Source organism: Nostoc sp. UIC 10630 (assembly GCF_010747425.1).
Classification (GTDB): domain Bacteria; phylum Cyanobacteriota; class Cyanobacteriia; order Cyanobacteriales; family Nostocaceae; genus Nostoc.
The window spans coordinates 1-43,811 of sequence record NZ_JAAGOG010000049.1 but is presented as its reverse complement, the minus strand read 5'-3'; the positions used below and the strand labels follow the sequence as shown (position 1 = coordinate 43,811).

Below are 43,811 nucleotides of genomic sequence, written 5' to 3'. Positions count from 1 at the left end.
AATAATCTCAGTTTTTTCAATAAAATGCTATAGCATTTAAGACAGTTAAGAAGATAATAAGGTGGACAGTTAAGACAGTTAAGACAGTTAAGACAGTTAAGAAGATAATAAGGTGGACAGTTAAGACAGTTGAGCAAATATTTAACTAACCTTCATATAGGAAATTGACTGCTTTATATTAACTTCTTAAGATAGGAATCCTATTTGATTTTTGAAAGAAATCACGAGAAAATACGGTTAAGTGTACAAGTGTAAGAGTAGACAATGATAACTCAGCATCTACAAACTTCATCGCCTCTATTCGCCTTGGGATAACCTGTTCCATGCCGCAGCATCTGAGCATTAATAGGGAAAGGCAAACCAGCTAATTCACCAGCCGGCTCAACAATCCCCCATTCACGCACAAATAATTGGTAACTTTTTAACAGTACTGTCTGTTTGCCACAATATGAATATCGACCGATTGCAGTCACTTAAGCAAAAACTGACGAATGACGCAGACTTGTCCGATATCTGGCTATTTTATATGGATCATTTTGCAGATTGGCCGGAATTTACTGACCTGGGTGAGCCTGCCCATAATAAATATCTAGATGCTGTCCTCCAAAAAACTTGTCAGCAGATGTTTAGCAGGGCAATAAATATTAGTGACTTTTTGCTGATCTACATAGCTCCATATCATTTATTTCATGGAGCTTTCCTTTCTTGATGGACGTATTGGGGGTGTGATTTATTTCGAGGATATCAAAATTGGGTTACTTGCAGTGTCGGCAGATTATCCCCCTACCGATGCGGTTAAGTATTCACGTTTTACTGAGATGATTCAACTGTCGGCTCCTAATGGCAACGATGTCTACGACTGGCTACGCCTACGCAATTGAGATTCACTCTTTAATGTATAGTCAAGGGAATCCCGTTATCTTTGGGTTTTAAATTGAGAATAAACGGAACAGCTTTCAATACCCAATCGGACACGGGTGTATAATTAGCAGCTTCTTCTCCAAAGCTAATAGAAAGCATATCTGTATGAATAATACCTGGATTGAGGGGTATAGCAGCCATACCAGTTGGCAATTCTTGTGCCAAAGAACGAGTTAATCCTTCGATTGCCCACTTGGAAGCACAGTATGGTGCAACTTGGGCTGAAGTCGAACGTCCCCAGCCGGAACTAAAGTTAACAATAATACCCCGTTTCTTTTTCACCATTGCTGGTACGAAATGGCGAATTATATTCGCTACTCCTTTGATATTGATATCTATTAGATCAGAAAATTCTTCAGATGGTATTTCCCACAAAGGTGCTGGATAATTAGTAATTGCCGCATTATTAATTAATATATCTGGCGGTTCATATTTTTGAAGTACGTCTAGTGCCCATTTTTTTACAAGCTGTTCATTTGCTACATCTACAGAAGTAAAATCATTGGGCGCACTAAAATTCTGGCGTATTTTATCAATAGCATCTGATGAACGGGCGCAACCAATAACAGTATGCCCTTGTTGAATAAAACCCTCGGTCATCGCATAACCTAGACCTTTACTTATGCCTGTAATTAAGATGAGCTTACTCATATTTTTCTGCTATTCCTGTTCTGAATCAATAATTCGTGGAAAAATAACCACTACCTCTTGCTGTAATAATGAATTCTGGGTTGTTGGGGTCTGATTCTACCTTTGTCCGCAATCGTGAGATATGCACATCTACCACACGGGTATCTGTATTCATCTCTGGTACAAAACCCCACAATTGCTGTAATATTTCTAACCGCGAATAAATCTTTCCCGGCTGTAACTACGTTGTAGCCAATCATTTCTAACCGCGTCTGTAAAATTCGGCGGATGCTGGCTTCGTCATCTACTACTAAGATTGTGCCTTTATCACCTGATAAGTTTCTCAACGCTGTTCCTCCACAGCAAGAACTCTCAACCATCTATTATCTGCTTATTAGGAGTCGAAACCGCAAAACAGTATTGACACGGAATCTCTTGACATTCCCGAAACATTTACCCAATTGGAAGATCCTTTTGTCCAAGAATGGAAGAAGTTAAGCTATTGCCGTCCCTGCCACACTAGCAGAGATTTTTGAATTAACCTTAGCGTAGCCACTGATACCACCTGCTGCAACTGCAATATCTAAATCGTATAAATTATACAGATCCTGATAAAACATTCAAAAGTGGTAGATGAAATTGAACTTATTTACCTAGCAAGATACAAGAAGTATTCGATGTTTTATGTTCTAGTGAAAAACAAGGGAACTAATAAGGGATTTTGCGGAGGTCGAGGAAGCAAATCTAAAAGCGGCTTTAGCAAAGGTTCAAACTGAGGAGGAAGTTCAGGTAGGATAGCCTCACTTTTTTTGCGATGGCGTAACCGCCTACTGGAAGCGATCGCCACATACTTAGTTGCAATAGTTGCAGATTACTTTAAGTGAGATTAACCTGAAGGCTCGAAACTAAGCCAATCACAATTACAACAGGAGAACATCGTGCAAATCCAAATCCATACCGGCCATAACATCGAAGGTCACGAAGCACTAGCAACTTAGGTTAATGGTGTAGTGGAAGAGAGCCTGAGCCGATTCAGCGATCGCATCACTCACGTTGATGTTCACCTGAGCGATTTACAAACTCAATTAGGTAAAGGCAGCACTTACCTTAAGACCGTGGCTTGACAAGGGAGATTTAAGAGTATGACCGAATCAGTATAGCCACAGTGATTCATTCTTGAACCGATTTTCCATCGAAAAATTCGATGATTTGATCCGTCCTTTCACTGTTCCATCCATTTAAAAGAACTGAACCTCAAATACCCAACAGTCAGCGAAGAAAAGTATCAAAAGCTTATGCAAGCAAAGGCAATATTTGAAAGCAATCAATAAAGCTAGAAATCAGAGTTATCAAAAAAACAGGAAATAGATAATATGACATCTATTCAAGGAAACACAAAAATTTCCCAGGTCGAAACCCTTGCCAAATTATACCTGGAAGGCGACCCTGCCGAAATTTCTGATGCAACACTCGCAGAACTGTGTGATTGGCTCTGGGGTGAGTTTCAGAGTACCCCGCTCAATCTAGAATTCTCATGGTACGAGCGCTATAACAATGCCGCAGAGATGTTTACTGACATCAAGCAAAGTCATCTCTGGGTATCTCCCGATAATTACGACACAACGATGGGACTTAACCCCATCTATAACTTTATTTTCCAGGGAATGCACGACAATGACCACTACCTCACTCAGAGCGATTTCAGCCTAAAAGGAGAAATCGCCACCTACAATGCCACCGCCAAACGTGCGCCCAGCCTGGACATTCAAAAGATTATCTATTCTGAAAGTGTGCTGAGACCGGCTGCCTATATTTTCTTAGGTCATGCGCCGATCGCCAAAATTGTCTTTCCATAATTCAATACAGACACTCAATCTATAAGTGTCTTTGTCGCTCAAATTAATCTCTCTGCAACAAAGGAAACATCCCATGACTACAAGCATACTCTCATTGAAGATAACCAAAATTCGTTGGGCGGACATCATTGAGTATCCCCAGCATGGAGCTAAAAGTAAGGTTCTGCTAGAAGATGGAAACTGCCGCTATACGCTGATGTCTCTGGCGGCAGAATCGACCATTGCAGAACATACCAATCCTCGCAATGCGACTGTGAATGTGATTGAAGGACAAGGCGTGCTGACGCTGGAAGATCAAGAGATTGTTCTAGAATCTGGAGTCTTTGCTTTTATACCCGCCAACGCACGCCACGCGCTTAAAGCAGCAACTAACCTCGCCTTTTTATTGACGCTTTCTGAACAGGTTGCCAACTCCAAACATTGACCTAGACGCATTCACTCTAGCTCATGCAGGATATCGCTTCAAAAAACTAAGACACTAAACATCATGATTCGACTGCTCGTTAATTTTTTGGAAGCCTGGTTGAATACTTTTTATCAGGGTCGCGATCGCGTCTTTGCACGATTTTTTGTACTGGAAACCGTTGCCCGTGTACCCTATTTTGCTTTCACCTCCGTTTTACACCTCTATGAAACGATGGGCTGGTGGTGCAAATCTGACTGGCTAAAAGTGCATTTTGCAGAGTTCTGGAATGAACTGCACCATCTGCTGATTGCCGAATCCCTCGCTGGTACGATCGCTGGTACAATCGCTACCTTGCCCGGATAAGCACAAAAAGCTCTATCCCCTACAAGCACATCATTAGGTTTTAGAAAACTAGTCACGCTTGGATGTCCTCGACCCCTTACGGTGGGACAAAAAGGGCTAGGATGCGAAACAGTATAACTGAACAAAATTCGCGGTCTGCTAACCCTGTTCTGTCACTTTGGGAGAAGCCAATGCCTGAAAGCCTTTGAGAGCTTTATTTTTCAGCTTTTGGCTATAAATTTTAGTTTCTGTTAGAAAAGAAAAGCTCAAAACTTTATCAAATCAAAGTTTCAGAGTTTCGCTCCGATTATTGTTTTCCGAAAGTGACAGAACAGGGTTAACACAACAATTTTGTAATTTTTAAAAAGTGGTAATGCTTTTTTAAAGACTGCGTGTTGTCAACCCAGTACGACAAATAATTTGTTATTCTACACCTTCCTTAATTATCTTTTAGTAGAGAAACTACTAAAGTAAAAACATAATCTGAAAGTTCTATTTTTTGATTACTCTTGGGATAAGGTTCAGCCTTAATAAACTCTATTAAATAATTATCAATTTTTTTGATAGCTAAATCCCTCCGGCTTGCATTGTAAATCAAATTTGATTTTCCCAAATCTTCCTTATCTACTAAAACTTTAACAATAATTTGTATTTGTCCTGCCCAGAAACAATTTAGATCGGAAGGACATCTTGAATCTTCTGTTACGTCTAGTAAAGTTAGTTCAAACTTTCCAGAGTTTATACTAGCAATTTCACTAATTTTCAATTGAAACTGCTCTCCAAAATCAGCACTAACCATGTTATGTCGTGTTTCATTATAAAATGTATGAATTAAAAAAAGATTTGTATTTAATTTTTCTGGTACATATACTACTAAGGCATGATTATTAGCCAAAATCACACTAATAAAGAAAATAAAAATCAAACTCAAGACAATCAAAATTTTTGATTTGAATTTTGTCGATTTAAAGGTCATTTTTTACAATTGAAGGTAAGCTAAATTTTTCCAGAAAATCTCAAGACTCTGAACTCCATCAATCGCGGAACTCCAAAGTGTTGCGTCACAAACAAATATGTTAGCCGCACGGGATGCACTTGGTGAAATCTAAGAACATTTTGTAATTGCATAAAGTCGAGGTTTATTGAGTAGGGGCAGGAAATGCTCCTTTACCCCTACGCTTTATCTATAAGCCTGTGGGCAGACTAGTATCCTCAACAATTCCATTGAGCGAAGCCCCAAAACAATCAGCATTAGCCCCCATGCCAAACTTAGCGAAAACTGTCCAAACAGCTTTTCTTACCTTAGCGTGTTCGTCACTCGTTAAGCGTCCCTTCGTAAGCAAGTCATTAAGTGCGCTGAGTATTGCGTCACGTTCATCTAGGAAACTGGGATTAGAGGGAGACAGTTTTAAGGCATCAACGACCATTTGCCAGCCAATCTGATGACCGCGTTCTTGCGAGCCTAATGCATGCCCAATCTGGCGATTCATCTCCATTAATGTGGCGCACCAAATCTCACCGATATTATGTTCTTCGTTGTAGATCCCTGTCCCAAGTTTGCCAAAGCGATCGGGAAAGTTGCTATTGTAGGGAAAGTGACGGATACCTCTTGGATTATCAGTCACCCAATCGCCTATGACAACTTTCTCAACTGGCTTACCGAAATTTTGAATCGTCAGAGCAAAATAGTCACCCCAGCCTTCACCCATTCCCCGACTTTGAGGCTGTTGGAGTCCCCGTGGACTATTCATTCGACCACCGACTAAACGGTTAGTCACGCCATGAGCAAATTCATGGAAGACTACATCTGCATCAAAAGCAGTATGCCGACCAGGAGGATCTACCAACCCCATGTTCATAATGGCTTTTCGCCCATCTGCCAGGGTTAACATATTCGCTGTTCCTCTAACGGTACCAAGAAAAGCGCGAGCATCCACCGGATCGCCAGCAGTTCCTTCCCCTGTAAAATTTATCTTTTGAAAGTTACCGACTGCTTCATTGAAGCCCAACAGGTAGAAGAAATCGTGCATATAGTTGCAGAAGTAGAAGATGTTTAATATCTTCTGTTCATGTCCATCAGGGTCGTTAGGATTGAACACGACATTACCATTTTGCTCCTGCCCCTGAAGTTTCTGAATTTCACGTTCTTGCCGTCCTGGAAATATTTCCTCCCAAAGAGCCGCGATAGTATTATTGCCAACGGACTGGTTGTTAGTACACCAATCACCAGGGAATTGAGGAGGCAGAGGTTGGGGGACTGGAACAGGATACTCATTCAAGTCTCTGGGAAAACGAATCATTCTTCGTGGGGTAGTCCTGGGATTTTCTGTATAAACATTGCCCTCCACAACCGTTCTCATTAAGCTTTGACAGTAAAGAATGTCTGGGTTAGATTGATCGGCTGAGATAATAACTTCGTATTGATCTTGATAATCTGGCAGAGTAATCTGCACGTACCATCCGAGACGTGTCTCAGGATTTTGATAAAAAAGAACCAGATGAGCGGAAATCAAGTCAGCAAAAGGCCCTTTATCCAAGACTGTCGGTTGACTCGGCATGGGAAAAGTAACTAGCACTCGCGGGTTGTAATCGGACAAGTCCACGCTGATAGGGGTTATTGACTGTCCCCAACCGTCTGTTATTTCCTCAGTTTCATTGGGGTTAGCGATATACCCAGCAGCAGCTGTTACGGCTTGGGTAACATCAATTTGCGGCGCAATATTAATCCCGGTTGGGAGATTAACGTTATTTCCGACGACTTCATTAATCTTCTGGTTAGAAGAAAAGCGAACAGTACGAACCATCTGAAAGACAGGAATACCGCGATAGGTTTGTTGTAAGTGAACCGCGCGACTATCAGCACTAGTTGTTTCAATGGTCGGGTCAGGGACGAATTCTACTGGTTCGCTGGGAGCAAATCCGAAAGCAGCACTAGTCTGGCTGACAAAGTTTAACGCTCGATCAATCAGCGATCCATCTGTGCTTGGGGCATTGTTTGAAACGAGAGTGTTGGGCGTACCTGTGAGTGAATTCAAATAAGCGACACTAACAGTATGGTCTCCAGGCAATTGATTAGAGACAGATGACGCAAATTCGCTGAGTTCATCAATACGCGTTTGAGTCGCACGATTTGTGCTGAAATTACGACGGTCAATAGAATGTACCATTGTGCATACCTAACCTTTTTGTAATGAGAAAGCAGAAGTTAAAGAACAAGGGAAAAACTAGTAGTTCGCCAAGTGAACTTGGCGGGGTAAAGGGAAAGGGGGGCCCCCACGAAGTGGGGATAAGGGGCAGGGGTAAAGGTTTTAAATCCCTTACCCTTTCCCCTTTCCCCAGACCTCACAAGCGCATTTTTGGGTTGGCAGACTACTAGGTTTTAATAACCTTTTATGGGCTGAACCCAAATTAAGCATTTGCTGTCACCCATGCAGCAGCGCCAACTACGCGGGCAATATCAGCCGCATAGTCAAAATCCACAAACTTATCTCCCTTTCGGTGGTAGTTGATGTTGGGTTCAGCTTCGGGTGATGTGGGATCGGGACCTACGAAAAAGTCCTCAGATGTAACGCAAGCTGCGTAGCCCCGTTGGTGGAAACTTGCATGATCGCTTCTACCCTCGGCAGGGTCGGGTTGGGTATAGATTTGAGGATGTTCTAGTGTGGGAGACAGAACAGAAACTAGCCGTTCAAGACGTTGGGCGAGAACGAGCGATCGCTTCTGCACGTCGGCACATTTAGCATAACCAGCGTGAACTTCAAAGGAACGAGGAGCTTCGATGTTGTAACCAATCATGTCCATCTGGTACACGCCAACAATGGGAGCAGCGATCGCCGCTTGCGTTCTGGCGTAAGCTTGGCTACCAACTAAGCCATGCTCCTCGGCATTAAAGAGGACAAAGCGAATTGTTCTCTTAGATGGGTTAAGGGAATTAAGCTCTTTGATGACCTCGGCAAGCCCTAAGACAGCAGCAACTCCACTTGCATCATCATCGGCACCGGGGGCAGGATCATTTTTGGCATCGTAAGGCCTATCGCTGGCAGCAGTAGAATCTAAATGGGCAGTGACCAGAACTATCTCCTGTGATTGACTGCCTTGAATTTCTGCCTCGACGTTGTATAACTCCCGTCCTTCGTGGACAAACTGATTCATTCTGACACTAAAAATATCTCCCCCAATGCTTTTTAGGTCTTGTGCTAATGCTTCTGTAACCAACGGCATATCTGGACTGTGAATATGTCGGCTTTTGATAATTCTTTGCTGCTCATCGAGAGGTTTGATCCCTGCATACCTTTCCACATGGCTGCGAATTTTGTCGGGTGTAATGGCTTTAAATTTGTCTAATTCAGCCTGAATTAAGGATGCCTCAGTGGTAGGGGAGGTTAAAAAGCCAGCAGTTCTCGCATTATTACCTTCTCCAAATGGTTCGAGCAAACTAATATCGGGCAGCAGTTTCAGATTATGTCCGTGTTGGGCGTTCTCAAAATGATAGTCCTCTACTGAGCGATCTGATGGTAAGGCAACGAAAAGACCTTCGGTTGAAGAAGCCAAAACCATTTTAGAGGATTCATCATTAGCAAAAAATTCCGTTGATCTTCCTTGTGGGTTGAGAAAGCCAGTGCTTTTTTGAAGATCGTCCCGTAGTAAATAAACTTCTGTAGTCAGGGGATCGTCTTCACTACCCAAGCGATCTACTGCAAATCCCAAATCATCAAGTCTCATCGCCGCTTGGCTTGTGGCGATCGCATAAACCTGATTTCCTTTGTCACCAGTCACATACAAAGGTACAACAGGTAAAGATTTAATGACTTGCTGCCATCCCTGTTCACTGCGATCGCTTGGGACAGTTATGCGAATATACCTTAAATGGCTACCATTGAGCACGTCCCAAACTAGACAAGGATGTGGAACTACACGCCAACCAGCTTGTATTGCATAACTTCGCTCATGACTATCCTCACCAACAAATAGACACTGGTTTGGAGTATCAGAATGGCCTGCTTGACGTGCTGTAAACTGAAAGATTTCTGAAGAGTTTTTTGCACCATAAATGATTAGATCAGAATCGAAAAGATCATAAATTTGGCACTTTTCCAGCACTCTCTTTACGTTTTCGGGTTTATCATCGCCGATATTCGATATGATTCCGATGCGACTGTTGCGCTCACGCAACTGCCGTAGTATATCAGGCACATAAGGATAAACATCTAAACCTTCAAGGCGATAGGGAAAGGGTGAAATTCTTGGAGATCCAAGAGTACCGCCTATGTCAAAAAAAATAACATTATGGGTGTTTTCACTCATAATTTAACTTCCCAAAATTATTTACAATACTCTTTATTAAATGAGGCTTTCTAGTAGTAATCGTACAGAAACTTAAGCTAAAAAACTTTTTACTTGCTTTTAATACAAATCATCCACTATGACAAAGATTGCCTTTTTTCCTAATTCACATTAGGCGTAAGTGGATACGCACAACTTTGGAGATAGTTAAGCAATGGTTGTATACCTTCAGGTAAGCTCAAGTCATCAAATGAGACATTGCACTCCTCGCCTTCAGCCGTTTCAACAGTAATATTGTAGTTAAACAAGTCGCGGGCATGTGGCGCATGATTACTTTTAGCTTTCTGTAGAATGCCACTTTGTTCCACTAAAGACTTTAACTTAGCCGCTTCGTTGCTTGGAAGTAAGTTTGTATCCACTTCGCAACCCCTTCTCAAGCCTGCGTATCCTCCTGACTGAACGAACTTAACTTTCATAGTTGAGTAAGCCTCACTTATTAACTGATGGGCAAGGAAAAGAAGAAAGATCAAAGACAAAAGATATAAAAATAAATGCTTCATACAGGAGAGCGGTCATACACTTTATACTTCATACTTGCTTATTCTCCTTGCCATCCCCTCAAAGAGAGGGGACATTAAGCTTGCTTGTCATTTTTTCTATTTGAGTGAGAAGTGAATGGCACTAAGTTAAGTCTAAAAGCAAGTAGTGTAAGGAGTGTAAGGGTTGCAGAGTAGCAGAGGGGAAGAAGAGTATTTATCCCTTTGGCTCAAATGCGAATGGCACGCTTAAAAAACACAAACCCTTAATATAGCTGGTTTTCGGGCGTAAGGGTGTAAGGGGTAGGGATGTAAAGGAAAAAACTAAGAACCAAATAATACCTACAAATCAACAACTTCCCTACACCCTGCCCTGGCAAAGATTTCAGCTTTTGTTCATGACATTCGACTCAAATACTCGTAGAGCTTCTTCTTTCTCCCGTGCTTCTTTGCTCTCCTACACTTATGGTGTCTTGACCATTCCATCTGTGTTAGTGCCATTCAAATGAGCAGCCTTTGGTCTATATTGTGGATGCTGCATTGTCCCACAAGCGCAACGACGACTAGGATACATACCAAAATTGGATAAATCAATGTGAGTCCCAAAAGCTTTTGGTCCCAAAACTTCCCGAAATTCAAAGTTTTTCTGTACAAATTTAGCGTAATCGTGATTGCCGTCTGTTTGAGCAATTCTAATCATGGCATTAGCCACATCTGCAAAGCTGGCATTAGTGTTTGGGGACTCAATGATAGCACGCAGCACAACTTCACCCAAATATTTCCCAGTTTGGTAGAGAACTTCGGCACTATCTTGCACATAGGGATCTCTGCGTGATGTAAACAAATCTGCCAAAGTGTCGAACACTCCTCCTGTAAATACCTGAGACAAGTCATGTACCTCAGGAGTAACCTCACTGAGTTTTAAGTTATTATCTGCATTTCGCAACCCATTACGTAAGTTAAAAGCCAGTCCAAATTCCTCTGCTAGTTCAGCCAATATATTCTTTTGATGTAAATCTGCTTTCGTCTCCGCGACAATATACTCGACCAAATCCAACTGAGACAGAATCAAAAAGATGGATGTCAAATCACCAAATGACTCGTGTAAAGCTCCTGTTTGTGCTGGCGCATCCCATAAGATCCATTCAGGCTTTAGCGAGTCCAATATTGCATGTCCAGTTTCGTGGGCAACAATATCTAGTGAACGACAAGTAAAAACTTTCGAGGTTAAATTTGAATCTTTAAAGGGAGTGAAATAGAAAAACTTTAAAGCTTTTTCCTCACGGCTATAAAAGGCATTTGCCGTTTCTCCTGCATGAGGATAAACATTGATTGCTTGCTCACCATTATCTTGACCCCACTGCCAATTCAACTTTTTCTTCAATACTCTTTGGTAGAAAGTAAGAACTTGACGCACGACAGTATAAGTATGTACCGCGTCGAAAGCTTCCACATTTGCAGCAGGGTCTGGTAAAAAATCTCGATTAACATCCGCAGGAACAGGCACAACACCCTTTATTCTAATTTGGGAGTCACTAGGCCCATCGTTTACTTCGGTGTGAACATAAACAGTTCTTGGCAATTTTAGTTCTGTTACAGAAGGATCTTGCTTCCAAATACGCGTGCGAGAACCAAGTATAGGTGGATGTATTTGTGCAGGCAAGTCCAACATTTTCTCTGCTACAGCGCGAACAGCTCCCTTTTCAGTAGCAAGAGTCTGGAATTTATCAAATTTGTGAGTGATTGGTTTAGCCGCTGATTCAGTGGTCATAATTATCCCTCTTTATATGGCATTATGCTTTTTTAAGCATTATCAAGTATTGATTCTGTAGTAGTTAGTGATTAGCTTCAGTTAAAATTTTTAATATCTGTAGAGATATCTAAATCCTAGTTTTATCTATTAAAATTAGGAGCTAAATAAGTAGTAGAACCAAAACTATTGTTAAGCCCGTAATTGAATTCTCTCAGTTAGATAGAAAAACTTTAAGACTGAAAACTATCCCATTCATCGAGCAACATTCTGAATTTCCAATAGTTATTAAGTAGACATCCCGAATAATTGATTCTGCGTTGCTCAAAATCCTTAGTAGGGGCGAACGTAATACGGTTCGGATAAGCATTTTTCACAATCAAGTGTGGTCTGGGGAATGGCCTTGCAGGTATTGGGTAAAGGATGTATTCAAAACCAATACCTTTAACCGAACCGTATTGGGGGCGAAGGGTTGTTCGCCTTCATATCATTTCTGGAGATGTCTAGTCTTAAAAAATTGGGTATTTGATATCTGAATCATGTTTCGATACATGATTTCATTATGATAAGCTCAAATAGTTAATCCTCTAACTAAAGTTAGAGGATAAGTAAGCCAAAGGTATAGTATTGCTGAAAATGAGACTAATTAAGACAAACCTCGTCTCTTTATTGGGTAGATTTAGGTGATTTCAATTAGCAAGTTGTCAATACAACAAAATACGGCAACGATAAACTCTTCAATAGAAAGCATCTTTCCCTCATTCTAGTCATGGTGACGATTTTCTCTCTCCAGATGAGGATTGTGGGATTTTTCTTTTCAATCATTCGTACACCAGCCTTTTGTAACGAAACAATACCCGGATTTCTCACCAGAATTCTCAAAGCCTTATACAATCTAGATTCTGGTTTTTCACACTGCATCAACAAATAAACTGCTAAAAATGCCCGAAACATATTCTGGGTAAGGATTATGAAAAGTGCGATGCCTGCGGCGGGCGTAGCCATCGCAGGGCTTGTGAGAAATGCGGAAATAAGTCGCACATCGCGTTTTGTAAAGAAGTTTATACTATTACATTCACTTTTATAGCATTCAGATAATCTTGAAAATATTAGTAACTATGTATTGAGCTTGTTCTTTTGTAGAATAACAAATTATTTGTCGTTGTTAACACATTAGTGCCGCTCTACAATGCACCCTGTCAAGTTACGCAATATCAAGCATTAGCCCATTATACGCAGCATAAGTCTTTTTTACCTGCCGTTGTTCTAAGGAATCCAAAGTGCTACAACATAGCTGGGATGGAAATTACATCAATTTAAAAGTTTAACGACATTAATTTCATAACACGACAAATAAATTGTTATCCGACATTTGCTATGGGGAGATACTTCCCAGCAATTTTTGTTAAAAATACTATAAGTAATTACAAGTATGGATTTGCCACAACCCCTGGAATCCCCCTATGGATTCTGGAAGTCTCCTATTACTGCTGACGCTATCGTTGCTGAAACGATTAATATTCAAGAAGTAGCGTTAGATGGCAAGGACGTTTATTGGATCGAGTCACGACCATCAGAAAAAGGTCGATATGTAATTGTCAGACGAACTGCCAATGGCGAAATTGTCGATATTACTCCAAAGGGTTTCAGTGCTAGAACACTAGTCCACGAATATGGAGGTGGTGCTTTTGTTGTGAAGGACGGAGTTATATATTTCTCAAACTTCAACGATCAACGGATTTATCGACAAACTAATATAGACACCCCCCAGCCATTGACACCTGATGAGAAAAAGCGATACGCAGATGGTGATTACGACGTGGCTCGGAATCGAATTATCTGCATCCAAGAAGATCACACAAATGAACTCGGTGAGCCTGTCAATTCTATTGTTGCGGTTGCGGTTGCGGTTGCGGACAGTAGGAAATTGGAGTCTCTAGTTCAAGGTAATGATTTCTATTCATCTCCTCGACTGACTCATGATGGTAAGCAAATTGCCTGGCTAACCTGGAACCATCCAAATATGCCTTGGGTAGCCACAGAATTGTGGATTGCTAATTGCACAGATGAGGGGAAACTGGAGAACTCACAAAAAGTTGCAGGTGGTTCAACAGAATCAATATTACAACCAAAGTGGTCGCCGGATGGTTTACTCTACTTCATTTCTGACCGGAGCGGTTACTGGAACCTCTATAAATTTGTGAATGGCAAAGTTGAACCAGTTCTTTTGGATGAGGCTGAGTTCGGTCAGCCTCCTTGGCAGTTTGGAACTTCTACCTATGCATTTGTATCTGCCAACCATATCGTCTGCACTTATGCAAAAGGAGGAAGGTGGATACTAGGAATCATTGACCTCTTGACGGGTTTGCTTAAGCCTATCGATACACCGTTTACTTATTTCACAGCTCTTCATGCCACACCCGAAAAGGTTGTGGCTATTGCAGGTTCACCCACTATGACCTCAGCGTTAGTTCAGATTGACTTAAAGACTTACGAAGTCGAAATCCTACGTCGGTCTACTCAAGAAAACCAGCAATGGCAACCTTATTTTTCTACTTCTGAAGCTATTGAGTTCCCCACCGAGAAAGAGTTGACAGCACACGCCTTTTTTTACCCTCCCAAAAATCCTGAGTATATTGCATCTGCTGGAAGTAAACCTCCTCTATTAGTGATGTGTCATGGTGGTCCTACCGCAGCATCTGACGATACTTTAAATTTGTCAAAACAATTTTGGACAAGTCGAGGGATCGCAATTCTTGACGTTAACTATGGTGGTAGCACTGGATTCGGTAGGGAGTACCGCGATCGCCTGAAAGGAAAATGGGGAATTATTGATATTGATGACTGTATCAATGCAGCGAAGTATCTCATTCAAAAAAATTTAGTTGATAGCCAACGGATAGCTATAACAGGAGGAAGTGCTGGTGGATATACAACATTAAGCGCCTTAACGTTTCGCAATTTCTTTAAAACAGGAGCCAGTTTTTATGGCGTTAGTGATTTAGAGCTTTTGGTTCGGGATACGCACAAATTTGAGTCGCACTATCTCGAATGGTTAATTGGCCCTTATCCAGATCGACGTGACCTCTATGAAGAACGCTCTCCTGTGCATCATGCTGACAAACTCTCTTCGCCCCTGATATTTTTTCAAGGCAATGAAGATCGAATTGTTCCTCCCAACCAAACGGAGAAAATTGTCGAGGCGTTGCGGGGTAAAAATATTCCCGTAGGTTATTTTCTCTTTGACGGCGAACAGCACGGCTTTCGGCAGGCAGAAAACATCAAGCACGCTCTAGAAGCGGAACTGTATTTCTTCGATCTATGGCTGACAAAATCAGGTTTGCGTTTTTGATTTATTACCGTTTTGGCATAATCCGCATAATAAAGTATGACAAATAAGACTATACAACACCCAGAACGCTGGACTCGCGACTACATTTTCGACATTCTGCGTGAGATAGGCATTCACTACATTTTTGGTGTACCAGGTACAAACGAAATTCCAATTATTGATGGCACATCATATCCAGAAAATGAAGTCCAATACATTGAATGTTTACATGAAAACATCGCCATCGGTGCAGCGATGGGTTCGGCACGGATGAGCGGCAAACCAGGCGTTGTTGTTGTCCACGTTACACCGGGTATCGCTCATAGCATCGGTAATCTTTTCAACGCCTGGCGATCGCATGTCCCCTTAGTAATACTTTGTTGCCAGCAGCAAAATGAGTTAGTAACACAAGAGCCACTCTTGGCCTCAAACCTCGTTGATCTGGCACGGCAGTATACGAAATGGGCACATGAGGTTCGGACACCCGAGGAAATTGGGCTGGTTTTACAGCGTGCGTTCAAAGAGGCGATCGCGCCGCCTAACGGTCCAGTGATGGTCGCCATCCCGTGGGAATTTACAATGCGCCACATTGATCCCGAAGATCGTATTGCAGGGATCACGCAGATATCGCCCCATTTCACTGGTGACTCATCAACAATCCAGCAAGCGGCTTTGCTGCTGGCAGAAGCAAGGAACCCGATTATCATTGCCGGTGATGCGGTTGGATATGCTAATGCTTGGCCAGAGTTACAGGAGCTGACAGAACTCCTTGGCGCGCCAGTACTACTCCAGACCTTCAGTAGCGTGGCGAATTTCCCCAACGATGACTTCCATTGGCAGGGAGAACTTCCTGGTACCCAATTAGGAATGCAGCAAGTATTTCAGGATCATGATGTTGCCTTTTTCTGCGGCTTCGGTCTTCAAGCTCAGATTACAGTTTTCAAGTATTCCGACGGTCCTCTGATTCCCCCCACTGTTCAGCAGATTTATTTGACGAATAACACCTGGGACATCGGCAAGAACTCTTATAGCCAGGTGGGAATTCTCGGCGATATCAAAACAACACTCCCACTGATCAATAACCTTGTTCGTCAGAATCCCCCGGTAGAGGCGGTAAAGCGCAACGAGAATCTGCGACAACTCAATGTCCAGCGACATCAACAGTGGCAACAATATTTGGAACTAGCACTTACAAAAGATGAGATTTGGGCTGTTGTCATTGCTGACGCGCTCCGCGAGGCGATTCAGGAGCGCGGTCTGGAGAAACAGTTTGTGTACGTCCATGAGGCAGTCTCCGATCCAGCACCGTTCCAGTATTTTCTTCCACTTGGCAATGATGGGGCCACACCTATTAGCTACTATTGCGTAGCTGGCGGCTCCCTCGGCTGGTCAATGCCTGCTTCTCTGGGAATTAAACTCGAAAGCTTTGGTTGGCAAGGCATTGAGACGCGCCTGGTCGTTAATGCCGTTGGTGATGGCTCATCGCTGTTTTATCCGCAAACTTGGTGGACTGCGGCACACCGCGAACTCGGCATACTCTATATCATTACGAACAATCAGGAATACCAAACACTGCAAAGCGGACTGCAACAGGTAGTCGCTGCATATAGCTCTGCACCTGGCTATGGCTGGAAACCGAAGACTAATGACCCTGAGTATCTGCGAATTGAGAGGCCAAAACTCGACTTTGTAGCTCTGGCGAGGGCCTTCGGTGGTCAAGATGGTGAGATTGTAGAGACTTCCCAGGACGTTAGTTCTGCTGTACGGCGCGGCATTGATTATGTATTGGAAACCCGGCGCTCGTATATCCTCGATGTACGAACTGCCAAAGACACGCTTTCAACGCCATTGACCCAGCAGATGTCTGCACGCTATACCGCACAACCGCCGCTCAACTTTTTTCATCGTCAAGCGGAAAAATCATTTTTGCGGACGCAGGCTCCTGGCGCAGTGGTGAATGTTCCGATTATTTTTTAAACCAAAACCAAACACCAATAGAGGATGACAAATCATGGCAGAAATCGATATTGCGATCGTCGGTGGTGGTGTATCAGGCGTCTATAGTGCGTGGCGGCTCAAACAAGCCTACCCAGATCAAAATATCGTTGTCTTCGAGGGGAGCGATTATATTGGGGGGCGTTTGCTCTCAGTGCGCCCGCCCGATATTTCAAACATGGTTGCGGAACTTGGGGGGATGCGTATCCTCCCAGCAGTGCAACCACTGATCGCAAAGCTCATCGGAGAGCTTAATAAAGTCCTCCCACTAGAGCAGCAGATTGAGTTGTATGATTTTCCGGTCGATCAACCACAAAACATCGCCTATCTCCGTGGTGTCTATCTCCGGCTTTCCGATTTCATTATCAAACCGGATAAAGTGCCGTATCATCTCTCCTTTCTGGAACGTGGTGGTACAGCAGGCAGCATCATCATCAATGCGATTGAGCAGATTGTACCGGGAATCACAAATCCAAAGCTTACTGAATCTCAACGCCGAGAGATGGTGCAGAACGCGAGCTTCGCTGGAACACCGCTCTGGAAACAAGGCTTTTGGAACGTGCTAATACGCATCATTAGCGGCGAAGCTTACGAGCTCGGCATCGATGCTGGCGGCTACAACTCAACACTCACTAACTGGAATGCCGCTGATGCAATTCCCTGGTATCTCTCCGATTTTGGCATTGATCCGCAATACAAGGGTTTTAAGAAAGGATTTCAGGAGGTACCCACATCATTAGCGCAGCTTTTCTCCAAAGCTGGTGGCGAAATTCGGCTCAATACTAGGCTTGACGGCTTCGATTGGAAAAACGCCACATTTGAACTGAGCATCCAGGGAGAAACGATCGCTACAAAATCATTGATCCTCGCTATGCCGCGCCGCTCACTCGATCTGCTTGTGCCCACAAGTCCGCCTCTGCTGGAGATTCAGCACCTCATCACTAGCGTCACACCGCGCCCACTCTTCAAGCTCTTCACAACCTATACTAACCCGTGGTGGCGTGCAGCAGGCTACACGGACGATGGTAAGTTCATTCCAGTTGAGTCTGGACGAACAGTCACAGACCTGCCAGTGCGGCAAACCTATTACTGGCCGAAGGACGACGGTAAACCAGCCACCGAGGGGCCATCGATGCTGATGGCAAGTTATGATGATGGCACAGACATCGGCTTTTGGGACGGTCTCCGCCCACAACGACATCAGGCTTGGCAAGCGCGTCGGCAGGTTGCAGAATTAGTGAAAAATCCATACCTGGGGTCAAGCAAGCAAAAGCTTAACAGCGAATGGGACAAATACGTGGCGCCGGCACCGATGGTTGAGGAGGTGGCACGCCAGCTTGGGATCATCCACGGTCTCAACTATACACCGGATGTGCAGAACGCCGCATTCCGCGACTGGGGTGACGACCCGTTTGGCGGTGGATGGAATAGTTGGAATATCGGTGTAAAAAGCTGGGAGGTGAAGCAACAAATTATCCAACCGCTCGGCACTGATTGCTCACTCTACATCTGTGGTGAAGCCTATTCAGACGCTCAGGGTTGGGTTGAAGGCGCACTGCAAACGTCCGACATGGTGCTGGAAAAGTTCGGTATTAGCCCCTTACTGTCTAGTACAGTACAGCGTAAAAAGCAGACCATTAAATAGCCAAAACTTTGCCCTTGTATGTCCGCTTAAAAGGTCACGAGAAACGCATCTTATTTACTAATAAAAACTAAATGGACATAGCCACAACAAGCAATACCCGCGTTCAGTTCTAAAAATACTAAGGAGTCATGATCATGAGTACTAAACCAGAACAAAGTCCATTAAGCTTTGTTGCCCCAATTAAGGCCCCAGTGCCAGAAAACTATAAAGCCCTAAAGGAAATTTTAGAAACTGGGACTTTTGGAACAGCACTAGATCAGATTGGTACAGTGCATTTTGGGCGTTTTATGTTCCTCGAAAAAGTTACGCCAGAATCAGGGGAAGAGTATTATGCTAAATTTGCACTCTTTACTGCCTATGACGGAGATTTTAAGAAATATGTTGATGACTTTGTTGCAGTAGTTAGTGACTTTTTCAATGCAGTGTTAGTGCATTTAGAAAATGCTGAAGGGTTAATTCCAGTCCAAAAAGACTCCGAAGCTTTTGCTGATTATATAAAAAAATATAATCAGCCAGTAAAAGTTTGGTATAGTGCTTACCCTACTTTAAGTGTGGTTAAAATTCGTCAGCTTGCGTCTAACTCCTAAGAGGTTATCTGGAAAGTGTTTCAATGTGACTTTATGAACTTTTAGATCCCCCCTAACCCTTCGATAAATCGGGGGGCACCGGAATCAAAGTCCCCCAATTAATCGGGTAATTTAGAAGTATCTAAACTTTTGATACCGATAAGAGGACTTTTCAAACATCCTTTAAACTAAAACTTAGTTTAGTGGCAACCACACCCCTAGAGTAAGTTGTAGTTAATTAATCTGAGAAGTTCTATTTGGCAACGCTTTTATTTAGAGCTGGACTGAGCAAAAAGGCAGAATATGTAAACTTTTTTGTCGCCAAGTTTAAGGCAATAATTCTCCATTTGTCAAATATCCTACTTCTGAAATTGAGAAAATCTATGACAAATGAAAAAACTCTAACGCAGCTTAACTTTAGTGATATCCAGGGTTATATTATCCGTGGCTATAACATGAACAATGTGCGACATTTTGTTCTATACATTAAAGAAGCGAAGGCCGCAAAGAAATTTATTGGTAGCTTGGTCAGCGGTATTGATGAATCAATTCCTCAGATCACCACTGCTGCATGGTGGGACATAAAACCGAGTTATTGCTTAAATATTGGATTTACTTTTGAAGGTTTAAACGCTCTCCAAATTGTTGCAGATATTGGTAAATCCTTTTCCGGTTCCAACTACAAATCATTTAGACAAGGTGCTATTGCTCAAGCAACTCAAGTAGGTGATATTGGAGAGAGTGCCCCTGACAAATGGAAAGGTGGATTAGGAACATCTAATACTCATGTTTTGCTCTCGCTCTATGCTCAAGATAGTAAGGTGTTAGAGCAGCAATCGGATAAACTGCGATCGCTCTTTAAGGAAGGAGACGCACTTAAAGAGTTATCTTGCTTTGATGGAGCTAAACTTCCTGATGAGAAAGGCCAACCCAGCGATATAGTTCATTTTGGTTACAAAGATGGAATTTCACAGCCGAAAATAGAAGGTGTTCCTACAAAGCGTGGACTTTCAAAATCCCTCGATCCCCAACCTATTATTCCTGCTTATGAGTTTATCCTGCTGGATGATGAAAAAGCTCCTTACTACGTACCGACACCTCCGGAGTTGGGCTTGAATGGTAGTTTTGCTGCTTTTCGAGTCCTGGAACAAGATGTAGCTGGCTTTGAAAAGTTTCTCCAAGAGCAAAAAGATAAAATTGATTCAGACAAACTGGCAGCTAAAATGTGTGGCCGATGGCGCAATGGTGTCCCTCTAGACCTTTCTCCAGATGCTGATCAACTAACCTCCCCTAAAGAACCAATTATTTACGAACAATTTAATAATTTTGATTATTCTGATGATCCACAAGGATATAAATGTCCGATTGGTTCACATATACGACGCACAAATCCTCGTGCGGCAAAAATACAAGGGGTAACAAATATTCACAGACTCATCCGTAGGGGAATTCCCTATGGACTTCCTTATAATCCTAACTCTCCTAATGATGGCATTGAAAGGGGATTGTTAGGTCTATTCATCTGTGTGAATCTCAAACGTCAATTTGAATTTGTCATGGAAGAGTGGGTGAATAAAGGAGATTTTGCTGGTCTACCTACAGATGCTAAAGCTCCTCTGATTGGTGCTAATGACAATAAAAGTGGTCAATTCGATATTCCTGTCTCCCCAGACAACCCCTCAATCAAGTTGACGGGTTTTGATCGATTCATTACAACCAAAGGAGGAGCTTACTGTTTTATACCTAGTATTACCGCGTTGCAACACATAGCTAGTTATTCAACTAAGTAAGTCGCGGAGAAAATTTATAGTCTTCGTCGAAAGGAAAAGAGTTTCACTAAGTAAACTTATTTACCAATCTTGAGATAATTCCTATGACATTTACTGATCAGAATCTAGCTAAACAGCGACCGGATAGTCTAAAAGACTTTTGTTTGCCTCGACGCGAAAATTACTTTCCCTCCCCTACGGATTGGAGAAATGAAGTGCTCTATTTTCTCTTACCCGATCGCTTTAGCGATGGTAAAGAGGATACACGTCCTCTGCTGAATCGACAGCAACTGAATCTGGCCCGCCCTAATCTACCGAATGGGCAGTCTTGGCGATTTGATAAATGGGCAGAGTCGGGAGGTGATCGCTGGCAGGGTGGGACACTCAAAGGATTAGAGTCGAAACTGGATTATCTGAAGCAACTGGGCATGACGACGATCTGGGTAGGTCCAGTTTTTCAACAACGGGGTCACTTGGATAGCTATCACGGTTACGGCATTCAAGATTTTCTAGAGGTCGATCCTCGCTTTGGGACTCGCCGAGATTTGGTCAGTCTGGTCAATAAAGCCCACGAAAAGAGACTACGCATTATCCTAGATATCATCTTTAACCATTCAGGATCTAACTGGCTCTATGCTCCGAATACTCCTGGGGGAGAATTGGAACCACCTTATACGTCTGGTTGGTATCAGTTTGGCTCATGGCTAGGCGATCATGGACAACCCATTGCGGTAAAGCCTCAAACGAGCGCAGAAGGAGTGTGGCCGAGGGAACTTCAGGAAGCAGATTGCTACACTCGTGCTGGCAAGGGAGATTTGGGGCGAGGAGGCTTGGATGATCCCAATGCCGAATTCCGGCGTTCGGATTTCATCACACTACGAGATTTCCAGTTGGAGTATCCTTATCTGTTAGATAACTTAGCCCGATGTTATAAATACTGGATTGCGCTGACGGACTGTGATGGCTTTCGGATTGATACACTCAAGCATGTTACCTATGAACAAGCCCGAAATTTTTGCGGAACTATTAAGGAGTTTGCAGCCAATCTAGGTAAGAGTGACTTCTTTCTAGTGGGAGAAATAGCAGGCGGAGACTATAACCAAGACCGCTATCTGGATGTGGTGGGGCAAAATCTAAACGCTGCTCTGGATATCGCCGAGATGCGGGTAAATCTTAACCTGGTTGCCAAAGGGCTGATAGATCCAAGAGCCTACTTTAACGGGTTTGATCCAGGGAAAGCTGTAATGGGGTCGCATCGGAATATCGGACGGCGGCATGTTTCAATTTTGGATGATCACGATCATGTTTTTGGTGAAAAAATCCGCTTTTCCAGTGAAGCTGCATCGGATCATCAGGTGATTGCTGGAGTAGCATTGCAACTGTTTACATTGGGAGTGCCCTGCATTTACGCTGGAACTGAGCAGGCATTGGCGGGGCCAGAACCGTCTGAACGGAGGTGGTTGCCCGACTGGAAGAAATCCGATCGCTATTTACGGGAGGCGATGTTTGGTCCAGAGCATCCCCGACAATCTGGTGTGGCGGGACTGCAAGCCCTCGATCAAAACTTACCTGGTTTCGGGCCATTTGGGACAGCAGGTGCTCATTGTTTCGAGCCAAATCACCCTGCCTATGTCCGGATTGCGGCAATGGCAGCAATCCGTAAGCAGTTCCCAGTGCTGCGATTGGGACGGCAGTATTTGCGACCGATCGCAATCCCCTTGTTGAACTTGCCCTTTGGCGACCACGGACGGAATGGAGAAATTATCGGTTGGTCAAGGATTTTAGATGATGAAGAGGCGGTTTGTGTGCTAAACAGTCATGGAACTGATAATCGGGGAGCAAGAGTTTTGGTGGATGCCAATCTGAACGTGATCGGAAGTTCAATGAGGGTGATTCTGAATACGGCTGAAGTGTCAAATCTGCCGGGTTACACAGGTCCTCACAAAGTGGGATCAACAGTGTTGGTGCAGCAACAAGATGGGACTGCCTATGTTGAAATCCAACCGATTTCAGCATCCGAATTTTTGATTCTGACGAATTATCCCTGATCCCTGAGGTCAAGCCGAGGTTTTGCGATCGCAGATGCTAAACAACTGACTGATTTCCCACCAGGAGAATAGGAGGAAACTATGAAGTTGAACAGGAAAAACAGTTATTCTCCTTCGAACCGATTTAAATATCTAGCAAAATCATTAGGCGTGTTTATCTTGACTCTCTGTTTTGCGATCGCTGTCTTTCCCACATCAGCACAAGCCAGAGTTATGCAATACCAGAAAGGTAATCCTGCTGATGTTAATCCACTCTTATCTGGGATGGTCTATGACTTAGGCGGTGGGGGGCATGATGTTGATCCGGCAATTCAGTGGATGATCAACCAGGTGAGGGGGTGTAGCAATTGCGCCACCAAAGTAGATGTGGTGGTGATTCGCTCGCCTGATGACGATCCCAGCAACGATGATGCTTACAATCAGCCTATTATGTGCATGCAGGGGGTCGATTCCGTAGAAACTTTCGTGATTGGCAGTCGGGAAGATGCTAATCAGTCTGATGTCGTCAATCGCATCCGGCAAGCCGAAATAATTTTCTTTGCAGGAGGAGACCAGTGCAACTACGCACGAAATTTTCAGCGCACTGAACTGGAGGATGCCGTAAAATCCGTCTATGCACGCGGGGGTGCAATTGGTGGCACTAGTGCTGGTGCTATGATCCAAAGTGAGTTTATCTACAACGCTTGTTTACAAGGACGAGAAAATATCACCAGTGACAATGCTTTACGCGATCCCTATGCAGACATAAGTTTTACCAATAACCTGTTCGAGTGGACAACCCTCAAAGGCACAATCATCGACACGCACTTTGATGTAGATGATCGTATGGGTCGCTTGATGGCATTCATTGCCCGCCAAATCCGCGATGGCATGGCAGATGAGGTTTTGGGCATTGGCCTGCCAGAAGCCACTTCGCTGGTTGTTGATCAGAATGGCATGGCTCAGGCTATGGGAAAAGGACCAGTCTACATTGTCTTAGGCGATCACTTACCTGAAAGGTGTGAGCCGGATCGATCACTCACGTTCTCTAATTTCAAAATATGGAAAGTAGATAATGGGCAGACGTTTGACCTAAAGAACCGACCTACCAGAGGCTATTATCTCAGGACGGTCAATCAGGGACAACTCAGTGCTGATCCTTACCGATCTAACTAATCACTTTAACCAAACCAATGTAGCGGGCTTGCCGCAGCCCTAAAGTGAGAATTCCTTGAGATAGCGTTCCCTCAACTCCCGCTCTTGCATGATAGAGCTTTTTCCAATCAGTGGAAAGCTGTTGTTTTCGCACAGTTTGCAAGGGAAGCATCCACTTTTGGCAGAAATACTCAAATAGCAAGTAAACCATTCAGATAAGCACAACGAACAGAGAGGATGTGATTAATACTCTCAACATTCCACTGTGCGCCAGAAATTTTTATCCTAGCTCCAATCTGTTTAATAGCAGACTCGACCGCGCCAGAACCAATAGAGCAAAGTTGTTCAGCCTGGTAATAGCTGTAATTGACAATACGAGAGCGATGTTTTTCAAGATAAGCAATGAAGTTTTTCGCTTGTTTACCTCGGCAATGAAGAAATAAAGCTTGAGTATTATTTACCTGACCTTGCCATAACAGAGTTTCAGCAGCTTTTAACCGCTTTAAAGAACCACCCACAATGCAAGAGATTCTCTTTGAGGTGATACCAATCTAAGATTTCCCAACGCTCAAAATGCTGTGATTGACCAAACTCTTTGACTAAATTCCAAACGCCATCATGACCATCTCCCAAGCAGACAAGTGGGTTAACCAAATGCTGGCTATTGACATAATCAACTAACGATTGGTTGTCATCAAAAAATGCACCATAGTAAATCTCTTGCAAACGAACGGTTTTATAGTCGCGCCAGTGACAACCTGCTTTCGGTTTACCCCTGAGTCAGACTTTTCCTCCATCTACACTTACTTCTGAAACGGCTTGTAATGCTACGGGTAGCTGAAAATCTTGTTCGAGAACTAGTTTTTGTTGTGTCGTGTGACCAACTTTCACTCCTGTTAATGCCTCAATCTCGATTTCTGCTTTTTGGTATGATTCATTTGCTGATAGCCTTAAACAGCACTTTTGAAGTAATGGACTTAAACGACTTCTTGGCTTTAAACCCAGTCTATGTATCTGTTTCGCTTTTAATTTTAATTCCCCTACTAGACTTTTGATTTTCCTGGTTTTACCTACTTTTGTTCCAGTTCTCTGTTCGATAAAAAAAGGGCTATTTCTGGGCTGACTAGTTCTAATACTTGACTGCGAACTGTTTTTTCTATGCCTTCAAGGTCTGTCAGCAAAATTGTGTCTGCTTCTTCATACAGCAGTGTTGACAATTCTTGTAAGCAGGCTTTGAGCCGTTCTTCTTTCTCTTGGTTCATAGTCTGCGATGGCTACGCCCGCCGCAGGCATCGCACAGGGTTCTTTCCTTCTACATTTTCTCAGAAATGGTAAATCTTCCAAAACTGGATGCTCCCAGTTTGCAAGAGCAACCTGAGATTTTTGTAGTCTTAAAAAGTAAAAGATATAAGAGAATAGGATAGCGCATTCAAATACTGTGGATTGGGTGTAAATAACCTTTCGCAGCGAGGATCTCCATATTTCATTATCAAGACTATTTTTTGAACAAAATCCTTCAGCAAACTTTTCATAAATCATTGTATTTGTTCTAGCAAGGCGAAGGAATGCACATAATTCTCCACCTTGCCAAAAGTTCTTCGGTTCGTTGTTTATTCTTTTTTATTTGCTCCCTCCAGATTTAAAAACAATATGTGTATTCTGTAACTGTTTCTAACAGTCACACCAGTATGTTCTTAGCAAAAATTTCCTGGTTAACAGCTATGTTTTCTTTGACAAAGTAAGAATTATGTGCACAAACTGAATCATAGCCAAACCATTGTTGTGAGCAACTTGTTGGGTTAAGTTTTAGAGTTTCCTCACTAATATCAAACATACCCCATAAAGTACCGCCAACGAGATCACCCTTGGCATCAAGGTTGATCCATTTGTTTACCATAGAGGGTCGGCGACCATCTCTATTTTCTGGGCGTAAGAAGTCGCGCACTGTTCCAATTGATAAAGCACTACCTACGGTAAAAAAGTTCGAGACATATCTTTGTAAAAATTGCTCATTAGCTTCAAGTTCTCGCAATCCTTCGTAGGCAACTACAGTACCCCAACTATGAGAAATGATGTCGATTTGGTTGTTATTAATCAGAAGAGGCTTAACAACATCTGTGAAGCAATCAATGATGCGCTGGCGCATTCTGCTGTTTAACATATAAATGAGAAAGTCGTCAATTGCCAGAGCCGCTGCATTGCTTTCTACCCAATGAGTCTGCATTGCTGAACTTCTGTGGAAACCACCGTTGGTATTTGTCGCTAGCTCTTGTCGCCGTCGATCTTCTAAAATAGCCATAATTTCTCGCCGCAGTTGCCGTTGCTTGTTGGTATCAACTGCATTGACAGCATTGACAAAAGTTTCGGTATTGACTAAATGACTCCACAGCACCTCCAAGCGCGTGTCGCCAAGGTTTCCGTTCTTGAAAACTTCTCCGACGTGCGGTTGTAACGCCTGCCACCAACTGTCGGAATAATGCTCTCTATGTTGGCTAATCCCGTGTACATATACGAGATAATGGTTTCCAACTATGCGTGGTGAGCCATTGCCTAACTGTTGCGATCGCGTGATTGAATCTCCTGAGAAGACACTCCCATCTAGTAGTTGTTCCTGACCAGAAATCGAAATTCCTACTTCATCGAAGGCGCGGGCGATCGCCTGCAACTTTGCATTCCGAACCTCAATCGCATCGCCTCGGAACAAGGTGCGACCAACGAGTTCAATCGCCCCCCGACTGTCTCTGAATAAGGAAGTCCGAGACAGATACTGAGTCAATGTTAGGTAGAAAAGCGCTGCAAGACTCTTACGATCAAACAGATAAGCTCCTTGCCTATCCTTAGCTGTCATAATTTTGTAGGCAGCTAAATTGTGGATGCCGCTGTTGAAGTGAACGCCTCCCCAGTCACCAGCTTCAGTAATCGGCAAGTTCAGGTAATCTCGCATCTGTGCAGGTTGCCGATATTTGCTAGGGTTACTGAGATCCCGGAGCGGTATCCCCGTACCTTGAAGTTCCTCTCCCATTTCCCAGTTCCATGCAGACAGATTTGGCTCTTCAAAATTAGAGACAATGATCCCAAAAATATCTGAGTAGGATTCGTTTAAAGCTCCAGATTCCCCCGCATACTGGAGCCGTGCCGTCCGATCAGTTACTCCGTGGAATATCTCGTGGGCAACAACATCAAGCCCTACAGCATAAGAACGGAGCTGTCCACGAACTTTCCTTTGACCATACACCATTTGCCCTTCTACCCAGGCCGCGTTCCGCCACTCCTGACCGTCCGGACTTTCATTTGCAACTACGCAGTTGATGCTGGAAATTAACGGCCCACCTATATTGTCAATACCATTGCGACGGAGAACATCCCGCAGAAAAATTGCTACCACCGCTGCGTTGGCGTGGGCACTGATCGCTCCTGGTGCCCACTCTGGTGGTTTACCCACATAATTACCTGGTAACAACCCAGAATTCAAGTCCCGAAATTCAAAGTCGTAAGTATGAACATTCAAATCAAGGTCTTGTAGTGTTTTCCTATCTCCTGTCATTAAGCACGAAATTTTACGAAGCTTTTCAAGACCGTCTAGTGCTTCTTCAACCTGTTGTTGAGAAGGAGAGGCTCTATCTAGAACAGCGACACTCGGCGTTCGAGGTAATTTAGCAACGATCTCGCCATTATGTGCATCAATTAAGTAGTCCATTAACAGTGGTATATGCTTGTCTGTTTGTGTTTTCTCCCGACTTTGTTGGCGTACATCCTCAATTACGTATATTAAGCGCCATCGATCAACTGCTGTGTCAAAGTAGTAACACAAACGGGGTGTTGCTTCGAGTGGTTTCAATCCATATCCCGCTAAGTCACGAACCTTATTCAACGCCTCGGCTGGTGAAATCTGCGCTATGGTGTCTACATTTATCGGCTCTCCCAGTGACGAGTTGACTGCAAGTAGCTCGTTCCCATAGTCCATCTCAATAGTGATTAAGGAACCGTAAACTGGAATTTTGTTGTATGTTTGACGAAACTTTACAGTTTTCGTCTCAGTAAGGGGCAATGTCTCGGTGCCAAGGATTTTGAATTCACAAGTGGCGTTGTTCACTTCTGGAGCAGTAAACTGCGGCAGTTCCTTACTTGCCAGAGCCTGATTTAAGTGCTGACGAGCGGCTGTTTCTGGATCAAGGTTACGCAGACCTACAGCTTTTGTCGTGGCGAAGGCAGCTAACGAAGGTCTTTCAGTCCGCAATATATTAGCTACCCGATCTGAAGTTTCGTCTTTTGTGTGGAATGCAAAGGTGTGAAGTCCGTTCTTACTCATTTATTTTTCCTCCTTTTTAATCGTGGAGTCAACTCCTAATGTGTGAGTTACAGACATAATTTCAATCTTTAGCAAGAGCTAAAGCAAGGAGAGTTAAATCAAGATCAACTGTCGAATTATTTTTCTTTATTAATTGTTTTAATCAACATAGAACATCAAAATCTAGTATTTTAAGTCCTTTTGATAGATAAAATGGTTTAGACTACTTAATTGGATAAAGTTCAGCTTATAATATCTCAAATTTTAATCAATTATGTTATGTCTGAGACAGAGAACTGTAGGAAGCTACAGTGCCAAAGTTAATTAGATTGTCAGGTATGTACTCTGAAAGGCGACTTTGGTAGATAAAGGAGATACTAGCAATAAGTTTCTCAGTAAATAGAGCCTCTCTATTAAGCTTGGGCATTCTGAAGGATAAGAGGATAAGAAATGAAGTGTAAAAATGTTCTTATAATTTGAAGGTTATATAAATCTTTTGGCAATGAACGCAATAGTTTAAAATTCTTAACGCAAAAATGCTTAAGTACTCGATTCGATTAATAATACATTATTTTAAGTTCTTGGTATTGATTGACCAAATCTTATATTGTGCTAATTAGATCATGATGAAGACGAGGTTTTGCTGACAAGGTACTTTAGAAAAGCTAATCTACGATGTTGAGCTTTATACTGGGCTACAGGTGCTTGTTGGATTTATATAATAAGTAACTAGGCGTTGCTGAGTGCGGTATGAATTAATCAAACACCAGGATAAAACGATACTTCAAATAATGAAGTAATAATCGAATAGAGTATTGCTTCTGGCACCTCAGTAAGTTTCATCTTGCTGAGATCGAGTTCTATTGCTCCCTCTCGTCGTACTTTTTCAATACGCTGTTCTGCTTCCCGATAAGCTTTATCTCGTGCCATGACCAAATCCTTTCTCTCACTAACAAAATCGGAGTAATAGCCAGACTTTTTCTGGGTAACAGCCGATACAGGTGGTTTAGCCAGAAAATCTCAGCCTTACATTCTAATAAACAGCAAACAACGCCAAAAATGAGTCTTCACAAGTTTCTCAACTTCTTATCCTAATGTCAAAAGTAGATCCGGCTTAGTCATTGCTAGCACTTAGAGATACAGGTGCTTTGAAGATGAACAAGAGAAGCTTTGCAACCATAGACGGTAATGAGGCTGTTGCCCAAGTCGTCTATCGACTCAATGAAGTCATTGCGATTTATCCCATTACTCCTTCTTCACCAATGGCTGAGTGGGCGGATGCTTGGGCTAGTGAAAGCAAACCCAATATTTGGGGTACTGTTCCCTCGGTGGTAGAGATGCAGAGTGAAGGAGGTGTGGCTGGTGCTGTACATGGGGCTTTGCAAACTGGTTCATTAGACATCTCCAAAAATTTACTTACTTTCCTCACAAGTTCCTTAAGTTGTTTTCCTATCATCAAAACTGTGAGACTCATAATATCCTGAAGAGAGGAGAGGCTCAAAGGATGAATTCAATATCTGGTGTTAAAAGTAACAACACAACAAAAATATCTTCTATAACTCACGGTGATAAGCGCTTTAAAATGCTGGAAGCAACGATCAAACGCCACCAGTATGAACAGGATGCACTGATTGAAATATTGCATAAAGCGCAGGAACTTTTTGGCTATTTAGAAAACGATATATTAATTTACATTGCTCATAGTCTCAAACTGCCACCTAGTCGAGTTTATGGTGTTGCCACGTTCTACCATTTGTTTTCACTTGCACCTAGTGGCGTGCATACCTGTGTGGTGTGTATGGGTACAGCTTGTTACGTCAAAGGCGCTCCAGCTATCCTGGCAAACGTAGAAAAGTCTACTCACATTCACGCTGGTGAAACCTCAGCAGATGGTCAAATTTCACTGTTAACAGCAAGATGTCTGGGTGCTTGTGGAATTGCGCCTGCTGTAGTTTTGGATGGCACTGTTTTAGGCAATCAAACTGCTGAATCAGTCCTTGAGGGCATCAAAGGATGGTTGCAAGATGGATCTACCTGAATTAATTGAAATTTCCGAAAAAGAACGTGCTTTAGAGAAACCTGTACAAATTCGTTGTTGTGTTGCAGCTGGTTGCCTATCTGCCAATTCACAAGCCGTCAAACAGCGTTTGGAAGAGGCTGTTATAGCAGAAAATTTGGCAGAAACAGTAGAAGTTCGTGGCGTTGGTTGTATGCGTTTGTGCTGTAAAGGCCCATTAGTACAGGTTCGGAAAAACACCGAACCAGAAAGTCTAGGTAAGCTTTATGAGAAAGTTACACCTGGTGATGCCTCCTCAATTATCACTGCTCTCAATGGAGGAGAAACAACAGTTCAACAAGGTGATTTAACTCATCCATTTTTTACTGCTCAGATGCCGATTGTTTTAGAAAACAGTGGCAAAATCGACCCAGAACGCATTCAATCTTATATTGCTACCAAAGGTTATCAAGCGCTTTACCATGTCTTACGGGAGATGACACCCAACGCAGTAGTAGATGCGATTACCCGCAGTGGTTTACGGGGACGTGGTGGTGCTGGTTATCCTACAGGTTTAAAATGGGCAACAGTTGCGAAAGCAAAAAGTAGCGAACAAAGCGATCGCAAATTCGTAATTTGTAACGCCGATGAGGGAGATCCGGGGGCATTTATGGATCGCAGCGTCTTAGAAAGCGATCCTCATCGCGTTTTGGAAGGAATGGCGATCGCAGCATATTCTGTAGGCGCAAATCAAGGCTACATCTACATTCGGGCAGAATATCCCATCGCTATCAATCGTCTGCAAACTGCCATTCGTCAAGCCCAACGCCTTGGCATCTTGGGCACTCAAATTTTCAACTCTCGATTTGATTTTAAGATTGATATTCGTATCGGTGCTGGGGCTTATGTTTGTGGTGAAGAAACTGCTTTAATGGCTTCTATTGAAGGTAAACGCGGCACTCCTCATCCCCGTCCGCCCTACCCTGCGGAGTCTGGTTTATGGGGTCATCCTACTTTAATTAATAACGTTGAAACCTACGCCAATATTGCACCCATTATTCGCAAAGGTGCTGACTGGTTCGCCAGCATTGGTACCGAAAAGAGTAAAGGCACAAAGGTTTTTGCATTGGCAGGCAAAATCCGTAACACAGGTTTGATAGAAGTGCCGATGGGAACTTCATTAAAGCAGATTGTGGAAACAATGGGCGGTGGCGTACCAGATGGCGGTGTGGTAAAAGCAGTACAAACTGGCGGCCCTTCCGGGGGATGTATCCCAGCAACAGCTTTTGATAGTCCGGTAGATTATGAATCACTCACTCAATTGGGTTCGATGATGGGTTCCGGCGGCATGATTGTCATGGATGAAACTACCAATATGGTGGATGTCGCCCGCTTTTTCATGGAATTTTGTATGGATGAATCGTGTGGTAAGTGCATTCCCTGTCGGGTAGGAACGGTGCAGTTGTATCGGTTGTTAACAAAGATGAGTGAAGGTAAAGCATCTCTTGCTGACTTGGAATTGTTGGAAGAACTATGCGACATGGTGAAGCATACTAGTTTGTGTGGTCTTGGTCAGTCTGCACCCAATCCGGTATTTAGTACCTTACGTTATTTTCGTGATGAGTATTTGGCTTTGATCGACAAACCCATTACTTAAACTGTATGCGGTAGCATCAGTATTAGGAGGATGTCACTTTAACAATATGTGTGCGTCTGCAAAGGATTTACAGCAGTTTTGGCGTTGCTGATTAGATATATAAATCTTGGTGTAGAGACGTTGCATTGCAAGGTCTCTACAAGGGTTTTGAAATCACGCAAAATCATTTTCATACCTGAATTCAGCAACGCTGGGTTATTTTATGCTAGATTACCGCTTTTGCCGACAGGGAATTTGAATAATAAACTCTGCACCCTGTCCAGGTGCTGAAATGCACTCTATTGTCCCGTGATGTTTGTCTACTACAATTTGATAAGTGATTGATAATCCTAAACCAGTACCTTGTCCCACAGGTTTAGTAGTGAAAAAAGGATCAAATATTTTTTGTCTGATATTATCACTCATACCAACCCCATCATCCCTAATGAAAATAGCGACTAAATCAGGATTCACTAGTTGGGTACGAATAGCGATCGCACTACAATCACTCTGAATTTCCTCTGCTGTTTTTCCCTGATTTGACCTTTCTAAAGCATCAATCGCATTATTCAGAATATTCATAAATACCTGATTGAGTTGCCCAGCATAACATTCCACATTTGGCAACTCACTATAATTTTTGATAATCTCAATTGCAGGCTTACCTGGTTTGGCTTGAAGACGGCTTTGCAAAATTAGTAACGTACTCTCAATTCCCTGATGAATGTTAACAGGTTTCATATCAGCCTCATCTAAGCGAGAGAAATTACGCAATGTCAGCACAATTTCTCGAATGCGTTGCGTGCCAATTTTCATCGAAGATAAAGTTTTAGGAATATCTTCTTTAATAAAATCAATATCAATATTCTCTAAAAACTCTTCAATCTCTGGTGCGACATTGGGGTAGATATTTTGATAAATATTAATTAAACTAAGTAAATCCTGTGTGTAATTATTAATGTGATCTAAATTGCCATGAATAAAGCTTACAGGGTTATTAATTTCATGAGCAATACCAGCAATCATTTGACCCAAACTGGACATTTTTTCTGTTTGAATAAGTTGAGCTTGAGCTAATTTTAATTCATGCAATGTTTGATTTAATCGCACATTCTTTTCATTTAACGCCCTCGTTCTTTCCTCAATTTTTTCCTCTAAATTTGCGTAGAGTCGGGCATTTTCTAAGGAAATAGCTGCTTGCGAAAATAGTATTTTCAATACTTGTATTCTATCTGACGTAAATGCTCCCACTGTTAAATTATTCTCTAAGTAAAGTAACCCAATTACTTTGCCTTGATTCACAATAGAAGTACACATAAGAGATTTTATACGATGCTCAATAATGTATGGGTCTATCGTAAAACTTCCTTCACTACTGGCATCAGATAAAACCACATCTTTTTTTGTTCTTGTGACATAATTAATCACAGATACAGGTAATTTCTGACCATTTTCGACTGGTATTGATTGACCAACAGTTAAATCATCTTGGTCTACATCTGCTTGAGCTTCAATAAATAATTTTCCTCCTTTCTCTAGAAGCAATATACCAGTTTGAGCGCCAGCATTCTCAATTACAATTGTCATTAATTTTTCTAGCAAACTTTCCAATAAAATTACTTCTGACAAAGCTTGCGATGCTTTAATAACTGTAATAAAATCTAGTCCGCTTGACTTTTCATTAGCAGTAGAAGTAGTAATAGTATTACTTGTAAAACCTAGTTTAGAGTGAGTGGAAACCTTAGCAATTAATTCTGGGTATTTTGATTCCAGATCCTTAAATTTAGCACTTGCTCCCCAACGGCGATAACCATAATGTGCCTTTTTCATGTATAGTGAGGCAAATTCATTTCTTCCTAGACTGAGATAAAATTCTGCTGCACATTCATAAGCTAGCGCCTCTTCATGAATATATCCAAAATTATGAGCGCCTTGAATGGCGCGATCGTAGTGTTCCATTGCCACTAACACTTGACCTAAAAATCGTGCTTTTTCTGCCTCTACTAGATCGTACTTGTGCTGATTATTTACAGGTGCATGATCTGCCCATTCTTTTAATTGTTTTTGATTTTGTTCTACTATCTCTATATTAGCTTTTGTATCTGTTTGAGAATTAGTCTTTAAAAAGAAGGCCAACACTGCCAGAGAATAATAAAATTTATATTCACATAGATAAACAGTACCACTAACAGCAACTTCATACTGTTGTGCTAATTGAGCATTTTTAACAGACTGGCTATAATCTTTAAAGAAATAACTCAAAATGCTTTTGGCAAGATAACTATAAAAGATAGCTGTAATATTTCCTGCCATTCTCTGCATTATGGATTCATTAAAACTATCACCTTCTAAGTAAGATTCATTATCAGTCCCTTGAACTAGTTCGATTACCATTTGTTTTAAAATAAGCAAACAAATGGTAAAATGCTCTTGTTTTATTTTGTGTGCTAAATTAATATATTGTTCTAGTCTTTGTTCAACAATCTCTAAGTTTTCTCCAATCCAAAAAGGATGCCAACAAACTAATAGTCCATTGTAACCCACATACTCAATATCACCTGTATCTAAACCACTTTGAACACCATCTTGTAAAGGTTCTATAGTTGCTTTAATATGCTCTTTCCAATGCCTAACAAAAATATTAAAGAGTGCATAAACTTTAGATTTGATTTCTCTAGCATTGAATTTATCTAAAATCTGCAAAGATAATTTACCAAATCTATAACCTGATTCAATCTCCCTAAGAGGCCCACATAAAATTAGCCCATAAAAACCATAGGCATAAGCTGCAAAAGATGAATTGCCATACTGCACACATAAATCAACCATCGTAAAAGCAATCAGTGGTAAAAGTGCAGGATCTGCTAAATAAGCGGGAGGCATAGCTGTCATTAGTATCCTCATAGCAGCTAGCTTATGAGCATCAGTCATTTCTGGCAGATTGACTAATTCTTCAACTTTTAACTCTGCTGGTGGAGTTTTAGATAAAGAAACTCCCAGCATCTCTAAAACCTGCAAATCTAAATCTAATGCTTCTCGCATTTGATTTTGAGCAACATAAAACTGAATTTTCTTCTCATATACTTTAACAGCATCAAGAATAGTTTTACTATTACTTGTAACACTGATAAATAATGCTTCTGCTTGCTCAAAATTTGTATTTAAATACTCTGCTTCTACGGTTTCCACATGGAGCTTAAGAGCTAATTCATAATGGTTTTGCCAACAATCGACTGTAAGTAAACTTAGACCTTGCCTCAGAAACTTTACAGCAGATTCGTAAGCAGCAGAATCCTTTGCTTTCTGTCCAGAAATAAGATTTAACTTAGCTACTTTATATCTTTCTTCTGGAGAGGTAATCAATTCAATACCGATATTTAATTGGTTAACAATATCGAAGATTCTTTCTTCTAGTAAACTTTTGTCTATATTCTTTAATAGCAGTCTACCAATATTTAAATGAATCTCCTTTTTCTGCTCATCGGGTATCAAAGCATAAGCAGCTTGTTGCACGCGATCGTGAAGAAATTTATAATCAATTACAAAAATTTCAACATAATCTAATAGATGTGGTAGTTTATAATTATCGCTTAAAGGTAGAATTAAACCAGCTTGTAATGCTTCCCAAATCTCTAAAGCTGTGTCATTATGAGATTTTTCGTTAACACAAGAAAGTATATTTAAATTAAATCGATTGCCAATACAGGCAGCTATTTTTAAAATATTTTGTGTAGTATCTTTGAGCTTTTGAATTTTACCTATCATCAATTCAACAACATTCTCAGTAATTTCTAGCGTCTGAATGTGCTGAATGTCCCATTGCCATTGACCAGTGAGAAAATCAAATACAAGTAAATTTTCTTGATGAATAAATTTGAGTAATTGATTGATAAAAAATGGATTGCCAGCAGTTTTATTGAAAATCAATTTTGCTAATTCTTTGGAGTTCTCTAAACTAGATTTTAGAGTGTCGCTAACTAATTGACAAACATGAGTAATTTTTAGATTTTGACAGTGAATAATCTGGACAGAGCTACTATTTTTTTCAATTTCCTGCAAAACTAACATTAAAGAATGACTAGCATCAACTTCATTATCTCGATAAGCTCCTATGAGCAATAAATATTGAATTTCAGTATCTGTAGTTAATAACTGAATTAATTTTAATGAAGCTAAATCAGCCCATTGTAAATCATCTAAAAATACAACTAATGGATGTTCTTTTTGAGCAAACACATTGATAAACTTTTGAAAAACCAAGTTAAAGCGATTCTGTGCTTCTGCTGAAGCTAGTTGTGGGACTTCTGTTTGTTTACCAATAATCAGTTCTAGTTCAGGAATGACATCAATAATAATTTGAGCATTCGGAACTAAAGCCTCTAAAAGTTTTTCTTTCCAAGTAGATAATTGTGCTTCACTTTCTGTCAGTAATTGCTGTATTAACTCTTGAAATGCTTGAATCAGGGAAGCATAAGGAATATTGCGCTGAAATTGCTCAAATTTACCAGCAATAAAATAGCCTCTGTTTTTGATAACAGGTTTATGAATTTCGTTAACTAATGCTGATTTACCAATACCTGAGTAACCTGCAATCAATATTAATTCTTTATTTCCTTGATTAACTTTTTCAAAAGCATTCATTAAGATATATATTTCTGCTTCTCGTCCATACAACTTTTCGGGAATTTGCAGTTGGCTAGAATGATCCTGCTGGCCAATAGAAAAGTTGGTTATAGAGTTAGTTTGCTCTAATTGATCGAGACAAGTTTCTAAATCCGCTTTAATCCCAAAAGCACTTTGATATCTTCCCTCAGCAGTTTTACTGAGTAATTTCATAATAATTGCAGAAATTACTTGAGGGATTTGTGGATTTAATTGTTCTACTGCTATGGGTTGTTTAGCAATATGACAATGAACTAACTCCATTGGATCGGTTGCTGAGAATGGTAACTGACCTGTGAGCATTTCATAAAAAGTTACACCCAAGGAATAAAAGTCTGTACGGTAATCAACTGACCGATTCATTCTTCCCGTTTGCTCTGGAGACATATAGGCTAGAGTTCCTTCAAGCATATCAGGATTACTGAGTTTGGGTTTCTCTTGAAAAAGCAATGATGAGATAGAAAAATCAATGATTTTAACTTGACAGGTTGCTAAATTAACAATAATATTTTGTGGTTTAATATCTTTATGGATAATATAACTTTGGTGTAATTCACCTAAAGCTTGAGTAATTTGAATGCCTATATTGAGAAAATTTCGTAACTCAATTTTTTCTGCCTGGATAGTTTTGTAGAGAGAAATGCCATCAAAATTTTCTAAAACAATAGCAAAACCATTGTTGTATTTTTCTAAACTATGAGCTTGAATAACTCCTGAGATATCTAATTTTTTGATTAGCCCATATTCATGTTTGAAGGCTGCTATATCTCTTGGCTCAGGGTATTCTGTTTTTAAAAGCTTAATAACTACTATTTGACCATCTTGATTTCTCCTAGCTCGATAAACAGCAGTTTTTATCCCCTCATCAATTAATTCTATAATTTGGTAATTTGATAATGTAATCATTGGTAATACTAATATTTGAATAGCATTTCAAAGTTTTAACTAACGATCTTATTATTCAGAGAATAATAAATACATTTTTAAAGTCCATTGTACAACAAACTTTAAAAATGTATCGGCTTACAAAATAGTCTAGGTTTTAGAAACCTCAATAATCCTAAATTCTGTTGAATTTGTCAAAATACTCCTGATTAATTTGAATATACCCTTATAACCAAGAATCCCACTCACCAATAATTTCTTTGGTGTATTTTATATGGAAGCATTGGTTGAGAATAGCTCGTGTTGCTTGCATTGCAGACATGACTGTAGCTTCCACACAACCGGAATTGTAACCGTTGTTAATCCAATCGCCAGCTAAATAAAGGTTATCAAACCCAGATTCATCAGTTTTGAGCCGATGCTTGCTACTTCCAGGTACAGACAGTACATATCGTTCTGATGGGTTAATGTTAACTCGCCAGTATTGAGCTTTAAAGCGTTCTACTCCCTGACGGTTTTGAAAATCTATTAGTAAATCCCAATTCAAACCTTGGGGATTTTTTGGCTGAGTAGCATCAGGCCAAAGCTGGCCGATGTGATTGTTGAGGAAGTTAATTGCTTCTTGTTCTACCTTTTTTTGGGCTTTAGCTGGAAAATCATAAGCTGTGTGGGGAGGAATCCCTGGATCTGGAATTACACCGGTGAAATAAGCTGCATTGTAAGGATAATGATCGGAAGGCCAATTTTCTCGTTGTACTAACTCGCTCATATCTGCATAGACATCGAGTGGTTCAACGTAAGCTCCTAGCACAGGGCTAGATTGTTGCCATCCTAATTGCGATAAGGTAGGCTTAAGCCATATTTGCCCCCCTTGAGTAGTTACTGTCTTGACTTGCATTAACATATCGCTCCATTTTTGGTGAGCCGGATTTTTTTTAGCATGGAGCAATTCACTGCAAATGGAGGGTAGGGCGGCTATAGAAATTCCTAACAACACAATATCAAAATCATTGCCTTTGGTGAGGGTAATTTTGTCTACATTCTGCCAAGGTGTCCAATATGACTCAAGGTTAATTTCTTGGTCTTGGAGTTTTTGGGCTTCTTCATCGACAATCTGATCGTAAAGAGGTTCACTAGGCCAACAACGAATGTCTTTAACTGTGATAAGTGGTTGATATTCTTGCTTTGGGTTTTTTAAATTTACTTGACGAGCCAAAGTTATACTGGCAATTGATTGCTGATTTTGATCCAAATGCAACTGCTTGACAACATGGAAGAACTTGAATTTGACACCGCGACGCTTTAGCACTTCATATAGTGGAGTGATGACTACCTCTGCCATCCCTGATTGCATTTTCCACATGATTGCGCCATTATATTTGAACAAGATAGTGGTGAGGACACGAATAGCTGTTCCGGCTGCTAGTTGGGGTTTATCGGTATTACCTTCTGGAAAACCATACACTAAATCGTATAAGACGCGAATAAATGCTGATTTAACGCTTGATTCTCTAGCCCCGTGTTTTAGTAGCCAGTCTCTGTAGTTGTACTCATCTAAACTATCTAGGGAACGAAAATGAATTATCTCATCCACAAACAAACCCCGGATGTTTGCTAATGCTAAATCGATGAGTGTTAAACGCCAAAACATATCAGGGTTTTGCCCAATCTTAGATTCTATCTGACAGATTAACTGTTCTTTAAAGCGGTCTATGAGCTTAAGAATTAACTGATGATGTTCGCGTCTGTGAGTCTTGGTATTTCTGGGCAGTGATTTAGCTAGGTTGTAGGCAAGATTTAAGAATACTTTTTCAGAAGTAAAATCTAGATTTTGAAGGATATTACTAATAAATTGGTTGATATTGTTCAGCCATCCTCCCCAAAACATGGGTTGTTGGAGAAATAACTGAATCAACTGGCTAGGAAACTGTAAGAGACTACTATCTGATAAACATTCCATTACCTCTTTACCTAATGCTATTTGTTTGGCAACAGATGTTGAAGAACTTTTGGTAGACTTTGACTGACTATAATCTTCAATTACTGTGTAAGTCTGAATGACGAATTCAATGGTTGTGCAGATATGTTCCCAAAGGGAAGAAATGCCGCCACCTTCCCAAGGAACTAGAGAATTGGTAGGAAAATCAAAAGGCAGAGTTTTCCAATTTTTATTGATGTATTCTTCTAGGACGATGAGACTGTGGGGTTTGAATGCATCTTCTATGGTGCTAAAAGGCCCGTTACCACCTAATTCGTCGTAGCATTGCTTGAGTAGACGAAAAGCGTTTTCGTAGAATCCAAAAAAAATGTGCAGTCCGTGCTCTTCGATGCGATAGTCTGGTTCAGAATTGGGTGTATGGGGTTTGATGTTGCGTCCAGTTGCACATTTACCACCCAAACGCCAACCTGTTTGATAAATAGTAATATCGTAGAGACTATCCCACCCTGGTTGACTGGTTAATTCATAAGCAGTGGTTAGGGATGATATTCCACCGCCTAAAATAGCGATTTTTTTGGGCTTCAAGGTTTCAGACATATTTGTTTTTCCTGATAGATGCGAGTTTAGAAAGTTGGGGCGACTAGAAATTTGGGCGACTAGAAGTCGCAGCTACACAGACAAAACCTGCCTTCGCAGGTTAGTAAACCATTGATTTTGCATTAGATGGACTTTGCTTGTGTAGTAGGAAATTATATTTGCCCAATGCTAATTTTTCTGTGGTGCTTGCCAAACGGCTTTCCCATCTTTGAGGGTGAAGTCGAAGTGCAACACGAAACCAAGTTTTACGGGGATAGTTATGGATTCGCTACCTGCGGGATAACCTTTGTGTAGTCCTAAGTCTTGGACGATTGGTTGACTAGCGAAATTATTGATTTTTAGTTGAAATTGATCGCCAAAGAGTTTTCCGCCATAGAAAGTTTGTAGCTGCATGGGGGATTCAATCAGTGCTTGATAGCAGGCTTTTTTGCTGTTTTCTACGTCGCGGATTTGTTTGAGGGTAACGAGAGGGACGATTTTTTCTAGGAGATATTCGAGGAGATTGAAGGGTAACTGTAAGCCAGGAATCAGAATTTCGTTATTGTCAAATAATAAACTAGCGATCGCTCTTGCTGCTTCCTCAAAGGTGTCCCATGTCTTGATGGCTTGATTCTCTCCTGTATTGACGCGTTGAACTTCCAGCAGGCGAGCATCTATAGATTGGCTGGTAGGAGAAAATTCTTTAAATACTAAGGTGTCTACAGTAAATAAATCCGGTTCTTGATTTAATTCAGGGATCTGAAATAGGCCAAGTTCTTTAAAGAAGCCATAGACTTCTCTACCCGAAACTAGGATGGGAGAATTATTCACGTACACGTAAGGCATAAACCAAGCTAGGCGTTCGGCTATAAATAAAGGCCCGACTCTTTTACCTACCACTGTCAACATCCAAAAGATGGCTTCTTCTTCATGCACAGTTCCTTTGTCATAGTCGGGAGGATAGATGGAACTTAAAGAATCTATCTTGTTAAACGTTAGGACGAGATAGTTCATCGCTGGGCGATATTCAATCTCTCCGTTATTGGGATCGTTCAGATATTTATCACACACCTCTTGCAACTTCGCCATTGAACCCTCAACGACAAAGCCGTACATTTTTGTCCCTTTGATTTCATAGGGTTGGTTAAAAGCCTGTCCATCTGCCCGTTCTATATATTTGGGATATGGTGATTTGTCACCACCTCCGCAAAAGTAATTTTTGAAAAAACTATTCATATCTTGTTCCATATTTTTGCCTTTTACTGCTAAATCTTGGAACAATTGATCCGGCTTTTGTTGCATCCGGGTAAAGTAATTCGTGAGTTTTTGGGGCTCTTGAAGTAGGGCCGTAAATTCACTAACAGCACCTAAAGCCGTATGGAAACTTGTTTGCATTGTCTGCAAAGGGTTGTTGGGGTTCATCGTATTTTGGGTAAGTGGCTTGGTTTTTTTATACCAGTCTAGTTGCCTAATCATATATACAGAGAGATGAGAATATTAGATACCTCTCTGTTTCTGTCCTATTGTGTCAAAGGAGTTTTAATTTGTCCTTATTAAAATTAGAAATTTTGAAAAAATGCTTAAAAATGCTTATATAAGTGCATTTTAAGCTTTTCTCTGGTTCAGGGACGCTGTGTCATATACTTCTCTGGTGCCCAGTTCAACCGTTTAAGCAACATGAATTAACCTCTTTAGTTTGTCTTGCTCCAGCTAAACATTGCTCAGGTAGAGGTTTCCACCATAATTACCGCAAGAAGTAAATCAATATATTCTAATAATTTGATGTTAACTTTACAAAGGTCAGAAAATAGTGAAATTTTATTCAAGAATAAAATTTAAACTTGCGTAATAGGACGTAGAAGCAGTAAATTGCTCAAAAGACTTACACCGAAATTGTACTGAATTATTTACCTTTTGTATCTTATTGATTTGTGTGAATACATGTTTTAAATCCTTTAGGAAGATCCTATGCAATCAAGTAATGTAATGCGTGGTGTAAAGGTTTTGCCTTCTGTACTATCACTTACTTTTTATGATAAATATTCCAGTAATATCATAGGCTATTTTTCACATCACAGTTCATCTAATCGGCTAGTGATTCTACTGACTAATTTAAAGCAACGTAAGACTTTAGAAGGAATTAATTCATTCAAAAATTTAGTTGGAGAAGAATTCAGAAGTCAGAATTAAGACGCGACGCTGCGCGAACGAATACTCGCTACCACTTTGCTATCGTAAACTCGCTCTAAGCGTACTCCTGCAAAGAAGCAAGCTACGCATAGCGTCTCTAATTGCTATGCCGCAGGCTTTAGGCGGCTCTTCAGTTCAGGAGTCAGAATGGGCTAAACCCTAGCTATCCGCTAACAGAATGAATTCGTTTTGATTAAAATCACTTGCCCTAAACCAGAAAACTCAATGCTGTATCAAAATTTTCAAACTCAAGCCGAGCTAGATTACCAGTACAATCCCAGTGAACTAGGTCTTGATATACCTGGATACATGAATTTGTATGCCGCAAACAGTGCTAAGGTGCGTGAAAAACTGCGCTGTCATCTAAATGTTTTTTTTGGTTCTACCGTAGCCGAACATCTAGATATTTTTCCTGCAACGCAACCACAAGCACCAATTTTGATATTTATCCACGGTGGCTATTGGATAATGTCCGACAGTAAAGATTTTAGCTTTGTCGCCCAAGGTCTTGTAGCTGCCAATGTTACAGTGGTGGTAGTCAACTATGCCTTGTGTCCCAAAGTAACCATTGATGAGATTGTCCGCCAAAATCGTTCAGCGATCGCCTGGATTTATAATAATGCAGAAAGCTTTGGTGCAGACCCGAATCGCATCCATGTAGCTGGTCACTCAGCCGGTGGTCACTTAACTGCGATGCTCATGGCTACAGACTGGAAAAACGACTATGGGCTACCAGATGACATCATTAAAGGTGGTTGTGCTATTAGCGGTTTGTTTGATTTGATGCCATTTCCCTACACTTGGCTACAACCCAAAATACAATTTACTTGGGGTGAAGTTCTTCGCAATAGTCCTATCCGCCATCTTCCTGAAAAAGCTGGTTCTCTACTTGTAACTTATGGCGGCAAAGAGACTTCAGAGTTTGAACGACAATCGCTAGATTTTCTGGCTGCATGGAAAGAAAAAGAATTACCTGGTGAATATTTACCACAGCCTGATGAAAACCACTTTACGATCGTGAATGGTTTTTTAGATAGTGACAGTCCATTGTGTACGGCTATTTTGAGACAAATAATGGTATTGGAAAAGGAACCCAATTTTTGAAGCTTTAGTTTCTTCTAATACTACAGTAAAGCAATTATTTTTATCTTTTAAGAGCATCGGGATGAGGGGGCTAGCACTGCAATCTTTAAAGTACTGCAACAAATATAATTGTCATCATCAATCCCTGTGGTTAGGGATTAATCTAGCGATCGCTCATACGGAACCGCGATCGCTTTTCTAATGAATCAAGCCGCGATTGCACTACTTTACAAATCCCGCGCAACCGAACCTACTAGTTCGCCAAGTGAACTTGGCGGGGTAAAGGGTAAAGGGGAAGGGGGAAAGGTTTCAAATCCCTTACCCCTTACCCCTGCCCCTTATCC

30 protein-coding genes and 2 pseudogenes are annotated in these 43,811 nt (G+C 41.4%); 15 read left to right on the top strand and 17 right to left on the bottom strand.

Translation table 11 applies throughout. The features are described 5' to 3' along the window. Positions 1-272: 272 nt before the first annotated feature. Positions 273-473, bottom strand: coding sequence for a hypothetical protein (locus G1O98_RS38985; RefSeq protein ID WP_175586673.1), 201 nt, complete (start codon positions 471-473; stop codon positions 273-275). 216 nt (positions 474-689) lie between these two features. Here G1O98_RS38985 and G1O98_RS39975 point away from each other — a divergent pair, with 216 nt between their 5' ends. Beyond that, complete coding sequence (locus G1O98_RS39975) at positions 690-881, top strand: hypothetical protein (RefSeq protein WP_243458441.1); 192 nt, start codon at positions 690-692, stop codon at positions 879-881. Positions 882-891: 10 nt separating this feature from the next. Here the strand turns inward: G1O98_RS39975 and G1O98_RS14355 are convergent, their stop codons facing one another. The 3 genes from G1O98_RS14355 to G1O98_RS14345 all read right to left on the bottom strand — a co-directional run bounded on the left by G1O98_RS14355 (position 892) and on the right by G1O98_RS14345 (position 2,171). Then, positions 892-1,572, bottom strand: coding sequence for an SDR family NAD(P)-dependent oxidoreductase (locus tag G1O98_RS14355; protein ID WP_163929424.1), 681 nt, complete (start codon positions 1,570-1,572; stop codon positions 892-894). A gap of 25 nt (positions 1,573-1,597) precedes the next feature. Continuing rightward, positions 1,598-1,747 (bottom strand): winged helix-turn-helix domain-containing protein, encoded by a 150-nt coding sequence (locus G1O98_RS39970; RefSeq protein WP_243458440.1) that lies wholly within the window; start codon positions 1,745-1,747, stop codon positions 1,598-1,600. A gap of 298 nt (positions 1,748-2,045) precedes the next feature. Then, the gene (locus G1O98_RS14345; protein ID WP_322745215.1) at positions 2,046-2,171 is read right to left on the bottom strand and encodes a hypothetical protein; all 126 of its coding nucleotides are present in this window, start codon (positions 2,169-2,171) and stop codon (positions 2,046-2,048) included. 753 nt (positions 2,172-2,924) lie between these two features. On the opposite strand from G1O98_RS14345, the gene G1O98_RS14335 reads away from it, so the two are divergent. From G1O98_RS14335 to G1O98_RS14325, 3 genes are all read left to right on the top strand, one after another. After that, positions 2,925-3,407 carry a transposase gene (locus tag G1O98_RS14335; RefSeq protein WP_163929423.1) on the top strand — a complete coding sequence of 161 codons (483 nt, stop codon included), beginning with the start codon at positions 2,925-2,927 and terminating at the stop codon, positions 3,405-3,407. Between the two features lie 25 nt (positions 3,408-3,432). Beyond that, entirely contained in the window at positions 3,433-3,831 is a 399-nt protein-coding gene (locus G1O98_RS14330) for a cupin domain-containing protein (protein WP_345940552.1), read from the top strand. Positions 3,832-3,894: 63 nt separating this feature from the next. Continuing rightward, entirely contained in the window at positions 3,895-4,176 is a 282-nt protein-coding gene (locus G1O98_RS14325) for an alternative oxidase (protein ID WP_167306197.1), read from the top strand. Positions 4,177-4,594: 418 nt separating this feature from the next. On the opposite strand, the gene G1O98_RS14320 is transcribed toward G1O98_RS14325, so the two are convergent. The 6 genes from G1O98_RS14320 to G1O98_RS14295 form a co-directional block, all read right to left on the bottom strand. Continuing rightward, on the bottom strand, positions 4,595-5,131 hold the full coding sequence (locus G1O98_RS14320; RefSeq protein ID WP_163929421.1) for a hypothetical protein: 537 nt from the start codon (positions 5,129-5,131) through the stop codon (positions 4,595-4,597). Between the two features lie 208 nt (positions 5,132-5,339). Next, on the bottom strand, positions 5,340-7,322 hold the full coding sequence (locus G1O98_RS14315; protein WP_163929420.1) for a M36 family metallopeptidase: 1,983 nt from the start codon (positions 7,320-7,322) through the stop codon (positions 5,340-5,342). A gap of 241 nt (positions 7,323-7,563) precedes the next feature. After that, positions 7,564-9,459, bottom strand: a complete 1,896-nt coding sequence (locus G1O98_RS14310; RefSeq protein ID WP_163929419.1) for a M20/M25/M40 family metallo-hydrolase — start codon at positions 9,457-9,459, stop codon at positions 7,564-7,566. 140 nt (positions 9,460-9,599) lie between these two features. Beyond that, a complete protein-coding gene (locus tag G1O98_RS14305; protein ID WP_163929418.1) occupies positions 9,600-9,914 on the bottom strand; it encodes a protealysin inhibitor emfourin in 315 nt (104 codons plus the stop codon). Positions 9,915-10,437: 523 nt separating this feature from the next. After that, positions 10,438-11,745, bottom strand: a complete 1,308-nt coding sequence (locus tag G1O98_RS14300) for a hypothetical protein (protein WP_163929417.1) — start codon at positions 11,743-11,745, stop codon at positions 10,438-10,440. 672 nt (positions 11,746-12,417) lie between these two features. Further along, positions 12,418-12,765 (bottom strand): hypothetical protein, encoded by a 348-nt coding sequence (locus G1O98_RS14295; RefSeq protein ID WP_163929416.1) that lies wholly within the window; start codon positions 12,763-12,765, stop codon positions 12,418-12,420. A 391-nt stretch (positions 12,766-13,156) separates the two neighbouring features. Between G1O98_RS14295 and G1O98_RS14290 the strand changes: the two genes are divergently transcribed. The 7 genes from G1O98_RS14290 to G1O98_RS14260 all read left to right on the top strand — a co-directional run bounded on the left by G1O98_RS14290 (position 13,157) and on the right by G1O98_RS14260 (position 24,233). Continuing rightward, on the top strand, positions 13,157-15,076 hold the full coding sequence (locus G1O98_RS14290) for a prolyl oligopeptidase family serine peptidase (RefSeq protein ID WP_163929415.1): 1,920 nt from the start codon (positions 13,157-13,159) through the stop codon (positions 15,074-15,076). A 36-nt stretch (positions 15,077-15,112) separates the two neighbouring features. Further along, positions 15,113-17,032, top strand: a complete 1,920-nt coding sequence (locus G1O98_RS14285; RefSeq protein WP_163929414.1) for a thiamine pyrophosphate-binding protein — start codon at positions 15,113-15,115, stop codon at positions 17,030-17,032. A 34-nt stretch (positions 17,033-17,066) separates the two neighbouring features. Further along, a complete protein-coding gene (locus G1O98_RS14280; RefSeq protein ID WP_163929413.1) occupies positions 17,067-18,695 on the top strand; it encodes an FAD-dependent oxidoreductase in 1,629 nt (542 codons plus the stop codon). Positions 18,696-18,829: 134 nt separating this feature from the next. Then, positions 18,830-19,282: a hypothetical protein gene (locus G1O98_RS14275; protein WP_163929412.1), complete on the top strand. Its 453-nt coding sequence runs from the start codon at positions 18,830-18,832 to the stop codon at positions 19,280-19,282. A 362-nt stretch (positions 19,283-19,644) separates the two neighbouring features. Beyond that, positions 19,645-21,051, top strand: a complete 1,407-nt coding sequence (locus tag G1O98_RS14270) for a Dyp-type peroxidase (protein ID WP_163929411.1) — start codon at positions 19,645-19,647, stop codon at positions 21,049-21,051. Positions 21,052-21,134: 83 nt separating this feature from the next. Beyond that, on the top strand, positions 21,135-23,078 hold the full coding sequence (locus G1O98_RS14265) for an alpha-amylase family glycosyl hydrolase (RefSeq protein ID WP_163929410.1): 1,944 nt from the start codon (positions 21,135-21,137) through the stop codon (positions 23,076-23,078). Positions 23,079-23,159: 81 nt separating this feature from the next. After that, complete coding sequence (locus G1O98_RS14260; protein ID WP_163929409.1) at positions 23,160-24,233, top strand: Type 1 glutamine amidotransferase-like domain-containing protein; 1,074 nt, start codon at positions 23,160-23,162, stop codon at positions 24,231-24,233. Here G1O98_RS14260 and G1O98_RS14255 read toward each other — a convergent pair. From G1O98_RS14255 to G1O98_RS14235, 4 genes and pseudogenes are all read right to left on the bottom strand, one after another. Beyond that, a complete protein-coding gene (locus tag G1O98_RS14255) occupies positions 24,226-24,423 on the bottom strand; it encodes a transposase (protein ID WP_243458439.1) in 198 nt (65 codons plus the stop codon). The genes G1O98_RS14260 and G1O98_RS14255 overlap by 8 nt on opposite strands. Beyond that, a pseudogene (locus G1O98_RS14250) lies at positions 24,404-25,474 on the bottom strand (ISKra4 family transposase). Before G1O98_RS14250 ends, G1O98_RS14255 begins: the two are co-directional and overlap by 20 nt. Before the next feature lie 416 nt (positions 25,475-25,890). Beyond that, entirely contained in the window at positions 25,891-28,521 is a 2,631-nt protein-coding gene (locus tag G1O98_RS14240; protein WP_163929407.1) for a M4 family metallopeptidase, read from the bottom strand. Positions 28,522-29,259: 738 nt separating this feature from the next. Next, positions 29,260-29,430 (bottom strand): hypothetical protein, encoded by a 171-nt coding sequence (locus G1O98_RS14235; protein WP_163929406.1) that lies wholly within the window; start codon positions 29,428-29,430, stop codon positions 29,260-29,262. A 224-nt stretch (positions 29,431-29,654) separates the two neighbouring features. On the opposite strand from G1O98_RS14235, the pseudogene G1O98_RS14230 reads away from it, so the two are divergent. The 3 genes and pseudogenes from G1O98_RS14230 to nuoF form a co-directional block, all read left to right on the top strand. After that, a pseudogene (locus G1O98_RS14230) lies at positions 29,655-29,894 on the top strand (hypothetical protein); the annotation flags it as partial. Between the two features lie 110 nt (positions 29,895-30,004). Continuing rightward, the gene (gene hoxE / locus G1O98_RS14225) at positions 30,005-30,538 is read left to right on the top strand and encodes a bidirectional hydrogenase complex protein HoxE (protein ID WP_163929405.1); all 534 of its coding nucleotides are present in this window, start codon (positions 30,005-30,007) and stop codon (positions 30,536-30,538) included. Then, positions 30,525-32,153, top strand: a complete 1,629-nt coding sequence (nuoF, locus tag G1O98_RS14220) for an NADH-quinone oxidoreductase subunit NuoF (RefSeq protein ID WP_163929404.1) — start codon at positions 30,525-30,527, stop codon at positions 32,151-32,153. Before hoxE ends, nuoF begins: the two co-directional genes overlap by 14 nt. A 210-nt stretch (positions 32,154-32,363) precedes the next feature. Here the strand turns inward: nuoF and G1O98_RS14215 are convergent, their stop codons facing one another. The 3 genes from G1O98_RS14215 to G1O98_RS14205 form a co-directional block, all read right to left on the bottom strand. Further along, a complete protein-coding gene (locus G1O98_RS14215) occupies positions 32,364-37,700 on the bottom strand; it encodes an ATP-binding sensor histidine kinase (RefSeq protein ID WP_163929403.1) in 5,337 nt (1,778 codons plus the stop codon). A gap of 205 nt (positions 37,701-37,905) precedes the next feature. Beyond that, complete coding sequence (locus tag G1O98_RS14210; protein WP_163929402.1) at positions 37,906-40,215, bottom strand: NAD(P)-binding protein; 2,310 nt, start codon at positions 40,213-40,215, stop codon at positions 37,906-37,908. Positions 40,216-40,383: 168 nt separating this feature from the next. Then, positions 40,384-41,670, bottom strand: a complete 1,287-nt coding sequence (locus G1O98_RS14205) for a hypothetical protein (protein WP_243458438.1) — start codon at positions 41,668-41,670, stop codon at positions 40,384-40,386. Positions 41,671-42,609: 939 nt separating this feature from the next. Between G1O98_RS14205 and G1O98_RS14200 the strand changes: the two genes are divergently transcribed. Beyond that, positions 42,610-43,488 carry an alpha/beta hydrolase gene (locus G1O98_RS14200; protein ID WP_163929401.1) on the top strand — a complete coding sequence of 293 codons (879 nt, stop codon included), beginning with the start codon at positions 42,610-42,612 and terminating at the stop codon, positions 43,486-43,488. Positions 43,489-43,811: the final 323 nt, after the last annotated feature.

What these genes read in the sequence shown, in the direction of transcription:
- G1O98_RS39975 (WP_243458441.1), top strand. Translation starts at nt 690, where the DNA reads ATGGAGCTTTCCTTTCTTGATGGACGTATTGGGGGTGTGATTTATTTC.
- G1O98_RS14355 (WP_163929424.1), bottom strand. Translation starts at nt 1,572, where the DNA reads ATGAGTAAGCTCATCTTAATTACAGGCATAAGTAAAGGTCTAGGTTAT.
- G1O98_RS14345 (WP_322745215.1), bottom strand. Translation starts at nt 2,171, where the DNA reads ATGTTTTATCAGGATCTGTATAATTTATACGATTTAGATATTGCAGTT.
- G1O98_RS14335 (WP_163929423.1), top strand. Translation starts at nt 2,925, where the DNA reads ATGACATCTATTCAAGGAAACACAAAAATTTCCCAGGTCGAAACCCTT.
- G1O98_RS14325 (WP_167306197.1), top strand. Translation starts at nt 3,895, where the DNA reads ATGATTCGACTGCTCGTTAATTTTTTGGAAGCCTGGTTGAATACTTTT.
- G1O98_RS14320 (WP_163929421.1), bottom strand. Translation starts at nt 5,131, where the DNA reads ATGACCTTTAAATCGACAAAATTCAAATCAAAAATTTTGATTGTCTTG.
- G1O98_RS14315 (WP_163929420.1), bottom strand. Translation starts at nt 7,322, where the DNA reads ATGGTACATTCTATTGACCGTCGTAATTTCAGCACAAATCGTGCGACT.
- G1O98_RS14310 (WP_163929419.1), bottom strand. Translation starts at nt 9,459, where the DNA reads ATGAGTGAAAACACCCATAATGTTATTTTTTTTGACATAGGCGGTACT.
- G1O98_RS14305 (WP_163929418.1), bottom strand. Translation starts at nt 9,914, where the DNA reads ATGAAAGTTAAGTTCGTTCAGTCAGGAGGATACGCAGGCTTGAGAAGG.
- G1O98_RS14300 (WP_163929417.1), bottom strand. Translation starts at nt 11,745, where the DNA reads ATGACCACTGAATCAGCGGCTAAACCAATCACTCACAAATTTGATAAA.
- G1O98_RS14290 (WP_163929415.1), top strand. Translation starts at nt 13,157, where the DNA reads ATGGATTTGCCACAACCCCTGGAATCCCCCTATGGATTCTGGAAGTCT.
- G1O98_RS14285 (WP_163929414.1), top strand. Translation starts at nt 15,113, where the DNA reads ATGACAAATAAGACTATACAACACCCAGAACGCTGGACTCGCGACTAC.
- G1O98_RS14280 (WP_163929413.1), top strand. Translation starts at nt 17,067, where the DNA reads ATGGCAGAAATCGATATTGCGATCGTCGGTGGTGGTGTATCAGGCGTC.
- G1O98_RS14275 (WP_163929412.1), top strand. Translation starts at nt 18,830, where the DNA reads ATGAGTACTAAACCAGAACAAAGTCCATTAAGCTTTGTTGCCCCAATT.
- G1O98_RS14270 (WP_163929411.1), top strand. Translation starts at nt 19,645, where the DNA reads ATGACAAATGAAAAAACTCTAACGCAGCTTAACTTTAGTGATATCCAG.
- G1O98_RS14265 (WP_163929410.1), top strand. Translation starts at nt 21,135, where the DNA reads ATGACATTTACTGATCAGAATCTAGCTAAACAGCGACCGGATAGTCTA.
- G1O98_RS14260 (WP_163929409.1), top strand. Translation starts at nt 23,160, where the DNA reads ATGAAGTTGAACAGGAAAAACAGTTATTCTCCTTCGAACCGATTTAAA.
- G1O98_RS14255 (WP_243458439.1), bottom strand. Translation starts at nt 24,423, where the DNA reads ATGGTTTACTTGCTATTTGAGTATTTCTGCCAAAAGTGGATGCTTCCC.
- G1O98_RS14240 (WP_163929407.1), bottom strand. Translation starts at nt 28,521, where the DNA reads ATGAGTAAGAACGGACTTCACACCTTTGCATTCCACACAAAAGACGAA.
- G1O98_RS14235 (WP_163929406.1), bottom strand. Translation starts at nt 29,430, where the DNA reads ATGGCACGAGATAAAGCTTATCGGGAAGCAGAACAGCGTATTGAAAAA.
- hoxE (WP_163929405.1), top strand. Translation starts at nt 30,005, where the DNA reads ATGAATTCAATATCTGGTGTTAAAAGTAACAACACAACAAAAATATCT.
- nuoF (WP_163929404.1), top strand. Translation starts at nt 30,525, where the DNA reads ATGGATCTACCTGAATTAATTGAAATTTCCGAAAAAGAACGTGCTTTA.
- G1O98_RS14215 (WP_163929403.1), bottom strand. Translation starts at nt 37,700, where the DNA reads ATGATTACATTATCAAATTACCAAATTATAGAATTAATTGATGAGGGG.
- G1O98_RS14210 (WP_163929402.1), bottom strand. Translation starts at nt 40,215, where the DNA reads ATGTCTGAAACCTTGAAGCCCAAAAAAATCGCTATTTTAGGCGGTGGA.
- G1O98_RS14205 (WP_243458438.1), bottom strand. Translation starts at nt 41,670, where the DNA reads ATGATTAGGCAACTAGACTGGTATAAAAAAACCAAGCCACTTACCCAA.
- G1O98_RS14200 (WP_163929401.1), top strand. Translation starts at nt 42,610, where the DNA reads ATGCTGTATCAAAATTTTCAAACTCAAGCCGAGCTAGATTACCAGTAC.